55 protein-coding genes, 1 tRNA gene and 1 pseudogene (2 of these 57 cut by a window edge) are annotated in these 57,141 nt (G+C 55.6%); 28 read left to right on the top strand and 29 right to left on the bottom strand.

From position 1 onward, the window contains the following. On the bottom strand, positions 1 to 885 hold the 5' portion of the coding sequence (gene rlmF, locus FLS37_RS05955; RefSeq protein WP_157315035.1) for a 23S rRNA (adenine(1618)-N(6))-methyltransferase RlmF. Its footprint begins 66 nt before the window's first position; 885 of the gene's 951 nt are visible here — the first part of the coding sequence; its start codon is at positions 883 to 885; its stop codon lies beyond the left edge, outside the window. A 154-nt stretch (positions 886 to 1,039) separates the two neighbouring features. Here rlmF and FLS37_RS05950 point away from each other — a divergent pair, with 154 nt between their 5' ends. From FLS37_RS05950 to FLS37_RS05925, 6 genes are all read left to right on the top strand, one after another. Further along, a complete protein-coding gene (locus tag FLS37_RS05950) occupies positions 1,040 to 2,335 on the top strand; it encodes a tryptophan--tRNA ligase (RefSeq protein ID WP_157315034.1) in 1,296 nt (431 codons plus the stop codon). 8 nt (positions 2,336 to 2,343) lie between these two features. Then, complete coding sequence (locus FLS37_RS05945) at positions 2,344 to 3,156, top strand: ABC transporter substrate-binding protein (protein WP_157315033.1); 813 nt, start codon at positions 2,344 to 2,346, stop codon at positions 3,154 to 3,156. Positions 3,157 to 3,364: 208 nt separating this feature from the next. Next, positions 3,365 to 3,928 (top strand): alkyl hydroperoxide reductase subunit C, encoded by a 564-nt coding sequence (ahpC, locus tag FLS37_RS05940; protein ID WP_157315032.1) that lies wholly within the window; start codon positions 3,365 to 3,367, stop codon positions 3,926 to 3,928. A gap of 197 nt (positions 3,929 to 4,125) precedes the next feature. Then, entirely contained in the window at positions 4,126 to 5,682 is a 1,557-nt protein-coding gene (gene ahpF, locus FLS37_RS05935; protein WP_157315031.1) for an alkyl hydroperoxide reductase subunit F, read from the top strand. 313 nt (positions 5,683 to 5,995) lie between these two features. After that, entirely contained in the window at positions 5,996 to 7,516 is a 1,521-nt protein-coding gene (locus FLS37_RS05930) for a SulP family inorganic anion transporter (RefSeq protein ID WP_157315030.1), read from the top strand. Between the two features lie 53 nt (positions 7,517 to 7,569). Next, complete coding sequence (locus tag FLS37_RS05925) at positions 7,570 to 8,082, top strand: NUDIX hydrolase (protein WP_157315029.1); 513 nt, start codon at positions 7,570 to 7,572, stop codon at positions 8,080 to 8,082. Positions 8,083 to 8,105: 23 nt separating this feature from the next. On the opposite strand, the gene FLS37_RS05920 is transcribed toward FLS37_RS05925, so the two are convergent. The 5 genes from FLS37_RS05920 to FLS37_RS05900 all read right to left on the bottom strand — a co-directional run bounded on the left by FLS37_RS05920 (position 8,106) and on the right by FLS37_RS05900 (position 11,668). Then, positions 8,106 to 9,434 (bottom strand): chloride channel protein, encoded by a 1,329-nt coding sequence (locus tag FLS37_RS05920; protein WP_157315028.1) that lies wholly within the window; start codon positions 9,432 to 9,434, stop codon positions 8,106 to 8,108. Positions 9,435 to 9,487: 53 nt separating this feature from the next. Beyond that, the gene (locus FLS37_RS05915; protein ID WP_157315027.1) at positions 9,488 to 10,225 is read right to left on the bottom strand and encodes a 4-hydroxy-tetrahydrodipicolinate reductase; all 738 of its coding nucleotides are present in this window, start codon (positions 10,223 to 10,225) and stop codon (positions 9,488 to 9,490) included. 22 nt (positions 10,226 to 10,247) lie between these two features. Further along, the gene (locus FLS37_RS05910; RefSeq protein ID WP_157315026.1) at positions 10,248 to 10,769 is read right to left on the bottom strand and encodes an NUDIX hydrolase; all 522 of its coding nucleotides are present in this window, start codon (positions 10,767 to 10,769) and stop codon (positions 10,248 to 10,250) included. Positions 10,770 to 10,937: 168 nt separating this feature from the next. Further along, the gene (locus FLS37_RS05905) at positions 10,938 to 11,420 is read right to left on the bottom strand and encodes a MarR family winged helix-turn-helix transcriptional regulator (protein ID WP_157315025.1); all 483 of its coding nucleotides are present in this window, start codon (positions 11,418 to 11,420) and stop codon (positions 10,938 to 10,940) included. 172 nt (positions 11,421 to 11,592) lie between these two features. Next, positions 11,593 to 11,668, bottom strand: a tRNA-Thr gene (locus FLS37_RS05900). A 257-nt stretch (positions 11,669 to 11,925) separates the two neighbouring features. Here FLS37_RS05900 and FLS37_RS05895 point away from each other — a divergent pair. Then, on the top strand, positions 11,926 to 12,615 hold the full coding sequence (locus tag FLS37_RS05895; protein WP_198314505.1) for an SPOR domain-containing protein: 690 nt from the start codon (positions 11,926 to 11,928) through the stop codon (positions 12,613 to 12,615). 51 nt (positions 12,616 to 12,666) lie between these two features. Next, on the top strand, positions 12,667 to 13,305 hold the full coding sequence (locus tag FLS37_RS05890) for a thiol:disulfide interchange protein DsbA/DsbL (RefSeq protein ID WP_157315024.1): 639 nt from the start codon (positions 12,667 to 12,669) through the stop codon (positions 13,303 to 13,305). A gap of 67 nt (positions 13,306 to 13,372) precedes the next feature. Here the strand turns inward: FLS37_RS05890 and FLS37_RS05885 are convergent, their stop codons facing one another. From FLS37_RS05885 to FLS37_RS05820, 14 genes and pseudogenes are all read right to left on the bottom strand, one after another. Beyond that, positions 13,373 to 14,161, bottom strand: coding sequence for a hypothetical protein (locus FLS37_RS05885; protein WP_157315023.1), 789 nt, complete (start codon positions 14,159 to 14,161; stop codon positions 13,373 to 13,375). A 204-nt stretch (positions 14,162 to 14,365) separates the two neighbouring features. Continuing rightward, positions 14,366 to 14,593 (bottom strand): hypothetical protein, encoded by a 228-nt coding sequence (locus FLS37_RS05880; protein ID WP_157315022.1) that lies wholly within the window; start codon positions 14,591 to 14,593, stop codon positions 14,366 to 14,368. A 148-nt stretch (positions 14,594 to 14,741) separates the two neighbouring features. Next, a complete protein-coding gene (locus FLS37_RS05875) occupies positions 14,742 to 14,957 on the bottom strand; it encodes a VF530 family DNA-binding protein (protein WP_157315021.1) in 216 nt (71 codons plus the stop codon). Between the two features lie 96 nt (positions 14,958 to 15,053). After that, a complete protein-coding gene (locus FLS37_RS05870) occupies positions 15,054 to 15,836 on the bottom strand; it encodes a ChaN family lipoprotein (protein ID WP_157315020.1) in 783 nt (260 codons plus the stop codon). 47 nt (positions 15,837 to 15,883) lie between these two features. Beyond that, positions 15,884 to 16,258 carry a VOC family protein gene (locus FLS37_RS05865; protein WP_157315019.1) on the bottom strand — a complete coding sequence of 125 codons (375 nt, stop codon included), beginning with the start codon at positions 16,256 to 16,258 and terminating at the stop codon, positions 15,884 to 15,886. A gap of 3 nt (positions 16,259 to 16,261) precedes the next feature. Continuing rightward, the gene (locus FLS37_RS05860) at positions 16,262 to 17,071 is read right to left on the bottom strand and encodes a heme ABC transporter ATP-binding protein (RefSeq protein ID WP_157315018.1); all 810 of its coding nucleotides are present in this window, start codon (positions 17,069 to 17,071) and stop codon (positions 16,262 to 16,264) included. After that, positions 17,068 to 18,105, bottom strand: coding sequence for an iron ABC transporter permease (locus FLS37_RS05855; RefSeq protein ID WP_157315017.1), 1,038 nt, complete (start codon positions 18,103 to 18,105; stop codon positions 17,068 to 17,070). The genes FLS37_RS05860 and FLS37_RS05855 overlap by 4 nt, the downstream gene beginning before the upstream one ends. Beyond that, positions 18,102 to 18,953: a hemin ABC transporter substrate-binding protein gene (locus tag FLS37_RS05850; RefSeq protein WP_232522508.1), complete on the bottom strand. Its 852-nt coding sequence runs from the start codon at positions 18,951 to 18,953 to the stop codon at positions 18,102 to 18,104. Before FLS37_RS05850 ends, FLS37_RS05855 begins: the two co-directional genes overlap by 4 nt. Before the next feature lie 133 nt (positions 18,954 to 19,086). Further along, complete coding sequence (locus tag FLS37_RS05845) at positions 19,087 to 20,157, bottom strand: hemin-degrading factor (protein WP_157315016.1); 1,071 nt, start codon at positions 20,155 to 20,157, stop codon at positions 19,087 to 19,089. Positions 20,158 to 20,292: 135 nt separating this feature from the next. Next, the gene (locus tag FLS37_RS05840; protein WP_198314504.1) at positions 20,293 to 22,461 is read right to left on the bottom strand and encodes a TonB-dependent hemoglobin/transferrin/lactoferrin family receptor; all 2,169 of its coding nucleotides are present in this window, start codon (positions 22,459 to 22,461) and stop codon (positions 20,293 to 20,295) included. A gap of 147 nt (positions 22,462 to 22,608) precedes the next feature. Beyond that, positions 22,609 to 22,803 (bottom strand): hemin uptake protein HemP, encoded by a 195-nt coding sequence (gene hemP, locus FLS37_RS05835; RefSeq protein ID WP_232522506.1) that lies wholly within the window; start codon positions 22,801 to 22,803, stop codon positions 22,609 to 22,611. 622 nt (positions 22,804 to 23,425) lie between these two features. Continuing rightward, positions 23,426 to 25,303 (bottom strand): radical SAM protein, encoded by a 1,878-nt coding sequence (locus FLS37_RS05830; protein WP_232522504.1) that lies wholly within the window; start codon positions 25,301 to 25,303, stop codon positions 23,426 to 23,428. Between the two features lie 171 nt (positions 25,304 to 25,474). Continuing rightward, positions 25,475 to 25,561 (bottom strand): annotated as a pseudogene (locus FLS37_RS17115) (DUF2845 domain-containing protein); the annotation flags it as partial. A 183-nt stretch (positions 25,562 to 25,744) separates the two neighbouring features. After that, positions 25,745 to 26,896 (bottom strand): PleD family two-component system response regulator, encoded by a 1,152-nt coding sequence (locus tag FLS37_RS05820; protein WP_157315013.1) that lies wholly within the window; start codon positions 26,894 to 26,896, stop codon positions 25,745 to 25,747. Positions 26,897 to 27,093: 197 nt separating this feature from the next. On the opposite strand from FLS37_RS05820, the gene FLS37_RS05815 reads away from it, so the two are divergent. From FLS37_RS05815 to FLS37_RS05785, 7 genes are all read left to right on the top strand, one after another. Then, the gene (locus FLS37_RS05815) at positions 27,094 to 27,444 is read left to right on the top strand and encodes a hypothetical protein (protein ID WP_157315012.1); all 351 of its coding nucleotides are present in this window, start codon (positions 27,094 to 27,096) and stop codon (positions 27,442 to 27,444) included. A gap of 91 nt (positions 27,445 to 27,535) precedes the next feature. Beyond that, positions 27,536 to 28,090 (top strand): GbsR/MarR family transcriptional regulator, encoded by a 555-nt coding sequence (locus FLS37_RS05810; RefSeq protein WP_157315011.1) that lies wholly within the window; start codon positions 27,536 to 27,538, stop codon positions 28,088 to 28,090. A gap of 36 nt (positions 28,091 to 28,126) precedes the next feature. After that, entirely contained in the window at positions 28,127 to 28,570 is a 444-nt protein-coding gene (locus FLS37_RS05805; RefSeq protein ID WP_157315010.1) for a thiol-disulfide oxidoreductase DCC family protein, read from the top strand. 54 nt (positions 28,571 to 28,624) lie between these two features. Continuing rightward, positions 28,625 to 28,999 carry a hypothetical protein gene (locus FLS37_RS05800; protein ID WP_157315009.1) on the top strand — a complete coding sequence of 125 codons (375 nt, stop codon included), beginning with the start codon at positions 28,625 to 28,627 and terminating at the stop codon, positions 28,997 to 28,999. Beyond that, positions 28,996 to 30,255, top strand: coding sequence for an SDR family oxidoreductase (locus FLS37_RS05795; RefSeq protein ID WP_157315008.1), 1,260 nt, complete (start codon positions 28,996 to 28,998; stop codon positions 30,253 to 30,255). Before FLS37_RS05800 ends, FLS37_RS05795 begins: the two co-directional genes overlap by 4 nt. Positions 30,256 to 30,330: 75 nt before the next feature. Then, positions 30,331 to 30,798 carry a DUF2269 domain-containing protein gene (locus FLS37_RS05790; RefSeq protein ID WP_157315007.1) on the top strand — a complete coding sequence of 156 codons (468 nt, stop codon included), beginning with the start codon at positions 30,331 to 30,333 and terminating at the stop codon, positions 30,796 to 30,798. Between the two features lie 118 nt (positions 30,799 to 30,916). Further along, positions 30,917 to 31,852 carry a TIGR01777 family oxidoreductase gene (locus FLS37_RS05785; protein ID WP_157315006.1) on the top strand — a complete coding sequence of 312 codons (936 nt, stop codon included), beginning with the start codon at positions 30,917 to 30,919 and terminating at the stop codon, positions 31,850 to 31,852. Positions 31,853 to 31,858: 6 nt separating this feature from the next. On the opposite strand, the gene FLS37_RS05780 is transcribed toward FLS37_RS05785, so the two are convergent. The 3 genes from FLS37_RS05780 to FLS37_RS05770 all read right to left on the bottom strand — a co-directional run bounded on the left by FLS37_RS05780 (position 31,859) and on the right by FLS37_RS05770 (position 36,093). Next, positions 31,859 to 32,494, bottom strand: a complete 636-nt coding sequence (locus FLS37_RS05780) for an ABC transporter substrate-binding protein (protein WP_157315005.1) — start codon at positions 32,492 to 32,494, stop codon at positions 31,859 to 31,861. Positions 32,495 to 32,673: 179 nt separating this feature from the next. After that, positions 32,674 to 35,130, bottom strand: coding sequence for a response regulator (locus tag FLS37_RS05775; RefSeq protein WP_157315004.1), 2,457 nt, complete (start codon positions 35,128 to 35,130; stop codon positions 32,674 to 32,676). A gap of 69 nt (positions 35,131 to 35,199) precedes the next feature. Next, positions 35,200 to 36,093 (bottom strand): LysR family transcriptional regulator, encoded by an 894-nt coding sequence (locus FLS37_RS05770; RefSeq protein WP_157315003.1) that lies wholly within the window; start codon positions 36,091 to 36,093, stop codon positions 35,200 to 35,202. Positions 36,094 to 36,238: 145 nt separating this feature from the next. Here FLS37_RS05770 and FLS37_RS05765 point away from each other — a divergent pair, with 145 nt between their 5' ends. The 3 genes from FLS37_RS05765 (at position 36,239) to FLS37_RS17110 (ending at position 38,240) form a co-directional block, all read left to right on the top strand. After that, on the top strand, positions 36,239 to 37,105 hold the full coding sequence (locus FLS37_RS05765; RefSeq protein WP_157315002.1) for an MBL fold metallo-hydrolase: 867 nt from the start codon (positions 36,239 to 36,241) through the stop codon (positions 37,103 to 37,105). Next, positions 37,099 to 37,803, top strand: a complete 705-nt coding sequence (locus FLS37_RS05760; RefSeq protein ID WP_157315001.1) for a DsbA family protein — start codon at positions 37,099 to 37,101, stop codon at positions 37,801 to 37,803. The genes FLS37_RS05765 and FLS37_RS05760 overlap by 7 nt, the downstream gene beginning before the upstream one ends. Before the next feature lie 161 nt (positions 37,804 to 37,964). Next, positions 37,965 to 38,240 carry a CPCC family cysteine-rich protein gene (locus tag FLS37_RS17110; protein WP_198314503.1) on the top strand — a complete coding sequence of 92 codons (276 nt, stop codon included), beginning with the start codon at positions 37,965 to 37,967 and terminating at the stop codon, positions 38,238 to 38,240. A 151-nt stretch (positions 38,241 to 38,391) separates the two neighbouring features. Here FLS37_RS17110 and FLS37_RS05750 read toward each other — a convergent pair whose 3' ends face one another. Together FLS37_RS05750 and FLS37_RS05745 are read right to left on the bottom strand one after the other, a co-directional pair. Further along, positions 38,392 to 38,955 (bottom strand): hypothetical protein, encoded by a 564-nt coding sequence (locus FLS37_RS05750; protein ID WP_157314999.1) that lies wholly within the window; start codon positions 38,953 to 38,955, stop codon positions 38,392 to 38,394. After that, positions 38,939 to 41,641, bottom strand: coding sequence for a carbohydrate-binding protein (locus FLS37_RS05745; protein WP_198314502.1), 2,703 nt, complete (start codon positions 41,639 to 41,641; stop codon positions 38,939 to 38,941). The genes FLS37_RS05750 and FLS37_RS05745 overlap by 17 nt, the downstream gene beginning before the upstream one ends. 239 nt (positions 41,642 to 41,880) lie before the next feature. On the opposite strand from FLS37_RS05745, the gene FLS37_RS05740 reads away from it, so the two are divergent. Beyond that, positions 41,881 to 43,053, top strand: a complete 1,173-nt coding sequence (locus FLS37_RS05740; protein WP_157314997.1) for an AAA family ATPase — start codon at positions 41,881 to 41,883, stop codon at positions 43,051 to 43,053. A gap of 124 nt (positions 43,054 to 43,177) precedes the next feature. Then, positions 43,178 to 43,912, top strand: coding sequence for an EAL domain-containing protein (locus FLS37_RS05735; protein ID WP_157314996.1), 735 nt, complete (start codon positions 43,178 to 43,180; stop codon positions 43,910 to 43,912). 54 nt (positions 43,913 to 43,966) lie between these two features. Here FLS37_RS05735 and FLS37_RS05730 read toward each other — a convergent pair whose 3' ends face one another. Continuing rightward, positions 43,967 to 44,638: a hypothetical protein gene (locus FLS37_RS05730; RefSeq protein WP_157314995.1), complete on the bottom strand. Its 672-nt coding sequence runs from the start codon at positions 44,636 to 44,638 to the stop codon at positions 43,967 to 43,969. Positions 44,639 to 44,797: 159 nt separating this feature from the next. Between FLS37_RS05730 and FLS37_RS05725 the strand changes: the two genes are divergently transcribed. The 6 genes from FLS37_RS05725 to FLS37_RS05700 all read left to right on the top strand — a co-directional run bounded on the left by FLS37_RS05725 (position 44,798) and on the right by FLS37_RS05700 (position 49,315). Then, positions 44,798 to 45,349: a glycine zipper 2TM domain-containing protein gene (locus FLS37_RS05725; protein WP_157314994.1), complete on the top strand. Its 552-nt coding sequence runs from the start codon at positions 44,798 to 44,800 to the stop codon at positions 45,347 to 45,349. Positions 45,350 to 45,446: 97 nt separating this feature from the next. Then, positions 45,447 to 45,686 carry a PepSY domain-containing protein gene (locus FLS37_RS05720; RefSeq protein ID WP_157314993.1) on the top strand — a complete coding sequence of 80 codons (240 nt, stop codon included), beginning with the start codon at positions 45,447 to 45,449 and terminating at the stop codon, positions 45,684 to 45,686. 18 nt (positions 45,687 to 45,704) lie between these two features. Then, positions 45,705 to 46,397 (top strand): response regulator transcription factor, encoded by a 693-nt coding sequence (locus FLS37_RS05715; RefSeq protein ID WP_157314992.1) that lies wholly within the window; start codon positions 45,705 to 45,707, stop codon positions 46,395 to 46,397. After that, positions 46,394 to 47,734, top strand: a complete 1,341-nt coding sequence (locus FLS37_RS05710; protein WP_157314991.1) for an ATP-binding protein — start codon at positions 46,394 to 46,396, stop codon at positions 47,732 to 47,734. The genes FLS37_RS05715 and FLS37_RS05710 overlap by 4 nt, the downstream gene beginning before the upstream one ends. A 39-nt stretch (positions 47,735 to 47,773) precedes the next feature. Next, on the top strand, positions 47,774 to 48,115 hold the full coding sequence (locus FLS37_RS05705) for an FKBP-type peptidyl-prolyl cis-trans isomerase (protein WP_157314990.1): 342 nt from the start codon (positions 47,774 to 47,776) through the stop codon (positions 48,113 to 48,115). 222 nt (positions 48,116 to 48,337) lie between these two features. Further along, entirely contained in the window at positions 48,338 to 49,315 is a 978-nt protein-coding gene (locus FLS37_RS05700) for a sulfite exporter TauE/SafE family protein (protein ID WP_157314989.1), read from the top strand. Positions 49,316 to 49,633: 318 nt separating this feature from the next. On the opposite strand, the gene FLS37_RS05695 is transcribed toward FLS37_RS05700, so the two are convergent. After that, a complete protein-coding gene (locus FLS37_RS05695; protein WP_157314988.1) occupies positions 49,634 to 51,268 on the bottom strand; it encodes an NAD(P)/FAD-dependent oxidoreductase in 1,635 nt (544 codons plus the stop codon). Positions 51,269 to 51,365: 97 nt separating this feature from the next. Then, positions 51,366 to 52,658 carry a GGDEF domain-containing protein gene (locus FLS37_RS05690; protein WP_157314987.1) on the bottom strand — a complete coding sequence of 431 codons (1,293 nt, stop codon included), beginning with the start codon at positions 52,656 to 52,658 and terminating at the stop codon, positions 51,366 to 51,368. 145 nt (positions 52,659 to 52,803) lie between these two features. Between FLS37_RS05690 and aceK the strand changes: the two genes are divergently transcribed. Next, the gene (aceK, locus tag FLS37_RS05685; RefSeq protein WP_157314986.1) at positions 52,804 to 54,543 is read left to right on the top strand and encodes a bifunctional isocitrate dehydrogenase kinase/phosphatase; all 1,740 of its coding nucleotides are present in this window, start codon (positions 52,804 to 52,806) and stop codon (positions 54,541 to 54,543) included. Positions 54,544 to 54,709: 166 nt separating this feature from the next. Further along, on the top strand, positions 54,710 to 56,377 hold the full coding sequence (locus FLS37_RS05680; protein WP_157314985.1) for an LTA synthase family protein: 1,668 nt from the start codon (positions 54,710 to 54,712) through the stop codon (positions 56,375 to 56,377). Positions 56,378 to 56,433: 56 nt separating this feature from the next. Here the strand turns inward: FLS37_RS05680 and FLS37_RS05675 are convergent, their stop codons facing one another. Then, a protein-coding gene (locus FLS37_RS05675) for a Dyp-type peroxidase (RefSeq protein WP_157314984.1) crosses the window boundary here: on the bottom strand, positions 56,434 to 57,141 show its 3' portion. 216 nt of this gene lie beyond the right edge of the window; the window shows 708 of its 924 coding nt (coding positions 217-924); the start codon falls outside the window, past its right edge; its stop codon occupies positions 56,434 to 56,436.

The raw sequence follows: 57,141 nt of genomic DNA, 5'->3' as shown, positions 1-57,141 counted from the left end.
ACGGGCATTCAGGCGCTTCAAGGCGCGATAGATGCCCGGCAGATTTTCGCTTTTTGACACCAGCGTGCTAAACCAGCCCACTTGCGCGGCAAACTGCGCGCTTTCTTCTATCATGCGGGCGATAAAGCGCGCTTCTCCACCCTCGCACCACAATTCATTGTGCTGACCGGCAAAATTAAGCCGGGGTGATTTTTGCCCTGCTTCGCCAGCAGTGCTCAGACCCAAATTACGCAGCTTGCGGTTGGAGCCTGCTGCCGCCTCGGCCGCCGAGGCGTGAAACGGCGGATTGCACAGCGTGAAATCAAAATAATCATCAGGCCGAATAATGCCTGTAAAGATCTGCGTAGCACGGGTTTGCCGCCGTGTTTCCAGCGCACCCACCAGCGCGGGATTGGCCGCAAAAATCTGCTCGGCATTACTCAGAGAAACGGGGTCGACATCCGAGCCGACAAAGCGCCAGCCATAGCTTGCCCGCCCCAGCAGCGGATAAATGGCATTGGCCCCCACGCCAATATCGAGCCCACGCACTGCATCGCCACGCGGAATCTGGCCGCCACTCCCAGCCAATAAATCAGCTAGGGTATGTATGTAATCAGCACGCCCGGGAATGGGTGGACACAAATACCCCTCCGGCGTATCCCAATGCGTAATGCCGTAAAAATGCGCCAGCAAAGCCCGATTCAGCGCTTTGACCGCCTGCGGGTCAGCAAAATCGATACTGTCATCGCCATAGGCGTTGGTCGCCACATACGCCGCCAGCGCGCCACTGGCGGCAATCAGCGCCGCAAAGTCATAGCGCCCCTGATGCAGGTTACGCGGATGCAAGCGGCTTTTTTGCGCTGGGCGGGATGAAGACTGGGCTGGTTTGGTAGCAGAACGGGGCATAGGCGGGCACAAGGCAAACAATCTGAAACAGGCAGCCAGCCTAACAGAATTTAGCTTGAAAACCAGCGCAATCTTGTGCCAAAACACACACATCGGGCGCCGACGCTGCTAGACTTGTCCGCTATTTCGCTTTACTCGCTTCAGGGATATAAAAATGAGCAGCACGCGTGTTTTAACCGGGATTACGACTTCAGGCACACCACATCTGGGCAATTACGTTGGCGCAATTCGCCCCGCCATTGTGGCCAGCCAATCGCAAGAGACCGACTGCTTCTTTTTTATGGCCGACTACCATGCGCTGATCAAATGCGACGATCCGGCACGCATCGAGCGCTCTCGGCTGGAGATCGCCGCAACCTGGCTCGCAGCGGGTCTCGACCCCGAGCGCGTCACTTTCTATCGCCAGTCGGACGTTCCTGAAGTCACCGAGCTGAACTGGCTGCTGACCTGCGTGACGGCTAAAGGCCAGATGAATCGCGCGCACGCTTACAAAGCCAGCACAGACATCAACGAAGCCGCCGGTGAAGACCCCGATCATGGCGTCACGATGGGCCTGTTTTGCTACCCGATTCTGATGGCCGCCGACATTCTGCTGTTTAACCCGCACAAAGTACCGGTGGGACGTGATCAGATCCAGCATATCGAAATGGCGCGTGACGTTGCCGCCCGTTTCAACCATATGTTTGGCGCGGGCAAAGAGCTGTTTATTTTGCCCGAAGCACATATCGAAGAACACGTTGCCACCTTGCCGGGGCTCGATGGCCGCAAAATGAGCAAATCATATGACAATACAATTCCGCTATTTGAAGGCGGCAGCAAGGCGCTGAAAGATGCGATTGCCAAGATCGTCACCAACAGCCTGCTGCCGGGCGAACCGAAAGATCCGGAATGCCATCTGGTGACCATCTATGAGGCGTTTGCGACAGCCGAGCAGGCAGCAAAATTTAAAACCGATCTGATCGCCGGTCTGGGCTGGGGCGACGCGAAAAAACAATTGCTTGAACTGATCGAAAGCCAGATTGGCCCGATGCGCGAGCGCTACGCCGAGCTGATGGCACACCCGGAGCGCATTGAAGAGTTGCTACAGATTGGCGCAGCCAAAGCACGCGCAGTGGCGGCGCCGCTACTCAAGGAAGTGCGCGAAGCGGTTGGCCTGCGCCGCATGAACGCAATTTCGCAAGCAAAAGAAAAAGCGGTGAAAGTCGCACTGCCGATGTTCAAGCAATTCCGCCTCGCTGACGGCCAGTTCTATTTCAATTTCAGCGATGCCACGGGTCGTTTGCTGCTGGAAAGCCAGGGCTTTGCTTCGGGCAAAGATGCCGGGCAATGGGTGGGCAAGCTGAAAAAAGAAGGCATCGCGGCACTGGATGCCGATGCGCCGGTCAAACTGGCCGATGGCATTGTGACAGATGATGTTGCTGTGGCACTGGACGCGCTAAGCGCCGTCTAAGTTACAACATGCCCGTCCTGTCCGGCGTCACTACGACTGATGCCGCAGAACGGGCGATGGACATATCCAGCGAGGGATTGATGCGGGCACTGTTAGCAAGCCTTGGATTCTTACTCGCCAGCGGCGCGATGTCGGCGCCGCTGTTTCGCGTCGCGGTGGGTGAACACAAGCCACCGTATATTCTGCAGGATACGCATTCCGGCGTGGAGTATGAGCTGATTGTCACCGCACTCCAACGCGCCGGATTCCAGCTCGACGTCCAGCACATGCCCAACAAGCGCTCGCAAGGCCTGCTGGCTGTCGGCAAGCTGGACGCCACCATCGCAGCAACCGGCGCCATTGCATCCGAGCCCTATATTGTCTACCAGAATATGGCAGTGACTTTGTGCAAGGACAATGTCCGGCTGCAGCAAATCAGCGATCTGACGCGCTACAATATTGCCGCCTTTCACAATGCCAGCCAATTGCTGGGTGCGGACTTTGCCCGCATCAACACTGATAATCAGCGCTATCGCGAAGTCAGCCCGCAATACCTGCTCAACCGCATGCTCTGGGCCGGGCATATTCAGGTCGCCATCAGCGACATCAATATTTTCAAGCACTTCAACCGTGAAGTAGACCCGAAAAACAGCCGCGCCTTGTGTCCATTTGCCCTTTTTCCGCCCACCCAATACCGGCTGATTTTTCGCGAGGCCAGCGCGCGAGACCGCTTTAATCTGGCGCTGCGCGAGCTGCGCAACAATGGCTTTTACGAATTGCTGGCGCAGAAATACCAGCTATCGTCCGGCATGCAGCACCCCTATTTCAAACCAATTGACTGAAGTGGCGTAGCAAGCTTCAAGCCTGTAACAGGGTATAGCCTTAAAACCCAAACAGTCATTTCATTTCAGCCATATACCCATACTAAAAACTCAATCAATTGTTTTTAGCTAACGGATCAATTAAAACATACAATTTTATCTATCAGATCATCCTCTCTATGATCGCTCCTGTCTCTTTTAACAACTCTCCTCAACAAGGAACGACAACATGGCGATCATCAATACCGTAATCAAACCTTTCAAAGCCACTGCTTACCAGAACGGCCAATTTATCCCGGTGAGCGACGAATCGGTCAAAGGCAAATGGTCGGTGGTTTTCTTCTACCCTGCTGACTTTACGTTTGTTTGCCCAACTGAATTGGGTGACTTGGCAGATGTGTATGGCGAATTCCAAAAAATCGGTGTTGAAGTTTACTCAGTTTCAACTGACACGCACTTCACGCACAAAGCTTGGCACGATGCATCTGAAACGATTGCCAAAATCCAGTACCCAATGATTGGCGACCCAACTGGTACGATCACCCGCAATTTTGACGTGATGATCGAAGAAGAGGGTCTGGCATTGCGAGGTACTTTCGTGATCAACCCAGAAGGCGAGATCAAAGTGGCTGAAATTCACGACTTAGGTATTGGCCGTGATGCGAAAGAGTTGTTGCGCAAAGTACAAGCTGCGCAACACATCGCCAACAATCCAGGCGAAGTATGCCCAGCTAAATGGACACCAGGCGAAGCGACGCTGAAGCCATCACTGGATCTGGTCGGCAAAATCTAAGCTGATTGCATTTCACTCGGCTCGGGGGCCGCAAGGCCTCCCCTCTATGCCGCTACGGCGGCATGGATTTTAGTGATCAGCCCAAGCCTTCACCCAAATACATAGCCAGGTATCCCCCTGAAGAACAATCCACAAGATACCTTCAGACACATACCCCTCGCGTTGGCTAATCAGTAAAATTCTGTTGGAGTACACCTATGCTTGATGCACAAATCAAAGCCCAGCTATCGGCTTACCTTGAAAAACTGCAACACCCGATTGAATTAATCGCCTCGCTCGACGACAGCAGCGCGGCAGCAGAAATTCGCACTTTGCTTGGCGAAATTGCCGCGCTAAACAATAAAATTAGCGTGCGTTTTGATGGTAATAATGATCGTAAACCTTCATTTGCGATTGCCCGCGTCGGCGAGGCGCCGCGTGTAAGCTTTGCCGGTATTCCATTGGGGCACGAATTTACTTCTTTGGTGCTCGGCCTGCTACAAACCGGCGGCCATCCACCCCGCGTCGACGACGCGACGATTGCGACAATCAAGGCACTGAAAGGTACATTTGAATTCACAACATTCGTCTCGCTGTCCTGCCATAACTGCCCAGATGTAGTGCAGGCACTCAATTTGCTATCGGTGCTAAACCCGAATATTCGTCATGAAATGGTTGATGGCGCACTATTCCAAGCGGAAGTGACCGAGCGGCAAATCATGGCGGTGCCAACGATTTTGCTCAACGGCCAGCCGTTTGGTCAGGGCCGGATGACGTTGGAAGAAATCATCGCCAAAATCGACACTGGCAGCACCGAGCGTCAAAGCGAAGAAATCAACGCTAAAGCGCCATTTGATGTATTGATCGTTGGCGGCGGCCCCGCTGGCTCGGCCGCGGCAGTCTATGCCGCACGCAAAGGCATTCGCATCGGCGTGGTGGCTGAACGTTTTGGCGGCCAGGTGCTCGACACGATGGGCATTGAGAACTTTATTTCGGTTAAAGAAACCGAAGGCCCTAAACTCGCCGCAGCGCTTGAGAGCCATGTGCGTGAGTACGATGTTGATATTATGAATCTGCAACGCGCCAACAAGCTGGTGGCCGATGACGCCAGCCAGCTGATTGAAGTGCAACTAGCCAGCGGCGCGACGCTAAAAAGCCGCAGCGTGATAATTTCAACCGGTGCCCGCTGGCGCGAAATGAATGTGCCGGGCGAGCAGGAGTATCGCGGTCGTGGCGTGGCCTATTGCCCGCATTGCGATGGCCCGCTGTTTAAAGGCAAGCGCGTGGCGGTCATCGGCGGCGGCAATTCCGGCGTGGAAGCAGCGATTGATCTGGCCGGCATTGTGCAGCATGTGACCTTGCTGGAGTTTGGCGATGCCTTGCGTGCCGATGCGGTGCTGCAAAACAAATTACGCAGCTTGGCCAATGTCACCATCATCACCCATGCACAAACCACCGCCGTACTCGGCGACGGGCAAAAAGTGAATGGTTTGGCGTATACCGACCGCGTCAGTGGCGCCGCGCAGCAAGTTGAGCTGGAAGGCATTTTTGTCCAGATCGGTTTGTTGCCCAATACCGACTGGCTCAAAGGCACGCTGGATTTGAGCCCGCGCGGTGAAATTGAGGTCGACAGCCACGGCCGCACGTCTATGCCCGGCGTGTTTGCCGCAGGAGACGCGACGACGACACCGTTCAAGCAAATCATTATTGCGATGGGCGAAGGTGCAAAAGCGTCGCTCAGTGCGTTTGATTTCCTAATCCGCAGCGGACAATGAATTGTCCTTGGCAAAAAAGCCCGCTGTCCTATGCGGGCTTTTTTGCTGCCCCCATCCAAGAAAGAGGCTTCGCACAAACGATAATCAGCCACTGATTTTTGAACCACTCCCGTGCTAAAATTTTGCTTTGATGTCAATCAGCTTCGGCCAGCCCCTTGTCGTTTCCCTCTAGCAATCCTTCTGCTGTCGGTCACCCCCTCAGGTTTCGATCCTGAGTCGTTTTTATTGCCACTAAAATTTAACCAATGTCTACAATCACAGACCATCTCGGTCCTGTGGGCAGCGGTATCCCATTTTCCCAAAGGAGTTATTTGTGCTTACACTCAACCCCGCTAATCTCAAGACCAATATATTGAGCGGCCTGACTGTATCACTAGCTTTGGTACCTGAGGCTATTGCTTTTGCCCTTGTGGCACACGTGAGCCCACTAACAGGCTTGTATGCAGCATTTATTGTCTGCCTGATCACTGCAGCATTCGGCGGCCGCCCCGGCATGATTTCTGGTGCAACCGGCGCTTTGGCAGTGGTAATGGTGAGTCTGGTGACGCAACACGGTGTAGAGTATCTTTTTGCCACCGTTGTGTTGATGGGGGTTTTGCAACTTATTTTTGCGGCCTTCAAGCTTGGTAAATTCATCCGCATGGTGCCACATTCGGTGATGCTAGGTTTTGTAAATGGCTTGGCAATTGTGGTTTTTATGGCGCAATTCGGGCACTTTAAAATCCTAAACGCGGATGGTTTGCCGGGCTGGATAAGTGGCTCAGCGCTATATATGATGCTGGGGCTGATCGGGTTGACGATGGCGATCATTTATCTGCTACCCAAATTAACGACGGCCATTCCTTCAACATTGGCCGCAATTCTGATTGTTTCCGGCATGGTCGCAGGCTTTGGCATTGATAGCAAAACTGTCGGGGACATGGGCTCGATTGCAGGTGGCTTGCCGCAGTTTCATCTGCCACAAGTGCCACTGAACTTTGATACCTTTTATGTCATTTTCCCCTACGCACTGATTCTGGCGGCGATTGGTTTGATTGAAACTTTGCTGACCCTCAATCTGATCGACGAGATCACCGACACACGTGGTAAACCGAACCGCGAAAGCATGGCGCAGGGCTTGGCTAACGTTGTTGCCGGTTTTTTTGCAACGATGGGTGGCTGCGCGATGATTGGTCAGAGCATGATCAATATAAATAACGGCGCTCGCCATCGAATTTCAGGCATTGCTGCTGCCGTGTTCTTGCTGGCTTTTATCCTGTTTCTGTCGACATGGATCGAGATGATTCCGCTTGCTGCGCTGATTGGCGTAATGTTCGTGGTTTGCCAAAAAACCTTTGAATGGGGCAGTTTGCAGGCTCTGCACAGAATCCCGCGTCAGGACGCAATTATTGTGATTGGTGTAACGGTAATTACCGTGTTGACTGATTTGGCGATTGCGGTATTGACCGGCGTGGTGTTCGCAGCGCTGGTTTTTGCCTGGCAACATGCCAAGCAGATTGAAGTGAGCATCAGCGAAGATACGCAGGGCTGGAAAGTCTATACGCTCAAAGGTTCGCTTTTTTTTGCTTCGACAGCTAATTTTGCTGCGCTTTTTGATCCAAAAAATGACCCGCAACATGTGGTGATTGAGTTTCGCAATGCCAAGGTGGTCGACCATTCGGCGATAGAAGCAATTGATTCGCTGGCAGTGCGCTATAGCCAAGCGGGCAAAACGCTGCATCTACGCCACCTTAGCCCTGATTGTCTGGAGGTATTAGAAAAAGCCAAACACATGGTCGAAGTGAATGAATTTGAAGATCCGCACTATCATATTGCGGATAACAAATTGAATTAATCCGTTGTATCAGCCAGCTCAAATCGGCTGGCTTTCCACTGGAAAATCAAGCCTTGGAACTCCTGACTACGCTCATTCACCCCGGCGTCACCGCCATTGATGGCCGCATCGCCAATCGCCGCGCCGTACGGGCGATAATCCGCGATGGCGATGACATTTTGCTGCTCTACACTCGCCGCTATGACGATTACAGTTTGCCCGGTGGTGGCGTGGATGAAGGGGAAGATTTGGCCGCAGCCTTGCGACGCGAGCTGCAGGAGGAAACTGGTGCACAAGATATTCAAATCCTTAGCGAATATGGTTATCTCGATGAATATCGTCCCAGTCTAAAGCCGGATCACGATGTGTTGTTCATGCGCTCTTATATTTACGTGTGCCAGATTGCCCACGAGCTGGGCAAGACCAAAATGGAGCACTACGAAATTAAAAATGGTATGAATGCAAGATGGGTCAATCTGGAGCTAGCGATTGCGCACAATGAGCAAATCATCGCCACCCAATCTAGCAGTATGGGAATGTCGATTCTACGCGAAACCTGGCTATTAAAGCGGCAGAAAGATCAATAATTTAATCGGTGTTGCACACCGGTTTATTTCGCTTTCAACTCCAGCGCAACAAGTGCCCTGTTAGCCAGCTCGTGATATAGATTTGCACCAAACCGACGGGCGACCATGGATGCAATCATGGTGGCAACCAGTAAAGAAATCACCATTGAATGACCGTCAGTCATTTCCATAAGAATAATTGCGGCGGTAATTGGCGCACGCGTCACTGCGGCCAGCATAGCCGCCATGCCAATGGCCATCAGTTTTGCCGTAACTGGCGCAGCAAAAAAGCCCGAAAACCAGCTGCCAACACCTGCCCCCATGGCCAGCGATGGCGCAAAAATGCCACCGGGCAAACCCGTTAGAAAGGTGGTGAGCAAACCAATAAACTTAAGCGGCAGAAAATACCAAGGCAAGGCCTGCTGGCTTTCAATGGCAGCTCGGGTCACCTCGGCACCGCTGCCATGGATTGGTGCCAGCATCCCCAGCGCGGCAATCAGTAATCCGCAACAGGCAATAAAACGATAAGGCCTGGCTTTTTGCCAGAGCTGAAGTGGCAACGGTAGCCAACGCCGGGTATTGAGACATAGCCAGGCAAAGCTGCCACCGATCAAGCCGCACAACAGGCTGATTGCAGTCACGGGGAGCAGCTCGATCACCGCAAACGCTGGCGCATGGATTCGACCAAAGTAAACGTAATCTCCCTCAATCGCCAGCGACACAATGCCAGCCAGAATCACTGCGCCGAGTAATTTGCCCGAGGTTTTTTCTTCGACCGAGCGCGCCATTTCCTCGAAAGCAAAAACAATTCCGGCCAACGGGGTATTAAATGCGGCGGCAATCCCGGCTGCGCCGCCCACCAGAATGAGCTGTCGCCGCACTTCGGCAGTATTGTCCGACATTAGATCACGCAGTGAATACATAATACTGGCGCCAATTTGCACGGTCGGCCCTTCACGCCCCAAGACAAAGCCGCTGGCCAGCCCCAACACAATCCCTACAGCTTTGAATGCCGCAATTTTCAAAGACAACAGACGTCTGGTGACAAACAGCTGATCCGGTACCTGTAGTGCAGCTTTTGCCTGTGGAATTCCACTGCCCTGCGCTCCAGGTCCATGCAAATTCATCAGCCAGTAAATCAGTACGCCACCGCCCGGCCCCAACACCAGGGGCGACCACCACCAGCGTGCTTGCGCCCAGCTAAAAAAGCCCGATGCCCATTCGGCGATAGTGGCCAACGCCACGGCAGCAATACCGACCAGAATAGCACCAAACCAGAACAGCAATTGGGTCTTGGTTTTCAGCGGAACACCCAAAATCCTGACCCGGATTGCATTAACAATGGACAGCAATGATGTTGACTGAAGGCTCACGTCTTTCTGCCGGATATGTGTCGTGCGAAGTGTTAAAACCGGGATAGCAACGCTTAGCTTACATCAAGCAAATTTGACATCACTTCCTGGCGCATCAGGTTTGCGAATTCATACATGCCGGGTGGCTGCTTGGCCATCAGCGACAGAGCATAAATTGCCCCCGTGCCAAATGCTTCTCGGCTGATCGAGTCATGAATAAATCTGACCGTTTGATAGGGAAAACCAAACACCACCTGGTGATGACCAACAATTCCCCCTAAGCGTAAGGAGGTGACATCTCCCACATTTAGCTCATGCGCCAGTTTTTTGGCAGTACCCGATATGTCTTTTTTCTCTTTGAAGTGCTCTTCAAGCACCGCAATATCAACATGCGGCGCAATTTTCTGCAGGGCTTTAGCGGCAATCATTAGAAAATTAATCCCAACCGTAATATTGGGGCTGCACATCACCACGATTTGATCGGCCAGACTGCGGGCAAAAGCAAGCTGCGCTTCATGATGATTCGAGTTGGCGGATAGGATATGGATACCGGCAGCGGCTGCTGCGCGGCCATAGAGCATGATATTGTCAGGGGAAGAGAAATCGATCACATAATCAACAGGGTGATTATTGAATAAAATCTCAAAGTCGGAAGTACTCCTGATAGTCAGGACCGGATAGGACTCTGTATATACCAGGTTCTCATTATTGCGATGCGCCACCCATTTCAGGCTGATGGCATCATCTGCATTTAAAACGCGCGCAACTGCTTTACCTGCCCGCCCGTAACCAATCAAACCTACATTTTTCATATTATTACCCTTGCCAGTTGAATTAGCTCTGCATGGATGTGCGGATAAACTTCAGCAGCCAGGTTTCCCGCTGAATTGAAATCCCCATCTGTGACGGAGCTTGTGCCAGCATGGCCTCGTTATGCGCAATTGCCTCGTCCAGCTTGATCCAAACCGGTTTAACACCATTGTCTATTTCACTGTTTTGCAATGAAAGTGCCGCAAAATTCTCCTTCACCGCGCAGCGATAGCAATAGGAGCGCAGAAATACCACATCGAATTTTGCTCGCGGACTCGGTCGGTATTCGTCCAGATAGCCAATGTACTCCTCGATCACAATATCGCTAGCGCCCACTTCTTCACGCAGCTCTCTACGCAATGCGCTGATGACGTCCTCCCCTTTTTCCACGCCGCCACCCGGCAGACTGTAATCATGGTGTTTAGCGGTATACATCAGCAAAATCTCATCCTTGCGGACAATAATCGCCCGCGCAGCGCGGCGATTCATAATGCGGCGGTCAATGCTCTGGATCGCGGAATGAATAATCGTCGTGAGTTTTTTCATATGTATCGAGCGTGCTATCCAAAGGATTGAGTCGGCACATCGTGGCACGGCTAAATCTTGTTTTCTTCACTCGATCATGCTGGTAAATCACGCTCAGTGGCAAATTATTACATTTGTACAAATGTATTTGGTGGTTAAATTGTCACAATGAGTGGCAAAAACGAAGAATTAATGATCAGAAAGGGGGTTGCTCTCGCCTGCATCGAGTTCGAGCTGGCTCATGGTGTCCAGCAAAGAGGATAGCGACTCGTGAAGCCTAGCCAAAGCAGGCGCGGGTAGCCGCCCCAGCGCATCAGGCAGCAAGCCTTTGACCGGATGTGGAGCTAGACTTAGTTTGTCCGCCCCGTATTGGGTGGGATATAGGCGCACGGAACGTGCGTCCTGACTAGATCTTTTGCGCTCGACCAAACCCGAGCTGACCAACTTTTCAACCAGATTGCTGGTGGTCGATTGGTGCAATGACATGGCCTTGGCCAGTACAGACAGCGTTAAACCTGGCTGGGCATCAATCTCCGACAAAGCCCACAGCTGTGCGCCACTAATTCCCAGCTCGTGCTCGACCGACTGGAAATGTTTGCGCACAGATCTGAAAACAATCCGGAACTGCTTGAGCACTTCAACATCCAGGGAGTTGGGCTGTTCGATATTCATCGGGGGAAACCTGCATCTGCGCACCATTCAAAACGAAGTGCATTATGCGCTTGCGGGGATGAGTTTGTGCAGAAGATGGACTGAATATTTGCTTGGCAACAGACTGCGCATCACCGGATGCAGCGCCAACGAAAAAAGGGTTCCAGCTAAAAAGCTGGAACCCTTATATTCTTGGTGCCGACGGCAGGAATCGAACTCGCGACCCCCTGATTACAAGTCAGGTGCTCTACCAACTGAGCTACATCGGCTAAGAGCTGCGCATTCTACCAGAGAAATAATTATGCGCAAGCCCCTGCTGCAACTTTTCTGCAAAAAAGCAGTCTGATTTGTTTTTCAAATCCAGTGCCGTAATGTTCTGCTACCTAGCCCACTTCCTATCTGACGTTAAAAAACCTCGCAGTCATGCAAACCGTTGTCAACAGTACTGGTTCAACTGGACAAGGCTGACAAGCGGGGTAGAATCACGGCTCAAGCAGTTTTCCAAGGTTCGCGCACCGGAGAAAGTATGAGCCGCGACATGAAGTCAAGCCGCCCTAGCGGTCGTTCAAATCATTCAAGCAGTACAAAATCAGGGAGTGGTTCTTTGTGGACCGGCCTGCTCGTTGGCTTGTTTGTCGGCATTGCGATTGCTGTTGCCGTTGCCATTTTCCTTAATTACAGCGGCAATCCGTTTAATAAAGAGCGCGCCACCCCAGCCGAGATGCTGGCCAGCGGCCCGGAAACCGCCACCAGCGCGCCAGAAATACTGCAGCCGGGCAATGGCAAAGATGCCGTTCCGGTCATCACCGTGCCACCGGTAGCCAGCAAACCGGATGCGGCCAACGCCAGCGAAGATCGCTTTGATTTTTACAAAATGCTGCCTGAAGCAAGCGAAGGCACCAACACAACAGCCAAAGAACCCGTCGCCAGCCCGCGCCCCAAGCCAAGCGCATCGGCAGCCCCCGCTGCCAGCGCGGCGCCTGCCAAACCGGGCCTGTTGCAAGTGGGCGCATTCCAGAATGAAAATGATGCCGACAATCTGAAAGCCAAACTAGCATTGCTAGGGATTGAATCGCGTATTCAAACTACCGAGTTGCCGGAAAAAGGCATCTGGCATCGCGTCCGCGTTGGCCCTTTTCACGAACAAGCCGATCTGGATCGCACCCGCAATCTGTTAAAAAACAATGGTATTGATAGTACGGTGATCAAAAACTGAGTTTTTGCTCACTCCCTGCACGTTTGTGTTCAAGCCTAACCGGAGCCGATAATGTTGAAACACTGGATTAAAACTATTGTTGTAAGTGCCACCCTGCTCGCGGCTGCGGGCGCCCAAGCCTTTACCGAAGGCAAGGAATACAAGGCGCTGGCCAAGCCACAGCCTGTGGCTGTCGCAGGCAAGCAGGAAGTGATCGAATTTTTCTGGTATGGCTGCCCGCATTGCTTCGCGGTTGAACCTGTAGTTGAAGCCTGGGAAGCCAAGCTGCCAAAGAACGTCAACTTCCGCCGTGTGCATGTGATGTGGGATGGCCGCAATGATCTGGAAGGCCATGCCCGCATTTTCCTGGCGCTGGAAGGCATGGGTCTGACCAGAAAACACCAGATGGCGGTCTTCAAAGCCATCCAGCAAGATCGCATCGAGCTGCGTAAAGAAGACGTACTGTTTGACTGGGTGAAAAAACAGGGGCTGGATCTGGCCAAATTCAAAGCCAACTACAGCGGTTTTTCGACAAAAATGCAGTTGAACAAACTATCGGAAATGACGCGCAATTACGCAGTTGATGGTGTACCGATGTTTATCGTCAACGGCAAATGGGTAACCAGCCCGTCGATGGTGGGTCGTGAAGATGGCACCATTACCAAGGTCATCGACAGCCTGCTGAGCAAAAATGCTGGCGCGAAAAAATAAGCAGTGCAAACTTGCTGCACTCAAAGCCACCGCTAGCGGTGGCTTTTTTACGCCTTTAATCCTCGGTTCAAACTTCGCGGTAAAGCTTCTTATCGGCCGATTTCATTTTTTCATATTCGCTGCGCAAGATGCAGACCAGCTCGTTTTCGCCAATGCCGCGCACCGAGATTTCGCGGGTGATGATGTGGTCGGTGAAAAAACTGGTGGTTCTGTCGTCTTCCAGATCAAAACCCCGCCGGTTAAAAGCAAAACCGATTCCGGGCAGCTTTTGCAGGCGCGCCGCCATATTGACGCAAGAGCCCACGTAATCGTTGCCCTCGCCCACCGAATAGACTGTGCCACGCGCCACGCCGCAGCGTAGGCGGCTTGGCGGCTCGGCAACGCGGGATTTCAAGGTAGGCAGAAACTCCTGCTGATACTTTTTGCAGATACTCCAGGTGCTGGCAATCACATTGCGCATCGCCGCCTGCGATAGCCCCTTGCTGGACCAGATCACCAGCAAGCCATCACCCATGAATTTAGTGAAGAACGGCAAGGGACACCAGAGCGCCACGCCTTCGTCTTCGTCTTTCTGCTTCATTTCATTGCGTAGCTCGGCCATCAGCCAGCTAAGAAACGGATGCAAAAAGCTGGGCACCGACAAATGCGGGTCAATCTGATTGCAAAACTGGGTAAAACCTTCCAGATCAAACACCGCAGCAATCGCATCGACGGCTTTGGATTCGCGCGTCAGATCACCCAGCCCCAGCATCGACGCATTAAAGCGGTCAAAGGTTTGGTGACGGAGCAATTTGCGACGCTGCCCGTCAATTTCGACCCGGACATAATCGGTACTACGCGGCTTGAAAGTGGGCATGATTGCGCTGCAAGTGGTCTTGGAGTGATGAAGGAATTAATGCCAGCCAAGAATGATAATGCCAACAGGGGCAAACGCGAAAGCTTTACCTTACAACTGCACACACCAAGCCACGCCGATGGCTGCGGGAAAAATACAGCCGGTGGTATATCCATCAAGAGCAATTACAACAATCACTCTGTGGATATACCCCAGCTAAATACATTAATGCCAGATCAGGTCTTCGTCGATCGGCACCAGATCGCTCAGGTATTCGTCGGTTTTCTCGCCTTTGGGCCAGCAGACGCGGGCGCGATTGCCTTCCACTTTCAAAACCCGGCCATCGAAACGCTCGCCGCCAAAATGGTCAATCCGGTTTACACGGGCATTCACCGGAACATGAAGCGCATTGCCCGACCAGCGTTCAATCAGTGATGAAATCAGCGTTAACATGATTCACTCCTTGGTAATTGTGTAGTTATTATCGCTATATTATGCGCAATTACTACGTAGTTCAATTACATTCTGTGTGAATAATGTACATGTCGTATGCCGCCAGCATGAGCCCAAAGCGATGCTAAGCCATCATGTTCAGCAGAATTTAGCGACGCATCTTGGCGTCCAGCTCCTCCACCTTGGCGCGCGCCCATGGCGTGCGGCGCAGAAATTTCAGGCTGGATTTGATTGAAGGTTCATTGAAAAAACATTGCAGCGGAATCTGCTTGTGCAGGCCTTTCCAGCCAAAGTGCTCGACCAGATCAGTCAGCATTTGTTCCAGCGTTACGCCATGCTGGGGGTTGTTTTTCTGTTGCGTCATCCTGCGGTCTCCTTGCTGGGGCTGGCTTTGCAGCAAGCCAGCCCAATTGATTCCGGCAGTATAAGACCTAAGTGGCGTGAAGGGTTATGCTGATGCCTAGCGCATTGCGCACACATCACCGCGTTGCATGGCCTTGACCAGCACGCTGCTGTCATACATGCCCGGCGCCGGGGCGGCTTCAAGGTAGGCGGTACTATGAAGCGGGGCGCTCTTTAGCCATTGCGGCACGCCCAGATCGCGGCGGACATGGCCGTTACCGGCGATCAGCACGACATCGCGGCCAGTGCTTTTCATCGACTCGAGCATCACGTCGGCCATCAGCACATCGCGGGCAATCTGCGCGCGCGCCATGCCGGGCAGCAGGCTTTCCGGCAACTGATTGCAATGCCCGCTGCGCACCGCTTCAATCTGCCCAGCCAGCAGCGCAGCGGGGATGTGCGCCAGCTGATAGCGCTCGATCAACTCGGGCTTGAGCGCGGCGGTAAAGCCGGTTTTTACAATTTTGCTCGCATCGGCGCGCGAGAGATTAGCCGCCAGCAGCGGCAACTGGTATTGCTGCGCCAGGGTCAGCAGTGGTACGTAATACGCCCAATCCCAGCGCTTGCTGCCTTGGGCAGCGTCGATGATGCAGCGGGTATCGCTGCCACAGCGGCTTTGCGCTGCGCTCAGCTGCGGCTGAAATTCGTAGTCAAATTGCTCCAGCGCAATGGCTGGCCGCCAGCCAGCCGCCACTTTCGCGCGCAAATCGGCCACGCGCTGCTGATGGCCTTCGGCGTTGTCGTGCACTTCGCCCAGCAATACATAACGTGACGGCGGTGTCACGCTGGCGCAGCCCGACAAAAGCACAAGGCCAGCCAGGCTGCTGATCAGTAATTTCATGGTATTTCCTGCAATAAAAATAAACTCTGCGCCAGTGGATTCAGGCCTCAATGCGCAGGCCAGCTGTCACCGCGCAGATTTTCGGCTATCCGCCATAGCACGCCGCTGGGGTCGATCAGCACAAAATCGCGCTGCCCCCACGGCTGATCTTGCGGTGGCACCAGCCGCACGCCGTACTGCGCGGCCAGCGCTTGCGCCCTCTCCCACCACGGCGCGATGTGCTCGACCAGCAAATGCTGCATGCTATTGCTAGCCCAGTCGGCGACGTAATAGTTTTGCAGAAAGAAGGCGCAGTCGCCGTGCTGCAAACGCGCCAGCTCGTCGCTGCGAAAGACCAGCTCAAAACCCAGCGCCTGATAAAAATCCAGCGACAGCGCGTAATCTTGCGCGGGGGTAAATGTACACAATTGCAGACTTTTCATAGTTCAAGCAAACAGCACCAAGGGCCGCTCCGGATGTTGGGGGTGGGCAATCACCTGACTGTCCAGCTGATAAGTTTGCCGCAAATAGCCACTTTGCAATACCTCGGCAGGTATGCCCTGCGCAACCAGCTGCCCTGCGGCCAGCAGCACGATACGGTTGCAATAGGTCGCGGCCAGATTCACATCGTGCAAGACCACGGCCACGCCCAGCTGCTCCTGTTTCGCCAGCATGGCCGCTGCGCCCAGCAAGCCGTGCTGATGGCGCGGATCAAGGCTGGCGGTGGGCTCGTCGAGTAATAAATACCGCGCCTCACCGGGATTTCGTGCAATCAGCGCCTGCACCAGCACTCGAGCAAATTGCACCCGCTGCTGCTCGCCGCCAGATAATTCGGGATAGCGGCGCTCGGCCAGATGCGCCACCTCGGCGCATTGCAGCGCAGCCTTGATGGCACTGGCCACGTCGCGCGCCGATAACTCGGGGAAAGGATAAGCCCCCATCGCCACGACTTCGCGCACTGCCAGATTAAACGCCAAACCAGCTTGCTGCGGCAGCACGGTGCGGCGGCGAGCCAGCTCACCAACACTCATATCGTGGATCACTACGCCATCGAGCAGCACCCGGCCAGCGTCCGCTGGCAGCTCGCCCGAGAGCACATTGAGCAGCGTTGATTTACCCGCGCCATTCGCGCCCAGAATACCCAGCACTTCGCCCGGATACAGCTGGCAGCTGATGCGATCCAGAATCAGCTTATTGCGTCGGCTCAGGCTGACCGTGTCGAGCGCTAAACAGTTCCCGTCCAGCTTCGTAGTCATACCGGTCGCCCTTTCAGCAGCAAGTACAGAAAAAACGGCCCGCCAATCAGGCTCGTCACAATGCCGATGGGCAGCTCGGCGGGCATCACCGCAATGCGCGCCAGCCAATCGGCCGCCAACAGTGCACAAGCGCCGCCGAGCATGGCTGCGGGCAGCAGGCTGCGATGATCAGCGCCCAGCACCATACGCACCAGATGCGGCACCACCAGACCGATAAAGCCTATCCCGCCCGTCGCCGCCACCAGTGGCCCCACCAGCAGCGCCATCAGCACAATCAGCTGTCGGCGCAGCGCCTTGATCGGAAAACCCAGATGGAGCGCTTCGCGCTCACCCAGCAGCAAGGCATTCAGCCCGCGCCAGTAGCGCAAGGCCAGCAGCGATAAACCCAGCAGCCACGGCGTCAGCCACGCCAGCAGCGGCCAGCGCGCCCCGGCGAGCGAGCCCATATTCCAGAAGGTCAGCGTACGCAATTGCGTATCGTCGGCCAGATAAGTAAACAACCCGATCAGGCTAAAACAGATCGCATTGATCGCCACACCGGCCAGCAGCAAACCGGCCACGCCGGGATAACGGCGGCCCAGATGATATGCGCACACCGTCGTGATCAGGCTGCCAATAAACGCCGCCGGGGCGAGCAGTAAAAAGCTGCCGCCACCCAGCACAATCACCCCCACCGCGCCCAGCGCGCCACCGGACACCATGCCCACCAGCGCGGGCTCGGCGAGCGGATTGCGAAACAGCGCCTGCGCCAGCACGCCAGTCAGCGCCAGCACACCGCCAGCCAAGATGGCAAACAGCGCACGGGGCAAACGCACCTCCAGCAACACCGATTGCCACAATTGCATTTCCAGATGATCAGCGGGTATATCACCAAAGAGCAATTGTGGCATTGCCTGCAGAGGAATACCCACCGCACCATGACTCAGCGACAAGAGCAGCAAAACCAGCAGCACCAGCGCAAGCGCCAGCACGGCGCGCAGCGGCGTAAACAGGCTCAAGCCGGGCGAGGCCAGCGTCAGCGTTGCGCCACTCATTGCCCACGCCCCGACTGGCTGAGCCGCGCCGGACGCGGCGCGCGCTGCAGCTGGGCAATGGCCTCAGGCAGGCGCGGGCCAAAGCCAAGCAGCAGCAAATCATCCAGCACCAGCACATTGCCCTGACGCACTGCGGGCGTGCTGGCCACCCCCGGCAAGGCCAGCACTTTCTCCATCCCGCCCAGCGCCGCCACCGACATGGTCGTCGTGATCAGATACTGCGGCTTGAGCTGCGCGATGCCTTCCAGCGACAAGGGTTTGTAGCCTTTTTGCCCGGCGAGCACATTATGAAAGCCCGCCAGCCGCACCGTGGCATCGGCCGCCGTCTCGCGCCCCGCGCCTTCGGGCGCGCCGCCACGGCTAAACAGCACCAGCGCGTTCGGCCGTGCTGCAGCGGGCTTGTTGGCCAGCAGTTTCAACTGCGCGCGCAAATTCGCCACCTTGGCGCGACCATCATCACGCAGCTGCAAAGCCCCAGCCACGCCGTATATTCTTTGCTCCAGTGCATCCAGCGTTGCCGCACTCGACAGTACCACCACACGCTTGCCCAGGCTGCGCAGCTGCGCAATCGCCTCAGGCGGCCCGGCCTGATCGCTGGCCAGAATCAGATCAGGCCTGAGCGAGAGCACGCCCTCGACCGAAAAGCTGCGGTAGTAACCCACTTTCGGAATACTGGCCGTCGCCGCCGGATAAACGCTGGACTGATCAACGCCGACTAGACGGTTTTGCGCATCAAAGGCATACACAATCTCGGTCAAAGCGCCGCCAAGCACGACAACGCGCTGCGGGGCAGCAGCGTGTGCCCAGAGCGATAGCAACATAAAGACTGCAGTTAGAAATATTTTCACGGTCGTTCCACGGTGAAATCAAAAAAGTAGGTCGGGTGAGCGTAGCGTTATCCGACACATCAAACAGCAATGTCGGGTAACGCGCCTTACAGGCGCTCACCCGACCTACGGATACGACTTCAAAGGAATCGCCTTATTCCGCCGACACAGCCGGGCATACGCTGGCCAGCGGCGTGGTGCATAGTCTTTCCATCAATGCGCGCCAGGCTTTGTCTTCCGGAATGCCCGGTTTGCGCACGCCGAAAAATTGCACAATCAGCTCGTTATTGGCGGCGTACAGCTCCAGCGATGTGACCCAGCCGTCGCTGGTCGGTTTATTCACAACCCAGCTGCTGGCCACGGCGGTGGTGTCCAGATGCAGGTTGAAATCCGGGTCGAGCACATTGAACCAGGGGCCGGTGCGCAGCAGCTTGCTGACCGTGCCTGAATGAATCTGCACCACGCCACGGCTGCTGACAAAGCACATGATGGGCAGCTGCTGTTCGGCGGCGACGTTCAGCATGGTTTCAACCGCATCGGCAGCAACCACTTGCGCCAGATCGCTACCGGCGGCTTCGAGTGCGCCCAAGCGTTGTACATTCGCACGGCGCAACAGCGGGAAAAAGCCATGCGTGTCAGTCAAGGCCAGCCACGCTTCACGCAGTGCTTGCGGATCGGCAGCGTGGCGCGCTGCGGTGTCGGCCGGATAAGACTCGAGCGCCAGCGGCGCAATCTCATCCGCCTGATACTGCGCCAGGTATTGCTCCCAATAGCCCGTATTACTTGACTCAGTGAGATATACCTTGTGAACCGCAACGCCATCGGCGGCGAAAAACTGAATACTACGGCGCTCGCCCTCGATCACGGCAAAGGCGCTGCGCCAGTAATTAAAAAACAGCCGCAAATCAATGTCTTTGCCCAGCACCAGCCCGATGGCTTTTTCGGCTTCGACTTCTTCGTACTCGCCGTGGCGCTCGTGCACGCAAAAATCATTCCGCGTCAGCACCATCACGCGGCCAAAGCCGGGCAGCGCGCGGAATAATTCCTGTGGCGTACCCGTCAGCTGTACGCTGCTCACGCCACATTGCGCGGCAACCAGCTCGGCCTCGCTTACCTGCAGGCGGCGAGCCACTTCGCGGGCGCGCAGTTTGGGAGAGTCAGCGCATAAAGCCTGATAAGCCGCATGCAGATGCTGGCGCTGCTCGGCATGATTGATAGCGTTCATGATTGGTCCTTGCTTGGTGTTGCAATAAGCCTGCGCCATCGCACAGGCTGTTGTTGATGGAAAGAATGCCGCCCCTCTCCTCTGTCGGCAGAGCGAATAGCAGCGATTGATTAAGCAAGCTCAACACCTGTTGAGCTAGTATTTCCAGTTCACGCTCAGGCGCGCATTGATGCCCGGCTGGCTATAGCGATCGATGATTTTGCTGCTGGCGGGCACGCCAACCACATCGCTGGAGAGCCAGTATTTCTTGTCGCCCAGATTGAAAATGCCGGCGTTCAGACGCAGATCTTTTACCGGCTCCCACCAGCTGGTCAGATCCAGCACGCCATAGCCCGGCGTTTTGAAATACGTCGCCTGCGACACCTTGTCGTGGCTACCTGCTGCGGTGAGCATCAACGAGCTACCCCAATTGCTGCGGGTAAACGTCAGCCCCAGCTGGGCTTTGAGCGGCGCAACGCTATCGAGCGCGGCACCACTATCGCTATTGCTGCCACGCGCCCAGGCCAGATTGGCCCAGCTGCGCCAGCCGGGGGCAAACGCCCACTGCGCGCGGGCTTCCAGCCCGTAAATCTCGACGCGGGACTGGTTTTGCGATTGATACACCAGCGACATGCCCGGCAGGCATTGCGCGCTGCCCGGGCAAGCAATCGTGACTTGCTCGATAAAATTGCGGTAATGGTTGTCATACACCGTGAGGCTGGCACCGAGCTGCTCATCGCCCAGACGGGTGCCCACTTCAAAGCCACGGCTGGTTTCTGGCTTCAACGCCGGATTGGCCACGGCGGCATAGCCCATTGGCGAGACATAGCTGCCGTTCAGCTCCATCGGATTCGGTGCCCGAAAGCCCTGGCTGTACTGGGCAAAGAAACTGAGCTTGTCGGCCACTTGCCAGCGGGCGGCGAGTTTGGGCGACAATTTGCCATCGCTCAGGCTGACCGACTTGCCGCCCTGCTTGATAAAAGCGGCGTCATTCTCAGGCTGCAGATCATAGCTGTCGTAACGCAAACCGGGGGTGAGCGTGAAGCCGCTCTGACCAAGAGCGAGCTCGTCCTGCACAAAAACGCCCCACTGCGTGGTGGTGGTCAGCGGTAAATCGCGCACATTCAGCGTGGCATTGAGCGGCGTGCCGCTACGGAATTGCGTCAGCTCGGAGCGGCTGATCTCAAAGCCCGCCAACAGATGATGCCCCACCGAGCCGCTTTGCCATTGCTTGCCCAGCTGCGTGCTCAGGCCCAGCTGATCTTGCGAATACTCGGAAATACGGCTCCAGTTGGGCGCATTGGTGCGCGTCTGGTAAGTCGCTTGCTGGCTGTCCTGCTGCTGCGTGTAAACGCGCACGCTGGCGCTGTCGAGCACGCCACCGGGCTGCTCGGCCGCATAATCGTATTCGCCGGAAATACGCCAGCGGCGGGTCTGGTCTTCGGAACGGCTGGCGCGCACGGTGGGCAACATCGGATCGCCCAGATCGGTATAAAGCTCGGCATCCAGATCGCGGCGGAAATAATCAGCGGTCAAACCCAGCGTATGCCCGCCATCGAGCAAGGTGCGCACTTTGGCCAGCGCGCTGCGGCTGCTGCTGTCTTGCGGATTGGCGCGGGTGCGCAAATTGCTGCGGCTATCGTTCTCGCCCTTATTATCCAGCTCGCGGCCTTCACGCCCGCCGGCCTGCAGTAGCCAGAATGTGCTCTGCCCTGCTGCGCCCGCCACGGTGGCGCGTGCGCCGGTGCTTTGATCGCTGCTGTCGTAATCAAGCGCGATCTGGCTGGCAAAACGGCCGCGGCCTTGCAGAAAGTCCAACGGCTCGAGCGTGCGCAAGCCCACCACACCACCCAACGCATCCGAGCCATACAGGGACGACGCTGGCCCACGGACAATCTCAATCGCCTGCAAAGCGCCAAAATCAACGGTATCGCGCCCATTATTCTGGTAGGGGCCAAAGCTGAAGGTATCGGCCAGACGGATGCCATCGACCATCATCAGCACCCGGTTGCTCTCCAGACCACGGATATTCACGCTCGACAAACCATAGCGCGGGTGACGGCTGATGCTGATATCCGGCTCGCCCTTGCCCAGATCGGTGTAATCGCTGACAAACTGCTCATCCATCTGCTCGCGGCGGATAGCGCTTACCGATGGCGGCAAGCTGCCCAGCTCGGCCTCGCTGCGGGTGGCCGTCACCACAATGGTGGGCAATAGCGCATCGGCTATGCTGGCCTCGGCGGCATACAGGTTTTGCATCGCGCTAGCGAGCAGGGTCAGGGCGAGATAATGCGGTACGGCTTTCATTCCAGTCCTTGTAGTCATGGCGGTGCTGCCTGCGCGAAAGCGCATCGGCAACTTGCGGCTGGCTACCACACCAAAAAGGCGGGACTGGCTGGCTTGCAGGGGTTTGAAATGGCTCGGGGAGCCGGTTTAAATGGCAAACAGTTCAGCGGCGCAAAGGCCGGAAACTTATTTGGTCAGGATCAGCTTGCCCTGACTGGTTTCGCGCAATACATACCGTTCACCATGGTGCTCAATCACAATCTGGCGCTGACCGCCCAGCAATTGCTGACTTTGCACCACAGGCCGGGCGGCGATTGCGGCGGCTGAAGCAGGTGGTTTATGCGTGTTCATAAAGCGGATAATAACAACAATGATTCTCATTTACAACCAGCGCCGCCGCAGCACCAGCAGCACCTCGACGAACGGCGACAAAGCCGGCAACATGCATGCAACTAGATTCAATTTCACGCAAGAAAATGGAAATATGAAACTAATAATTTAGTAATTATTTAGAGTTTGGCGCGGTTTACAGCGCGAAGAAAAGCAGGTGGGTATATTGCTACAGATCAATAAATAATTAGCCTTCAGTAACATACACCAAAATGAAGGGTGATATTCTAAATGCGTCTTGATTCGAGTCTCGCTGGTGAATCTAGGGCTTAAAATCCCCTGTCGCCCATCGCCGAGGGAGTGGAGCGAGACAAACAGCTTTACCGTTTGGCTCGCGACCGACTGAGGGAAGCCCGGAGGGCCGCAGGCGGGGGGCGCCTTCTCTTGCTTACTTCTCTTGGGGATTGCTTGTATTAAATAGTCCAAGAGAAGTAAGTCCCCGTCGCGGATTGCGACTGTAAAACATCGTGCCGAAGGCGCTAAAAACGATCAACACAAATTGAGAACCTTGCCATTTAGCCAAGGGTATATTGCCATAGATCAATCAATAATTAGCCTGCAGTAATATACCCTTAGATAAATGGTAATTCTATTGTGTTGATACAGGGCCGCATCAGCCCCTGGCTTGCAAGGCCTTGCCAACAAAATGCCGGTTCACCGTTGGGCGGGGCACTTTGCAATCGAACCAGGCGCGCACGTCTTCATCGAGCCCGATGCCGTGCATAAAGTTGTACAGCGCCTTGTTCAGCCCCTGCCCCATCAGATCGTGGTCAATCGGCGTGGTATCGATAAAGCCGACATCATTTTTGGCAAAACTCACCGGTGGCAGAGGAACCAGCTCGACGCCGTATTCTTCCGGATTTTTACCCACCGGCGAGTGCACGGTGCAGGCAAAGCGGTGGAAAAAGCCCGACTGAATACAGCCGTGTTCAAATAGCTGGCGGACGTATTCGAGTGCGTCGACGGTGTCCTGCACCGTTTGCGTTGGAAAACCGTACATCAGATAGGCGTGCACCAGAATCCCGGCCTCGGCAAAGCCGTAAGTCACGCGCGCGACCTGATCGACCGAGACGCCTTTTTTCATCAATTTCAGCAAGCGATCCGAAGCCACTTCCAGCCCGCCCGAAATCGCGATACAGCCACTGTCGGCGAGCAATTGGCACAGCTCGGGCGTGAACGATTTTTCAAAGCGGATATTGCCCCACCATGAAATCGACACCTTGCGGCGCAGCAGCTCTTCGGCCAGCGCGCGCAGCATTTTCGGCGGCGCGGCTTCGTCGACAAAATGGAAACCCGTCTGGCCGGTTTCTTCGATAATTGCTTCGATACGATCAACCAGCATTTCAGCCGTCGTCGTTTCATAGCGCGAAATATAGTCGAGCGTCACATCGCAAAAACTGCATTTTTTCCAATAGCAGCCATGCGCAATCGTCAGCTTGTTCCAGCGCCCATCCGACCACAGCCGATGCATTGGGTTGAGCATATCGAGCAGCGACAGGTAGCGATCCAGCGGCAAGCCGTCCCACGTCGGCGTGCCCACGTCGGAGAACGGCACGTCGGGCTCGGGCCAGTTGATGTATTGCACTTTGCCTTGTTCATTACGAATGAAAGTGCGCACCAAGCGCTGCGCCGAGCGCTTGCCCTGCAAATGCTCGATCAGCGCCAATAGCGGGCGCTCGCCATCGTCGAGCGTGACAAAATCAAAGTAATCAAATACGCGAGTTTCAGTCAGCTCGCGTAATTCGGTATTCACAAAGCCACCGCCGAGCGCCAGCTTAATATCGGGGTATTGCCCCCGAATGCTTTGCGCAATTCGGAAAGCGGCATATACCGCCCCGGGGAATGGCACCGACACCAGTACCAGCGTGGGCTTCTCTTTTTCCACCGCCGCCAGCGTTAAATCATGCAAGGTCGCGTCGACCAGATTGTGCGGCGCGGCCAGCGCGGTAGCCAGCGGCTGGAATGTCGGCTGCGACATCGCCAGCGATTCGGCGTAGCGCACAAACTCAAAGCGCGGATCAATCGCATCGCGGATCACATCGGCCAAATCATTTAAATACATCGTCGCTAAATGGCGCGCGCGGTCTTGCGTCCCCAGCGCGCCAAAGGCCCAGCCCAGCGTGTCTTCGCTATCATCAATCGTGTACGCATCTATCGGCGTAAAACGCGCGCCTTCGGGCAGGAACGCACGCGAAACAATCCGGTGGCTCACCGTGCTATCGCGCCCCTGCAAAAAGGCCATCGTCGGCGTGATCGTCGCGTCGTAATGATCGAAGTTCAGCAGAAAATGCTGCACCTGATGGCTTTGCTTGCGCGGCGCAATTTTGGCCGCCGCATCGCGAATCTCGGCCAAGCCTTGACGCGAAAACAGTCGCAACACCAGCGCAAGCGCCAAATCGGCCTGCACCGCATCCACCTCGCCCCCGGCTTTGGAGCGCAAAAAGCCGGTGATATACGCCGTCGACGGATACGGCGTATTCAGTTGCGTCATTGGGGGGATCAGGGATAAAACACGAAAGGCAGTCATTGGCACTCACAAAACCCGCGTGCAAAAAGGCAGCGCGGGCATATTTTACACGCTTAGCGCTGCGAGCTAGCGCCGGAATGATAGTCGTGAGCCCAACTCTTAATACCCGTAGCTCAGCGTTTTCACGCCTTGCAGTTAATCAGCCAGAAAACGCAACTGCAACATCAGCCGATCGGGGCCAAAATTGTAAAGCCATTCGCTCACTTCGCTGCCCGTTTGGCGCGGATCAGTTTTCCACTCGCCAGCGCGATTGCGTTAGCGCAGCTGCGTTGAACGCGCTCCGTATATCCCTCCCATACAAGTACGTCTACAACGCATAGTCCACTTAATTCAGAACAGCCAAAACATCAACAAGCCTTAACTTCAAAGTGTCAACTATCACAAACCAACCAAAGTATTGAACACTCAACGTGAGCTTGACTCATCCAGAGAAGCCTTCAAGGTTTGTACTACTGCGGTCAATTTATCCTGCAAAGCAGCTTCATCAGTATAAGTGGCGGCGATTTGCTCCCACCCCACTCGTACAATATTAAGGAGGTTTTCCTCTTGAGAATCACTTAAACCAAAAGCAGATAGTGTGCTTTCAAGTTTCATCATCACATCAGCAAACAAAACGGCACGCTCGTTTCGCCCCAGTCGTTGCTGTTGATCGATTTCGATCAGCGTTGAAGTTAATGATTGAATCGAATTCATGACAACGAGTTTATTTTGTGTCGTTGTCAGTGTGGCCTTTACCCTGATTGCCTCCAACCTTGCTTCGGCAGCCTCAATCATGATTGCCAAATTATCGCGCAAACGGCCACAACGCTCTTCATCAGCCACCGGCATATTACTCACAATCAATTTTGCATTCGGATAATTCACCGATAGCCGATTTCGATACTGCACAATACGGTCCATCGACGCCATCTGATGCAATATCGCGCACTCAACACCGGAGGCTTCACCCTGCAAATTAAGAGTAATTGCACGTTCATCCATATTGAGTTGCACCACACCTTCAAGTTGAAATTGTTGTACCGCCATCAATATTTGCTGCGCCAGATTCTGCGCGGTCTGGCATAGATTAAAATTTTTCAGCGTTTCCATCAGCAAACCGGTTTCACTCATGCTGCTCATTGCAGTAAACGCGGTAGTGGTAGCGAAATGGATTTGGGATTTAAGCTGGGCGCGGTCAGCACAGACTTGCAACATCCGCGCAATTCGCGCGCTGAGTACCTTGGGATTGAGTGGCTTAGTGATAAATCCTTGCCCGCCCACGTCGTAGACTTTCAAAAGTTCGTCAGTATTTTCAACTGCCGACATCAACATCACCGGAATATCCGCCAGCTCAAAATCATCACAGATGGCCTTACACAGCGCAAAACCATCCATTTTTGGCATTTGCACATCTGCAATCACCGCAGCAGGCATCATTTCTCTTACTTTTTGCAATCCCTCCTCACCATCACAAGCTTCAACTACGCGATAACCCTCAACCAAGACACGCTCGATTACTTTACGGATCATTGCATCGTCGTCAACGACGAGAACAACTGGCTTTTGCGCTTCAATCATTTTTCTTCTCTCATTCAAAATGACTACTTGGCAAGTCTAGGATATTTCACGAGATAATGATGCTGATTTGCATTGTAACTTGCACGGCAAAACTAAGGCGAAGGTGCACAGAGTCAGAACAAATAATATGCAGCGGACGAGCGAGAAAATGTGCCTCTAAATAAGTAATAATGCTGCTTTCTTTGCAGGATACCGCCGTGCCACTTGCCACCCAGCTGCGTGAGCAGATTGCCGAAACCGAAGCGCTGATTCGCCGTCTGGACCCGCGCAGCGCACAATACATTGTGATGCAGGGCGACAAAGCCTTTCAATTTGTCATGCAGCAGCGCAAACCGGTCAGCGCCACCGTGGTCGAGCTGGCGCTGGCCACCCGCTTTACCGAAGCCGATGCGCAAATGATTGCGCAAGCGCTGAAAAATTCGCAAGGCGAGCCTGGCCGCGCCATTCCGCTACTAGCGGCACTCAATATGCAGCTGGCCAAACAGCAAGCCGCCCTGCTCAAGCTGGAGCAAGCCATCAGCGTAATCCAGTGGCTGCCACGGCGCTAAAGCCAGCATCAACCCCCGAATAAATAATCCTTGCCTTGTGGCGTGATTAGGTATTTAATTTCTGTAAAGACAGAAACAAAGGAAATCAATCATGAAGCTCAGCCCAACTATGCAGAAATACATCGTCCACTGGGGCGAAATGGGCACGCGCTGGGGCGTGAACCGCACGGTGGCGCAAATTCATGCCTTGCTGTTCCTAGCCAATCAGCCGATGAACGCCGAAGACATTGTAGAAACGCTGAATGTAGCGCGCTCGAATGTCAGCAATAGCCTCAAAGAACTGCAAAGCTGGGGTTTGGTCAAAGTGCAGCATGTGCTCGGTGATCGGCGCGATCATTTTGTTGCCCTGCAGGACGTGTGGGAAATTTTCCGCGTAATTACCGAAGAGCGCAAAAAACGCGAGCTTGATCCAACGTTAACCGTGCTGCGCGAATGCGCCATCGAAGCCGAAAACGACACCGAGATTGAAGCGGCAACACGGCAGAAAATGGACGAAGTACTGGTTTTTCTGGAAATGCTGCTCTCGGGCTACGACGACTTCAAGCATTTGCCGCCATCGGTGGTGATGAAATTACTGAAAATGGGCGGCAAGCTCGGCCAACTGGTGGCGATCTTCGGCAAAGACGACGATATGGCTGCCAAATAGTTTCACCCGCTGGATTCACGACTCAGGAGATTGATCATGAATAACGCTACTGATCTGCACTATCAGGTTTTCTACGACGACGCCTGCCCGCTATGCCGCTTTGAGATGCTGCGCCTGCAGCGGCTCAGCACGCCGGGGCAGTTTGCGATGGTGGACATCAGCGCGGCAGATTTTGAGGCCCGCGCTTATGGCTTTGCCAGCGATTTTGACCCGGCCGCGCTGGGCGTACTACTGCATATCCGCCGCAACGATGGAATGCTGCTGATCGGCATCGACGCGATTGCCGCCTTGTACCGGGCGATTGGCCGTGGCTGGTGGACTAAGCCCGTGCAATGGCAGTTTGCCCGCCCAACACTGGCAGCGCTGTACGCCTGGTTTGCGGCCAACCGCTACCGGATCAGCGCGGGGCTTGGCTTTGCGGCCAAACCGGCTGCGGCGTGCAGCATCAATGGCTGTAGCGGCAAAAAATTGGCGCAATAATTTCTGTTTATACAGAAAAAACAGAATAACCCATTGGCAAATAGGAGCACCATCATGTTGAACTTTGGCGACTTTATCTCGATTCTGGTGATCAATCTGGCGCTAAGCGTGCTGCTGATAGCCTGGCAACAGCGCGCTTTGGGGCCGCTACTGAACGAAAGCTGCCCCGGCAGCGGCGCGCATTACTGGCGGCACACGCTGGCCGCACTACAGCTCCTTTTACCCATGCTGCTAGTCCTGCTGTTTATTGATGGCGATGAGAAAAACGCGATTGGGGTCTTTCGCACCATGCTGATTTGCGTGGTATTTGGCCACCTGCTAGCGATTGGCGCCATCGCGAAAATGATCTGGCGTCGTCTGGTGCCCAGTGCGCCAGCACCACAATCACCCGCAGCGGCCAATCCGCTGCCAGCAAGGGGTATAAGATGAACATCTTGCTACTTGGCGCCAGCGGGCTGATCGGCTCAGCCCTGTTGCCCACGTTACTTGCTCAGGGGTATTGCGTTACAACGCTTTCCAGAAAAGCAACTGAAGACAATACCCGGCAAGGTATTTGCCAGCTGCAAGCCGATATTTCGCGCTGGATTGAGCCGCAAGACTGGCAGGCCGCGCTGGCGGGCATTGATGTGGTGATCAATGCGGTGGGGATTTTTGCCGAAAATGCCCAGCAATCATTCGCTACACTCCACATCGCCATGCCCACCGCCTTGTTTGCCGCATGCGAGCAATATGGGGTTCAGCATGTGATTCAAATCTCGGCATTAGGTGCTGATACACAAGCGGCTACCGAGTATTGGCGCAGCAAAGGCGAGGCCGACGCGGCGCTGATGGCCAGCCAGCTCGACTGGGCCATTGTGCGCCCTTCGCTGATTTACTCGCCCAATGGCCGCAGTTGCCAGCAGTTTCTCAGCATGGCCAGCTGGCCGCTGCTACCCGATTTACGCAACAGCGCGGCGGTGCAGCCGGTGCATCTGGACGACGTGATTGCGGCAATTCTGGCGCTGCTCGCCGCGCCAAACCAGCAAGTGGTCAATCTGGTAGGCCCATCGGCAATGAGTTTGTCGCAATGGCTGGCGGTTTTGCGCGCGGGAATGGGTTTGCCCGCTACCAAATCCTTGCCAGTATATGGCTGGATGCAAGATATAGCAGCCGCTGCAGCCCAATACATGCCGGACAGCTTATTCAGCCCGGCCAGTTTGGCCATGCTGCGCATTGGCAATCACGCCGATCAAGCGCCGCTGGCACAGCTGCTCGGCCGACCGCTCAAAGCCGCAGCGCCCGACGTAAGTGATACCGGCTTGGCAGCCAGAGCACAGCTAGCGTGGCTGATGCCGATCCTGCGCTACAGCATGGCGGCGGTCTGGCTGATCACCGCGATGGTGAGCGCCATCAACTGGCCGCAATCGCTGGCGCTGCTGGCGCAACTGGGAATCGCCGAGTCGCTGCAATGGCCGCTGCTGATCGGCGCCATTGGCTGCGATCTGGCGCTGGGCGTGTCTTGCTTAATGTCGCGCTGGCGCAGCTGGAAACTACAAATAGCGCTGGTATTGCTCTACAGCACGCTGATTAGCTGGGGTCTGAGCGAATACCTGCTGCACCCATTCGGCCCGATCTTGAAAAATCTGCCGATTCTGGCGGTCTTGTTACTACTTGATCAATGCGAGCAAGCGAATGGCAAACGCTAGCAAACATGTTCAGGCAGGGCAGCAGTACGATGTAAGGACACATGAACACATTGGTCAAAAATCGAGGAGAACGTGATGGAATACTATCTATGGGTGAAATGGGCGCATATTCTGTCGGCTACCATCATGTTTGGCACCGGCTTAGGGACGGCATTTTATCTGTTTACCGCCAATCGCAGCGGCAATGTGCAGGCCATCGCCGTCGTCAGTCACTGGGTGGTCAAGGCCGATACCTGGTTTACCACGCCAGCGGTGATTATCCAGCCGATTTCGGGCGCGCTGATGCTGTATTGGGCGGGGTTTCCCCTGCAATCACTCTGGGTATGGCTATCGCTGCTGTTGTACGCAGTGGCCGGTGTGTGCTGGCTACCCGTGCTATGGTTGCAACTGAAAATGCGCGATATGGCGCAAGTCGCCGCGCAAACCAGCACCGCGCTACCCGAGCGCTACTGGCGCTATGAAAAAGGGTGGACTGCGCTGGGTTTTCCGGCTTTTGGCGGGCTGATCGTGGTGTACTGGCTGATGGTACACAAGCCGTTTTAAGGGCATTGATGATTGATCCGGCCGCTTGATGTTTTAAATCATAGGAACGATCTTCAATCCGCCCGATCGATAGTTACAAGCAATTACATATTTTTGAACCGGTTTTCAGGAATAGATCATGTCAAACTACTTTAGCCATTTAGCGTCGCAGCACGTCCTAGTTACTGGTGGCACGGGTTTTATTGGCCGCGAGCTGGTCAATCAATTGCTGGCAGCCGGGCATCACGTCACATTATTTAGCCGCCAGCCCGAGCGTGCCGCCCGCACCTTCTCCCCCGCGCCAGGGCAGATCTCTGCCTTTTCGAGCTGGCAAACTTTGGCCAGCGACACGCAATTTGATGCCATCATCAATCTGGCGGGCGCGCCCGTTGTTGGCCCGCGCTGGAGTGCAGCACGCAAACAGGCACTGCGCGATAGCCGCGTCGGCGTGACGAATCAATTGCTAGGCTGGCTGCAAGGCGCGGCACACAAGCCTGCCGTGCTGATCAATGGCTCGGCGATTGGCTATTACGGCTGCCGAGGCGACGAGCCACTCGATGAAACGGCTAGCACGAAAAATGAATTCATGTCCGATCTATGCCGCGAATGGGAAGAAGCCGCAGTCAAAGCCGAAGCGTTTGGCGTGCGTGTGGTGCGACTGCGGCTGGGACTGGTATTCGGCCCCGGTGGCGCTTTCCCCAAATTATTGCTGCCGTTCAAGCTGGGCGTTGGCGGGCGGATGGGCGATGGCCGACAAGTGATGAGCTGGGTGCACCGTAACGACGTCATCGCCGTGATCGCGCGCGCCATCGCCAAGCCGGACATGCGCGGCGCCTACAATATGACTGCGCCACAAGCGCCGACGCAGGCTGAATTTGCCGCACTCGCCGCCAAACTGCTGCACCGACCCAATCTATTCGTCACGCCCGCGTGCGTGCTGGAGCTACTGCTCGGCGAAATGGCCGCGCTGTTTACCAAAGGCCAACGCGTCGTGCCTAAACGCTTGCTCGATGAAGGGTATCAATTTGAATTTGCCACGCTGGAGGCCGCGATTCAGGATAATTTATCGCACTAATCTGGCCTAGGGAGTAGGTGGCTTGGTGTGGCGGTGAGCTATTACAGCTTGCCATTGCTTATCGTGCGCCAGCTGAACAATCGCTTGATTGAGAAACCGGTGCAGGCGTACTTGTGATCGTGCGACAAACAAATGCCGATAGACTTCGCTTCTGGGTTGTTTTGCAATATACAGCCATTGGTCTAATTGCGGCAGTTGTTGGCGGTAGTAGGGCAGCGCAATGGCAGGGATGAACGCTGCGTCTATACGTTGCAATTGTAGTTTTTTTAAATTGCTCAGTGCGGATCCAGCGTCTTCACGATGGATCCGGCCAGCCGCAATATCGCGTTGAAAATCATCCAACTGGTGCCCAATCACCGAGCCGACCGTTAAGCCATACAATGATGCTGGCCCGTTAAAATTGATGGGCTTATTGCGATGGCTGACGACCAAATTAATGTCGTGCATATAAGTATCGGTCCATAAATATTTGCTGCGCTCCTGATCTAGAAAGAACTGAGGACTTGCCCATACCACCACACCTTGCCAATCGGCTTGTGAAAGAACAGTCAAATCTAAGCGCCGCCGTGGCAAATACGTGGGGACGAATTGATATTGCCCTTTCGATTTTTTGCTAAGCCAATCGGCAAGTTTTTGCGTCAAATTATCGGCTTGTTCAAGCGCAAAAGGCGGCTCGTCGTAATAGGTGTAGAACGGGATCGTCTGGCTGGCGTGGACAAATTGGCTCCATAGGCAAAATAGAACGAAATACATCAATAATTGTGTTTTGCTTATTACGCGCGCCGTGAGTCCGCAGCGTTTTGTTGCTATTAGCATTAGCACTACAGACTCCCCCCTGAGGCGTGATTATCTGTATGAGCTAGGTATTGGTTTAAACACGACTGTAGTTTTTCAAATTGCACCGGTTTACTAATAAAGTGATTCATCCCCGCAGCTAAACAGGCTTCTTCATCTTCGTGCATGGCGTTGGCCGTCATCGCAATAATTGGAACTTGATGATTACGCACCATACTTTGCACATCACGTATTTGACGCGTTGCTTGTATGCCATCCATTTCGGGCATTTGCATATCCATTAGCACTAAATCATAGTCACTTTGAGTTAGCATTTGCAGCGCCTCTAGTCCATTTTCGGCGCTATCGGCATTGATACCCATCCGGATTAACATGGCATGTGCAACTTTACGATTGATTGGGTTATCTTCAACCAGCAACACCCGCGCTGGCAGCGGCGTAACGGTGGTAAAAGTGCTGGCAGTTGGTGTTGTGATGGTTTTTCCCGATAGAACTTGAGTCAGTGTGGCGAGAAGACGGCTTAACTTGATCGGTTTATTAATGACTGCAGCCAAGCCGCACGAGATGGTCTGCGTCTTGCTAAACTCTAAATGCGGACTCATTAAGACAATGGCGGGATGATTTGCTATGCGACTGATTTGCTGGGCCAGTTCAAGACCCGATTGCGGCGCTAAGGTTTGATCGAGCAAAATTAAATCGATTTTGTCCGTGTGCTTTGCTTCCAAGAGCGCGAGCGCCTCTTGTGCTGATGAAGCTAGATGCGGCTGGCAAGCCAGTGTACCGAGCATAACTGCTAATTGCGCCCGGCAATAGGGGCTGTCATCGACAATAAGAATGGACGAGCCCTGCAGTGGTTCTGGTAATTTAAGGGCTGTTGTTTCTCGATCAGCTATATCCAGCTGCAATTCGACATTAAACCACGTGCCAGTACCAGGCTCGCTGGCGAGCGTGAGACGACCGCCCATCAGCTCAACCATTTGGCGTGAAATCGCCAAGCCCAAACCTGTGCCACCATATCGCCGGCTAATACTGTCATCCGCTTGGTGAAAGGCTTGAAATAGCTGTGCTTGTTGCGCAGTATCGATCCCAATACCACTGTCGCGTACACTGATCTCAAGATGTAGCCGTTGCTGATCTTGCCTCTGCACGTGCAAAATCAGCGCCACTTCGCCGTTGGCCGTAAATTTGATGGCATTACCCAGCAGATTGATCAAAATTTGCCGCAGACGGGTTGGATCTCCCACTACAAAATCTGGCAGCGCAGGATCAACATCACATAAAAACTCCAAGCCTTTTTCTTGTGCACGAATAGCAAGCAGATCAGTGACTTCTTCGATTAATTGTCTGAAATTAAACTCAACTTTTTCAAAGTTCAGCTTACCGCTTTCGATTTTTGAGTAATCCAAAATATCATTTAAAACCGTAAGTAAGGCCTCGGCGCTGTGGCGAATGGTGATGGCGTATTCGTTTTGAGATTCAGAGAGCTCAGTATCGAGTAGTAGCTGGCTCATGCCGATAACGCCATTCATCGGGGTGCGAATTTCATGGCTCATATTGGCGAGGAAAGTGCTTTTCGAACGGGATGCAGCTTCGGCTGCGTCGCGCGCTTGTCTAAGCTGCTCACCCATGCGATAGCTGCGTTGATAAGCGTTTTGCAATAACCAGGCGGCCAACGCTAAAAAAATTGAGCCAAACCAGCCCATCAGGCGAAAAAAGACCAACCTGATTTCCATCGGTGCCGTAGCTGGTCGTTTTTGCACTAAATACCAGCTTCCTCCTGGCACGGAAATCGACACCCCGACGGTTGATTTATCTTGCTGCAACCCCGCATTGCCCCAGATGACCTTCCCTGTTTGGCCGCCCGCGTCTTTACCTAGTAATAAGTGTGTCTGGCTCGATGCTGCATTCAGGCCGACCGCGTCAAACAAGTGGTGCATATCGAGCACGGTACTAATCATGCCCCAGTATTGCTCAGGGCCGCTAAAGACGGGAACACGATAAATCAAACCTTCACCGCCTTGTGCCAGTTTGACGGGCCCCGCGAGAAAGGGTTTGCCCGTTTTAATCACGCGCTCGACAGCAGGCCATTGCAATTTATTGGCCGGATAATAAAGGCCAAGGGCTTTTTCATTGCCTTTGAGCGGATACACATAACGTATGCGATTATCAGGTGCGACGCCGATATTGCGAATGTGATGTCCTTGCACAAACAGCGTCGCCAGCATGCGATTGAGTTGTGCTTCGTTGAGCTGCTGCGGCGCAGAGCGGATATACGCTTCCAAACCGGAGGCAAGATAGAGCGTGGACGAGAGCTCCGCCTCGATACGAGCGCGCAAAGCTGTGACTTCGTTTAAAGATTGTTCGTAGACGAGCTGATTGGAGCGCTCGTTTTCATGCTGGATACCCCATTCAGTCGCAAGCAGACCGGCAAATAAAATCGCTAGAGGTAATCCTTGTGCTAAGCGGAAATAAAACGTGCGCATATCAAACCAAAGTCTTTATACAGGCTTAAATATAGTGCTTGAACACCGACCTGCTCGCGTAAATTCGAGCTATTGCCAGGCCGTCGCCGTAAAACGTTGAACTAGAAAATCCAGCACTGCCCTTACCGCAGGCGATAAATGCCGCCGCGATGGATACAGCGCGTAAATCGTCATCGCGGGTACTTCCCAATCAGGCAGCAGGGCGATGAGTTGGCCGTTGTCGAGATACGGTTTGGTCAGATACGTGGGCTGCAGCGCGATGCCGCCGCCTGCGAGTGCAGCGTGCAGCAGCACAGTGGCTTCGTTGGCGCTGAAACGGCTGCTGACGGCAACTTGTTCGTGCTCGTCGCCGCGCTGGAAAATCCAGATACTGCGGCCAAAATTGGCGTAGCTTAGACACCCATGCAGGGTAAGTGCCGCAGGCGATTGCGGTGTGCCGTGTTCAGCCAGATACCCCGGTGAGGCGACCAGTACCGAATCGCAGCGCGCCAGCGGTCGAGCGATTAACATCGGGTCGGGTTCGCTGCTGATGCGAATCGCCAGATCAATGCGCTCTTCGACTAAATTGACCGCACGATCGCTGACGTTCAAATCAATTTTGAGCTGCGGGTGTAGCGCCAAAAAATCGCTAATCGCCGCTGCCAGATGCGCAAAGCCAAACGACATGCTGCAGGTCAGTCGCAATTGCCCGCGCAGCTCGCCATCGCGCTGCGCCGTTTCTTCTTCGATATTGTCCATCAGCGCGAGCATTTGCTGGCTGCGGCGCAGGCAGCCTTCGCCGGCGTCGGTGAGCGTGACTTTGCGCGTCGTGCGTTGCAGTAGCCGCGCATCGAGCCACGTTTCCAGCTCGGCAATATAGCGCGTAACCATCGCGCGTGACATCTCGAGCTTGTCGGCCGTGGCGCTAAAGCTGCCGCTGGTAGCGACTTCGCAAAACACTTTCATCGCGGTGAGCCTATCCATCGCACGCTCCTGATTGGTTCGAATATTGCAACAATAATGCGCAGTTTAGCGTATTTATCTGCGCGATTGTTGCAACTACACTGGCGTCAGTTTCAATTCACCACGGTAGCCCAGATGAGGCACCAACCAATTTAGGAGCAAAACCATGATCCGCACTACTCTACTCGCCGCTTCTTTCGCCTTGGCTTTTGGCGCTGCCCACGCCGAAACCGCCCCGTTGCAAATCAAGGTACTTAACGCCGATGGCGCGAGCTTTCACGTTAATTCAACGCTGGTTTATGGCGACAAAGAGGCAATGGTGATCGACGCCGGTTTTACCCGCGCCGACGCGCTGCGCATTGCGGCCAATGTGCTCGATAGCGGCAAAGAGCTCAAAACGATTTTCGTGAGCCAGGCCGACCCGGATTACTATTTCGGCGTGGAAACCTTGAAAGAGTTCTTCCCCAACGCCCAAGTGCTGGCAACTCCAGCCGTATTGGAAAAAATTAAAGCCACAGTGGCGGCTAAAGTCGAATACTGGGGGCCACAAATGGGCGTCAATGGGCCGATAACGCCAGTTTTGCCGCAGGCATTGGCAGGCAATCGTTTGAGCGTCGATGGGCAAAAAGTAGAAATCCGTGGCACCAGCGGCGTGTTGGCGCATCGCCCGTATGTGTGGATACCCGCAATCAAAACGATTGCCGGTAATGTCGGCGTACTCAATGGCTTGCACGTCTGGACTGCCGATACGCAAACCGCAGCCGAGCGTAAAGCCTGGGTGGCGCAGCTCGATGAAATGGCCGCGCTGAAACCTGCCGTCGTTGTACCGGGCCATATGCAAGCGGGTGCACAAATGGATGTCAGCGCAATTGATTACACCAAGGCTTACTTGCAGACATTTGAGCAAAATCTGGTCAAGGCTAAAACCGGCGCAGAGCTGATCGAGAGTATGAAAGCGGCCTATCCGCAAGCAGGCTTGGGCATTGCGCTCGATATCGGCGCCAAAGTGAATAAAGGTGAAATGAAATGGTAAGCGCGAACAATCAGACCAAGCTGCATTATGTGTTCGACCCATTGTGTGGCTGGTGCTACGCCGCCGCACCGTTGATCCACGCGGCAGCGCAGCTGCAAGGCTTGGCGGTGGTGCTGCATCCGGGCGGCATGATGAGCGGGGCCAACCGCCAAACGGTGAGCCCGGCGCTGCGCAACTATGTGATGCCGCACGATCAGCGCATCGCCGAGCTAACGGGCCAACCATTTGGTGACGCCTACTTTAATGGCCTGCTGCTCGATACCAATGCGGTGTTCGATTCAACGCCGCCTACGCTGGCGATCCTGGCCGCGCAGGCTTTGGGCTTTGATGGCTTGGCGATGCTGGGCAAAATTCAGCACGCGCACTATGCGCAAGGTCTGCGCATTAGCGATGGCACGGTATTGCAGCAATTGGCCAGCGAGCTGGGGATGGATAGCGCAAGTTTTCTGGCGCAGCTCGATGTGCAGGCGCAACAAATCGAACAGCGCTTTGCTATAACGCGCAAGCTGATGCAACAGCACGGCCTGCGCGGCTTCCCATCGCTACTGCTGGAGCATGATGGGCAGCTACAGCACATCGACATCTCGCCATTTCTGGGCCAAGCCGATGCCTTTGTACAATCCCTGCAAGCGCACGGCATTACAGCGCAAACAGGCGGGACAGATGCACTATGCACGCTGCAGGGGTGTGGGATTTAATAAAACGCCGGTTTGAACCGGCGTTTCAACAACATAATCAGTTGCCCTGTTGATTGAATTGTTCGGAAATGTAGCTTGGTTTAGGGGGAATCATGAATCTTTGCCGCTACGCTATATGCTGGCCAAAGTTGGGGGTATGACTCAGGCGATGGAACATTCATGTGAGGGCTTCAATCTTGGAAAGACAGTGCGATTGCTGCGATTATTTTTCGGTTGAAGCCAATGCCGATTATGAAATTTGCCCCATATGTGGCTGGGAGCAGGAAAGCTGGGGTGCAGATGATCTAGATATAGAGTCTGGCGCAAATCATGAACTGACCTTACGAGAAGCCCGCCTATTTTTTCAACTGCACGGCTATCCCTGTGCTGAGCTGGCACATTGTGTAGATCCATCCTTGGATCGCAAGCAATTTCGCTTTTTAGCGCGAGATTTGTAAATGATCTTCACCCTGCCATCACCTCAATGACCGCGCTGCGCATGAATTGATGATCGCTAGGCCGCAAAAGAAATCATCTTCATTTGATTCATAAGTAAAAAAGCCAATGACTTCCGTCATTGGCTTTTTTGTTGCGTTGACTGAAACCGATTCAGCGGCAGTTTTTGGCGCGGGTGTTCCAGTAGGCGATGTCGAATTGGGTTTCGCTATCGCTGGTTTCTGCGGCGGGCACACGGACGTCGAGCAGGCGCAGGCATTCGCGCCAGCCGTTTTTTACGCCCAGATCGCCATCAGCGGGCAGCGTTTGCAGTTGGCCTTGCCCGTTGGATAGCTGCACGTGCTCGGCTTGCCAGACCAGCTGGCGGCCGGCTGCCAGCGTTGCGCCGCCAGTCAGATTGCTGGCCAGCAGCCAGCTTTGCGCGCCCTGCGTGAGTGTCAGCCAGCTTTGCGGGCCAGCTGGGTGGGCGCGGCGCTCGAAGTGCAGCTGCGCCGGCTGGCGTGGCAGGCGCGGTGTGGCGCCCAGACCGCGAATCTGCACACGCTGGCCTTGCAGCGTGAAGCTGACGGTGTCGTCGGCCTGCGCTTTGAGGCGCACCTTGCCGCTCAGGCTTTGCCCAACCGGCAGGCTGCTTTCCAGCTGCAGCGGTGCGGCCTGCAGCGACGTTGCAGCCAGGGCGACGAAGGCCAATAGCGCGGGTTTAATCAAATTTGGCATAGGGAGAAGCCTTTCTTAATTCGTGGAAAAACTCGGGACGCGGTGGTTTTTCTTCCGAGTGCTCGAATTGATCGTGCATAAAGGCACGCGATTTTTTCGCCTGCTTGCGCTCCGGATTGATGCTGCGCAGCATGGCAGCGCCAGCGCTGCCCTGGCTGGTGCGCGCAAAGCGCAGGCTGATATTGCCCCAGTCATCATAGTCCTGCAGATAGCCCAGCACACCGTCACCATTCACATCCAGCGCGTAGGCGCTGCTGTTCAGGGCTTTGCTGTTATTCCAGTCGGCGTACACGCCGCTATCGGCACCACGGCCAATGCTGGCCGCTTCCAGCAGGCTGTTCTCATTCAGGCGCTCGCTACTGCCGTCGGAGTAGTCGATGCGGAAAGTGCTGCTACACGCGCTGCCTTCCAGAGTGCAAGTTGACAGACTGTTGTAGCCTTTGTCCAGATAGTAGCGCTGCACCGGGCCAATGCTGGTGGCACGATCACCCAGACCTTGCAGCTGGTACAGGTAGTTCATGATGCTGTAGTAGTTGGGCTTGTCATTGGTGTTTTCAAAGCCGCCATGACGCAGGCCAAGATTGTGCCCCAGCTCGTGCATGATGGTGCCCGCCTGATAATTGATCAGGCGATAGCGGTTGCTGGCGGTATTGCTATTCAAGCCCCATTTGCCCAGCGACACAATAAAGTCATTGCCGCCGATTTCCGCCACGCCGGACGAGCCTGAGCTACCGTCGGCATTGCGGCTGCTGGCCATCAGCAGGTAATGGAACACCTGCCGGCGACGTAAATCCATGCTGGCCGCTTTGTAATCGGCCAATCGGCTGCAGCCGCTTGGCGGGTTCAGATCGGTACATGCGGCAAAAGCCACCATTTTGCCGCCGCCCAGATTGAAGTTGGCAGGGCTAAAGCTGGCTGCGTACATACTGCCGACGTCAAACAGAATGTCGATATTACGGCGGGCAAAAGCGTCGACCACGGCTTGCAGCGCTTCGCGTTGCGGCTTGACGCCTTCATCGGTGGTTTGCATGGTATCGACATGGATTAGCAAAGTCGGACGCCCCGCACGTGCGCCCATGCTGTATAAATCCAAGCCCGCATAGGTGCCGCCCGGCACTTTGGCGCTGCTCGGGATGCCGTCGCCATCTTCATCGGTGACGCCGCTCGGTACATCATTACGCCCGCCGGGGGTTGAGAAAGCCACATTCTGCCAATCTGCAGCAGTATTGCTCTCTGCGCTTTGTAAATAAGGGCGTACCAGCGCATACCCATAGCTGGTACTCAGGGCTGGGGCATTGCTGCCACTCCACTGCCCGGCGCTCAATGGCTGATCGCTACTGCTGCCAAAGCGGACAAAATCAACGGTCTGGCCGTTGCGCACCAGCTCGATTGCGCCGCTGGCGCTGGTCCAGCGCGGATAATTGCTGGTTTGCCCCAGATAGACAATCTGGCTGGTATTGGTCAGCCCGGTGGCGTTATTGCGCGCAGCAACCGCCAGCAGCCCTTCGGCGGGCAATGTGATCGCGCCCAGCGGGTATTCGCTGACTACACCGGCGTTATTGCGGATACGCAGTTTGACGTCAGACAGATTGACGCTGCTGGCGCTGCCATTGCGGATCTCGAACCAGCTGCCGCTGCCATTCGGGTCGCTGGCGATTTCATTAATCACCAGGCCGAGTGATGGCGCTGCGCTGGCTTGCGGTGTGGCGCTTGGCGTCGGCGTTACTGCTGGTGTTGCGGTTGGAGTCGCTGTCGGAGTCAGAGTCGGCGCAGCGGTCATTGTCGGCGTAGCCGTTGGTTTGCTCGTTGGCGTGGCGCTCGGGATGGCCGTTGGGATAGCAGTTGGTGCAGGGGTATTGCTCACCGGTGTTGCTGTTGCCGGGCTTGCGCCACATACCCCCAGATCAAGCCAGGGTTTGCCCGAGCCGGTGTTGGTATCGGGCGGATTGCCTTGCGTCCACCACTGCGCCTGATAATTGCGGCCGTTATAAGTCACTTTGTCGCCGCCCACATACGCCTTGCTGCTGATCCACACGGCAAAGCAGCTGCTGGCGGGTGCGGCGGTCGGGGCTGCTGTTGCTGCCATGGTTGGGACTGCAGTCGGAATTGCAGTCGGTGCCGGACTCATCGTCGGTGCGCTGGTCGGTGTCGCGCTAGGTTTTACCGTTGGTACCAGAGTAGGTGTAGGAGTTGATACCGAGGTCGGCACGGGGGTATTGCTCGCTGGTGTTGCTGTAGCTGCGCTGCCGTCACATACCCCCAGGTCTTTCCAGACACCCCATTCGCCAGTCGCGCCGGGCGTGTCGCCCTTGGTCCACCATTTGGCTTCATAGGTACGCCCGTTGTAGCTCACCTGATTGCCCGTGGTATACGTGGCGCTGCTTGCCCAGCTGGCCGGGCAGGCAGTAGTGCCCGCCGAGCTACCTGTACCGGACGTGCTGCTCACGCTGCCAGCGCCGGATTTCACCTGCGCCCACAATGAAGGCGCCTGCTGCGGGTTCCAGCCTGCGCCCATCAGTGCTTCGTGCTTGACCCGCGCCTGATAGCGCAACCCCTGATAGCTGACTTCTTCGCCAGCCTGGTATTGGCGGCCTTCCTGCCATGGCTGAGCCGCCCAGAGCGTGCTGCTGAACAAGGCCATGCACAGCAGGCCGCCGGTGTGCAAACGTAGTGTATTTTTGCGCATATCGTCTCCATTATTTTTTTTATGCGCGGCCATGCTACTACAGAAATGACGCTTGAATTTCGCAGCACCGATAATTGGTGACTATCTGTATGAATCACGTCATAGCTTTCTTGTAAATTACTATTTGCTAATAATCTGGCAATTTCCTGCTCAGCAAATCGTGGTTTTTCTGCCAAGCAAAAGTACGGCAGATCGCTTATGCTGGGCAGCTGTTTGACTGCACCTGAAGCGGATTTTGCATGCTCAATACCGTTGCCATCGCCAACTATCGCTCCTTGCGCGAGCTGATTATTCCGCTGGGCCAGATCAATGTGATTACCGGGGCCAATGGCTCGGGCAAATCCAGTCTGTACCGCGCCTTGCGCCTGCTGGCCGAGAGCGCGCAAGGGCGGCTGGTGGCCAGCCTCGCGCAGGAAGGCGGCTTTTCGTCCACCCTGTGGGCCGGGCCGGAAACGATTAGCCGCGCCATGCAGCGGGGCGATGTCCCAATTCAGGGCACCACCCGGCAAGACGTGATTGCGCTCAAGCTGGGCTTTGCCGCCGATGATTTTGGCTACGCGATTGATCTGGGCCTGCCAACACCCGATTCGACGTCCATGTTTGGCGGCGACCCGCACATCAAGCGCGAATCCATCTGGGCTGGGCCCATTTTGCGCGAGTCGGCCTTGCTGGCCGAGCGTGATCGCAGCCTGTGCAAGGTGCGCGCTGGCAACAATGGCCGCGATTGGCAAATCCTCAGCCGCCATGTGCCGGCCTACGACAGCCTGTTTAGCCATTGCGCTGACCCGTTGCGCGCGCCCGAAGTATTGGCGCTGCGCGAGCGCATGCGCGCCTGGCGCTTTTACGATCATTTGCGCAGCGACGCACAGGCTCCGGCGCGGCAGGCACAAATCGGTACTTACACGCCCATTCTGGCGCACGATGGCGCTGATCTGGCCGCCGCATTGCAAACCATCCGCGAGCTGGGTCGGGGCGACGAGCTGGATGCGGCCATTGCCGATGCCTTCCCTGGCGCACGCGTCGAGATCATCGTTGAACATTCACGATTTAGCGTACAAATGTGGCAATCCGGCCTGCTACGCCCGCTGGCTGCGCCCGAGTTGTCCGATGGCACGCTGCGCTATTTATTGCTCGTCGCCGCACTGCTCAGCCCGCGCCCACCCGAATTACTGGTCCTGAACGAGCCGGAAACCAGCCTGCACCCCGATCTGCTGCCCGCACTGGCCAGGCTGATTGGCGCAGCCGCGCAGCACAGCCAGATCATTGTGGTGAGCCACGCGGCGCGGCTGGTCACCGCGCTGGGCCGCTTGCGCGAAGCGCAGGTGTTGCCACTGGAAAAAACGCTGGGCGCAACGCAGCTGCTCGACCAGACACCGCTGGAGCGCCCGGCCTGGCACTGGCCAAGCCGCTAGCGACGACGGCCAGCTGCGCTAGGTTTGATATTGATCACAGGCATGCCGCCCGAGCAGGAAAAACAGTAGGGAGACTGGCGCTTCATTGTTACAATAACGAGAACTATTCTCAATATAAAAGCCAATGAGTCATTTATCTGCCAGCCTCTTGCTGGATGTGCTGGGGCGGCAACGCTTCGGGGTGGAATACCAGCCCCTGATCAAGCCCGCCACCGGCGAAGTGGTCGCCTACGAGGCGCTGGCCCGCTTTTACGATCAGTCCGGCCAGACTTTGCGCACCGATCATGTGTTTCACGCCTTGCACGACAGCCCGCTCACACTGTTTCAGGTGGAATACCAGATGAAACAGCTACAGATAGAGCAGGCCCCGGCCGGGACGCTGTTTCTGAATCTGGATCCCGATGCCTACACCGTCGCCGAAACGCCAGCGCAAGCCAATCCCCTGCTCGATCTGATCGGTCAGCGTGCCGATGTGGTGCTGGAAATCATTGAAAACAGCGATTTGTCCGATGCGCGGCAAAGCGCGCGGATGGCCGATGCATTCTCGCAACGGCAAATCCGGCTGGCGCTGGACGATATTGGCGCGCCGCATTCCATGCTATCGCTACCGCTGCTGATTCAAGTCGATTGCCTGAAATTTGACCGCAGCTGGTTTGCGCAGCTCGATTGCCCGCTCTACCACGCCGCGCTGGTCAGCCTGATTGCCTACGCCCGCGAGACCGGCAAACAGACCGTGATGGAAGGGGTTGAAAATGAGGCCCAGCTGGCAAAGGCGCGCGCGCTGGGCGTTGATCTGGTGCAGGGTTTTCTGTATCGGCCGCTCTTTCAATCAGCAGGCTGCACAAGCCTGGACAGATAGTCGACAAATCAATCTGGCCTGCAAGGGTATAGCCTTGCAGGCCAGTACCAGCAATTATTTGCTGGCAATACCCTTGCTAGTTTTCTCGATTAGCTGATTAACTTCGGCCGGACGATAAAGCGCTTCGCCGGGGCTGGCCAAGGTTTTGAGCTGGCCATCACGAATCAGGCCCACTTCCAGCTTGCGGTTTTCGGCGTCGATCAATAACCACGCGCTATTGCCTGCTTGCGGCTTATTGCCCAGCACATACAGTACGCGATCAAATTGCAGCGAGCCGGGAGCACTCATCTGGCTCAGGAACCAGGTCAGATCACTGCCGAGCAGGCGTTTAAGCTCGGGCATAATCGGGCTCACTTCGGTCAGCAGGCCAATATCATTAGGGAAACGGCCTTTGTACTGCACCAGCTGCAGCCAGTCGCCATCGGCCTTGAGCACCTGCTGCACCAGCTGGACAGTCTGGGATTTGGCCGCGCTGGCCAGCTGGCTGGCGTCCAGCCCCAGCGGCTGCAAGACTTCATTGGCTTCGTTGGCCACCTGATCAATCACGCCATCAGTTTGGCGTTTGACTTCCTCACCCACAATGCCCGCTACCGACGAGGCCACATTCTGCCCCAGTTGTGAGGCCTGATCGCACGCGCTCAGCGTGCCAGCCAGCAAAATGGCGGGCAAAAGCAGCCCGAATTGACGGCGTTTTGGCGGGTTTATGGCCTGGCTTTCATGCTTCATGATTGATCGCTCCAGAAAAAGGTTTTGTCTATAGATCATGCCCTGCGCCCGAAGTTCCGGCGCAGAATTGTCATTGCTGTACGTCGGTTCAGCTTTGATTCAGCCAGCAAGGCGCATGCTGCAGGCATCAACTCAAGCAAGGCCACAGGAGTACACATCATGCGTCAATTGACTCTTACCGTATTGGGACTCACCTTGTTGACCGGCAGCGCCTGGGCTGGACATCAGGACTGGGATTACGGCGGCAAAAATGCCCGCGCCCAGCGCGATACCGCCATTATCCGCAGCGTGACACCGCAGTACGAGCAGGTATCGCGCCCGCGGCAGGAATGCTATTCGGAATGGGTGAACGATAACGCGCCAAACAATGGCGCGTATCCAGTGACTGGCACGGTGATTGGCGGCGTTGCCGGTGGCATTCTGGGGCATCAGGTGGGCAAAGGCAGTGGCCGTGATGTCGCCACCGTAGCGGGCACATTGATTGGCGCCATGGTCGGCAACCATCTGGCCAATGCCAATCAACCGCCAGCCGAGCGCGTTCAGCGCGAAGTACAGCGCTGCCGGCAGGTCAATGATTACACGCAACAAGTGCGCGATTATCGGGTAGATTACGAATATCGTTCGCGGATTTATTCAACCACCACGCAGCGCTACCCCGGCAAACCGGGCGAGCGGATTCCGGTGCGGGTTAGCGTCGAGCTGGATGACTAAGCCCTGTTGATGCAGCAATCCGCCCCTTGTGAGCGGGTTCGTACTCCTGCCGCAGTGCTTGCAGGTACAATAAAGGCAGCTGAAAAGGAAAATTGAAATGAAATCACTGATCAAAGTCATGATTGTCGCGCTGTGCATCGCTTCAGGCTCAGCCTACGCCGCCGTTAGCCGTGACGATGCTGCAGCATTGGCACAGAAAAAAACCAATGGCGGCAAAGTGCTGAATGTTGAAAAATTTGTCGATGGTGACAAATCGGTCTGGCGCGTCAAAGTGCTCACCAGCGGCGGCGATGTGCGCGCGGTGTTTGTTGACGAAGCCAGCGGCGCAGTGCGCTAAACCGGCCAGCGCCAGCCGATGCGTTTACTGCTGATCGAAGACGAAGCAGCGCTGCGCGAGCCATTGGCGCGGCAACTGGTGGCCGAGGGCTATCGCGTCGATACCGCTTGCGACGGTGCCGATGGCTTGTATCAGGCCTGCGAATATCCGTTTGATTTGCTGATCGTCGATCTGGGGCTGCCCAAGCTCAACGGCGTCGAGCTGATCAAGCGCGTTCGCGCTGCCGGGCATGATCTGCCCATTCTGATTCTGACCGCACGCGCCAACTGGCAGGACAAAGTGGCCGGTCTGGAAGCCGGTGCCGACGATTACCTGACCAAACCGTTTGAATATCCCGAGCTGGCTGCGCGCGTGATGGCGCTCTTGCGCCGTGCGATCAAGGCCCAACCCGACGGGCTTGATCTGGGCCCGTTACGGATTGATCTGACCCGACAGGAAGTGCGGCGACAGGATGTAAACGGTGCCAGCGGCGTGATCGAGCTAACCGCCTACGAATACCGCCTGCTTGAATACCTGCTGCAACAGCGCCCGAATGTGGTCAGCAAGCAGGCGCTGAGCGATTATCTTTATCCGCATGACGACGACCGCGACAGCAATGTGATCGAAGTGCTGATCGGCCGCATCCGGCGCAAACTCGACCCCGATGGCCAGCTGGGGCTAATCGAAACCCTGCGTGGCCGTGGTTATCGGCTGAATGTGAATCCCGAATGAACTGGTCTATCCGCACCCGCCTGCATCTCGGCGCCAGCCTGGTGATGCTGACTTTTTTCTGTCTGGCCGGAGTGGCAGTGCAAAACGTCTACTCCGAGCATCTGCGCCAAAGCCATTACGCCCGACTGCAAAGCACGGTGTATATGCTGATTGCGATTACCGAGCTGGGCACACAAGGGCAGCTGCAATTGCCCGCTGGCATTGGCGAGCCGCAGCTGGCAGTGCCCTCTTCCGGCCTGTATGCCCAGATTGATAATCCAGAGCGGCAAGAACGCTGGCAGTCTCCATCGTCCATCCAGATTGGCGCGTTTCCTGCGCCAGCGCTGAGCACCGGGCAATGGCAGCAGCAAGAGATCACGCACCAGGGGCAGCAATATCTATCGACCGCATATCAAGTGCGCTGGGTGATTGGTAGGGAGGGCGCGGAGCAAAAAGCGCAAACGCTGCGTTTTATCGTCCTTGAAGACACGCAGCGCTTTTCCGCCCAGCTGGGGCGTTTTCAGACCGCGCTTTGGGGCTGGCTGGGCGCAGCGGCGCTGTGTCTGTTACTCGCACAAGCCTTGCTGCTGCGCTGGGGTTTGCTGCCACTGCAAAAGCTCGAACGCGAGCTGGCCGCCATTGAGCAGGGCGAACAAACTCAGGTAGCAGGCAGCTACCCGCGCGAAATTGCCCCGCTGGCCGCGCGCCTGAACCGACTGGTCGAGCAGGAACACGCCCGCCAGCAGCGCTACCGTGAAGCGCTGGGCGATTTGGCGCACAGCCTGAAAACCCCGCTGGCCATCCTGCGCGCCGACGTCAACGACGAGGAATTGCGCAGCCATGTTAAAGAGCAAGTCAGCCGCATGGATCATATTGTCCAGCACCAGCTTAGCCGCGCTGCGCTGCGTGGCGAAGCCACGCTGGCCGCGCCGCTCTCGCTCAAACCCGTGGCCGAACGGCTGATTGCCACCATGCAGAAAGTTCACGCCGCACGCCAGCTGCAATTTACGCTGGTCTGCGCCGACGAGCTGCAATGGCCGCTGGATGAGGGCGACGCCTTTGAAATTATCGGCAATGTGCTTGATAACGCAGGCAAATGGGCCAGAACCGAAGTGCAGCTACAGCTGAGCGCCAGCCGCAGCGAGCTGAAAATCAGCGTGGCCGACGATGGCGCCGGTTTTGTCGACACCACGGCACCGCTGCAACGCGGCATTCGTCTGGACGAGCGTGTAGCAGGCCACGGCATTGGCTTGTCGGTGGTGGCCGACATTGTGCAAGCCTATCAGGGGCGCATCGAGCTGGGGCGTAGCGCGCTGGGCGGCGCCAGCGTGACGCTGCTGCTGCCCGATCCGCGTTAAAATCGGCGCTGCACTTCAATCCTGAATAGAACACCGGCCATGAACACAGAACTGATTATTGAAGACCTCATTATTGGCGACGGAAAAGCCGCCGTCCGCGGCGCGCTGATTACCACGCATTACACCGGCACGCTGGAAGACGGCACCGTATTTGATTCATCCATCGCCAAGGGCAAGCCTTTCCAGTGCGTCATCGGCACCGGCCGCGTGATCAAGGGCTGGGATCAGGGGATTATGGGCATGAAAGTTGGCGGCAAACGCAAGCTCTTCGTTCCCGCTCATCTGGCCTATGGCGAGCGCCAGATCGGTGCCCACATCAAGCCCAACTCCAATTTGCTATTTGAAATCGAATTACTCGAAGTATTAACGCGGGACGATTGATTGCTGGGCTTATTAAGTAGTTACGCATAACGAATCGGAAAGCGTAGGAGTTGGGCTTGCCCGCGAATAGCAAGGCTGCGCGGGCAAGCCCGCCCCTACGACATTCGAATCTGTTCTAATTGATTACTTAGCTCAATTTGGAATATGGAATTAAGCAAATAGACTATATAAAACTAAATATCTCGCCCTATACTCGCGCTCAAATCAATCCGAGAGCGCAGTATGAAAATCCGTCACCCTGATCTAAGCGATAGCCCCGAAAATCTGGAACATCAGGCTATTGGCCTGCCGCCGCTGGATACCGCCATTGGTAGCGAGCGCAAGCTGTGGCAGCGCAAGCGCTATCTGGGCTTGGCCTTGCTGGTGTTGATCACTGCGATTGGCTTTTATCTGCAAAATATCGAGCTGCCCGCCGAGCAGCGCATTTTAAGCGGCATTGAAAAAGTGCTGTATTCACCGGCTTTCTGGTCGGCGGTGGCGGTGGGCTTTGCCGCGCAGGCGATTGATGGCGCACTGGGCATGGCGTATGGCATCAGCTCGAATACTTTTCTGATCGGCGTGGGCGCGAGCCCTGCGTCGGCTTCGGCGGCGGTGCATGTGGCCGAGGTGTTTACCACCGGCTTTTCCGGCCTGTCGCATCTGAAATTTGGCAATATTGATAAAGCACTGTTCAAGCGGCTGGTGATCCCCGGCGTGATTGGTGGCGTGACCGGCGCATTTATCCTGACCAGTATTGATGGCAAGCTGATCAAACCGTATATCGCCGCGTATTTACTGCTGATGGGCTTATATATCCTGCGCAAAGCTTGGCTGGCGACGCACCCGAAACCCCATTCCAACGAGATCAAACACGTGCGGCCACTGGCTTTGCTCGGCGGTTTTGTCGATGCCGTGGGTGGCGGCGGCTGGGGCCCGGTGGTAACTTCAACGCTGGTGGGCCGTGGCAATGATCCGCGCAAGACCATAGGCTCGGTGAATGCGGCCGAATTCTTTATTGCGTTTTCAACGGCGGGCGCGTTTTTGCTGTGGGCGCAAATGGAGCACTGGGTACTGGTGGCCGGGCTGATTGTCGGCGGCCTGTTTGCCGCGCCTTTCGCCGCCTGGCTGTGCCACAAGCTCAATGCCCGCACCCTGCTCTGGCTGGTAGGCAGCCTGATCAGCGCCTTGAGTGTTTACAATCTGGTTCAGTCTCTGGCATAAATTGCTCATGTATGAAAATTGACCATCCTCCGGCAAGAGAACAGGAGTATTGCTCTGCAGGGCTTTCTAGAAAAGATCTGTAGAGCAATACCCATGATGGTCAGTCATCTCAATATTGCGAATTTCTGTAAGGCGCATTGAGCGCAGCCAATTGCACCAATGCTCGGCGTAGCGGCGCAATTCGCTACTGCTCAGAGCACGCTACATACTGCGGGGGCCACGGGGATGATTTTCAGCAGGAAAAAAGACAATGGCGGGATATACCCGCCATTGTATTAAACCGTAGAGCAATCTGAATCTAGCTTGTAGCCATATACCCTAGCCCATAATATCCAGTGCCAGCGCTTCAGCCACTTTAATCCCATCCACACCCGCCGACAAAATTCCGCCCGCATAGCCTGCACCTTCACCGGCTGGATACAGGCCGCGCACATTCAGCGATTGGCAATCATCGCCGCGCGTAATGCGCAGCGGCGATGAGGTGCGCGTTTCCACACCAGTCAGCACGGCATCGTGCATATCGTAGCCACGGATTTTCTTGCCGAACTCAGGCAACGCTTCGCGCATCGCGTTGATCGCGTAATCGGGCAAGGCGCAGGCCAGATCGGTCCAGTTCACGCCTGGTTTGTACGATGGCTCAACGGTGCCGACGTCTTTCGATGCGCGACCAGCGAGGAAATCGCCGACCAGCTGCGCTGGCGCATTGTAATCGCCGCCGCCGAGCACATAGGCGTGGCTTTCGAGCTGGCGCTGGAACTCAATCCCCGCCATCGCGCCGCCTGGGTAATCGCTGGGGTTAATGCTCACCACCATACCTGAATTGGCGTTACGCTCGTTACGCGAGTATTGGCTCATGCCGTTGGTGACCACGCGGCCTTCTTCGCTGGTGGCGGCGACGACGGTGCCGCCCGGGCACATACAGAAGCTGTACACCGCGCGGCCATTGGCGGCGTGGTGCACCAGTTTGTAATCCGCCGCCCCCAAAATCGGGTGGCCAGCGTATTTGCCCCAACGCGCTTTATCGATCAAGGATTGTGGGTGCTCGATCCGGAATCCGACCGAGAACGGTTTGGCTTCCATAAACACACCGCGTTCGTGCATCATCGCAAAACTATCGCGTGCGCTGTGGCCCAGTGCGATGACGACGTGATCGCTCAAAATTTCGCTGCTTGGATGGCCTTCTACGCCCAATTCGGTCACGCGCACACCACGCACCTGTTTTTTGCCGTCCGCAGTGTCTTCCAACAGCAAATCGTCAACACGTTGCTGAAAACGGATTTCGCCACCGAGCGATTCAATCTCGGCGCGCATTTTTTCGACCATGCCGACGAGCTTGAAGGTCCCGATATGTGGTTTGGCGATGTACAGAATTTCATCCGGCGCACCGGCTTTGACAAACTCGGTGAGTACTTTGCGGCCCAAATGACGCGGGTCTTTAATCTGGCTATACAGCTTGCCATCCGAAAACGTGCCTGCGCCGCCTTCACCAAATTGGACGTTCGATTCTGGATTGAGCGTGTTTTTGCGCCATAAACCCCAAGTATCTTGCGTGCGCTCGCGCACTTTTTTCCCGCGCTCAAGCACGATGGGCTTGAAACCCATCTGCGCCAGAATCAGCGCGGCGAAAATCCCGCAAGGGCCAAAGCCGACGACGATAGGGCGATGCTTCAATTGCGCAGGGGCTTGCGTGACAAAGTGATACTGGGTATCAGGCGTGGGCATAACATGGCTGTCGGCTTTGAACTTGGCCAGCAGCTTGCCCTCGAGCGCGCCAACGTCCAGATCAATGATATAGGCCAGCTGCATCTGGCTTTTGCGCGCGTCAAAGCTGCGCTTGTAAACCAGATAACTGGCAATGTCGGCTTCACTAATGCCCAGATATTTGGCAATGGCGGATTTGAGCTCGGCGTCAGCATGATCGAGCGGCAGTTTGAGTTCGGTAATACGCAGCATGGTTATCCTTCACAGGGTTGAGGTTTATTCAACAAGCTGCGCATTGTAAGAGTTTGTGCCTGGCTTGGGGAGTACAAACTGCCAGACGCAGTGGCGATCAGGGCTGGGCGTACTCTACCCGGTTGCGGCCATTGGCTTTGGCGGCGTACAGGGCTTTGTCGGCGCGCTCAAGCGCTTTGCCAAAGCCGTCAGGGCCAACCACGCTGACGCCAAAGCTGGCGGTGAGCGCGATTCCGGCTGGCCAGATGGCGTTTTGCACCGCTTCGCGCAGTTTCTCGGCGACCAGATGCGCCTGCGCACCTTCGGTTTGCGGCAGGAACAGCACAAATTCTTCACCGCCCCAGCGCACCACATAATCACCATGCCGGACGTGCGCGGTCAGAATCTGGGCAAATTTGACCAGCACTTCATCGCCGCGCGCGTGGCCGTGTTGATCATTCACTTTTTTAAAGTGATCAATATCGCAAATCACCATGGCCAGCGGGGCGGTGGCGTCGGCTTTTTCCATTTCCCGCGCAATATCATTGCGGATGCCCGAGCGATTGCGTACCTGGGTTAGCGGATCGAGTTTGGCCTGATCGGCGATCCGGCGTTTTTCTTCCTGCAGCGAGGCATTGGCAATAATCAGCTCGGATGCGTGCAGACGGGCTTTTTGCAGGCGAAGGTGCAAACCGAGCAGCATTTTGACCATCACGGCAATACCCAGCAGCCCCCATAGCAGCACGATCAGCAGAAGCATCTGTTCGCGACTGATGTATTTGCCTTCAAAAATCACATACTCGATGTCAATCGTGTGCATACCGGGCTCTTGCAGACCGGCGGTGGAAATAATCAGCAGGGGCACATTGCTCAGATCGACGCCGTAATGATCGAGCGGGATATTCTTGTCGGCCAGCCACCATGAGGCGACGTTGAACTTGTCCAGCGGCAAACTCACCTCTGCGCCGTCCTGCACAATAAATTGCACTTCATTGAGCTTCCAGGTGGTGCTCTCGTGCAGATCGCTATATACCGGATGGTAGTTGCGCATAAAAAACCGCACCCGGTGCTTGCCCGGGCCGGTGTAGCTCATTTTCATGCGCACGCTTTGATAGCTGCGAAAATCAATGCCATTGGGTGGCGTGGCGAGCTCGACGCCCATTTCGCAATACGGCCAGGTAAACGATTTATCGAGCGCGCATTCCAGCCGCAGCGCTGACCCGATCCGGCTAATGGTCGCCACCGATTGCCCGCCATCGAGCCTATCGTCAGCCACCACGATGTCAAATGGAGCCTTGCCATTAATCACCAGACTTTTGTTCAGACCATAATGCTGCCACACCAGCAAAACCAAACTGATTCCAAACAGAATGCTGATCATGCCCGGCAGGCTAAGGCGCTGAAACATCATGAATCCTTCAACTCGATGCTCTTATACTGGCAGCTGGCGCGGCGCTTCACAAATCAAATTACGCCGATCCGTACACATTGCAATGCAGCAAATTTTGCCGTGCCGCCTACACTGAAAGCATTGTGACTTGATAACGGGTTTTCTGATGAATGCACCCAGCGTACGGAATGATCTGGCTTTGGGCCATGCGATTGCGCAAGCTTTACTCGATGGCTTTAACCATCACTACCAGCTGTTTCGCGAGGCCAGCCGCGCCGCGCAAGCCAATTTTGAAACCGGCGACATCCACGCCCAGCAAACGCTGGTGCGCGACCGGATTGCTTTTTATGATTTGCGCGTCCAGGAATGCGTGCAGCGACTCAAAGAGGAATTCAACGCCGATAGCCTGCCCGATCCGGTGTGGCAAAAAGTAAAGCAGCAGTACATCGGCCTGCTGATCAATCACAAGCAAATGGAGCTGGCGGAGACTTTTTTTAACTCGGTCTGCTGCCGCATTTTGCACCGCACGTATTTCCACAATGACTTCATTTTCTATCGCCCGGCGGTGTCGACCGAATACATCGAAGCCGATGGCCCGGCGTTTCGCACCTATTACCCCAATGAAGCCGGGCTGGCGGCGACCATTAGCCAGATCATCAGTGACTTTGGCTTTACCCAGCCGTTTGCCGATCTGCCCGGCGATGTACGCCGGATTATTCTGGCGCTACGCCGACATGTGGGCAAACCGTTCAAAGCCAAATTCAGCAGCTATATCCAGGTACTGGCTTCGCCGTTTTATCGCAATAAATCGGCGTATCTGATCGGGCAGGCCACGTATGGCCGCCGCAAAATTCCGTTTGCGCTGCCGGTCTGCCGTGACAATGGACAACTGCAAATTGACGCCGCCCTGTTCAAGCCCGCGCAAATCCGCCATCTGTTTTCGCTGTCGCGCGCCTATTTTCTGGTCGATATGGCCGCGCCCTCGGCCTATGTGCAGTTTTTGCACGATATGCTGCCCAACAAGCCGCGTGCCGAGCTGTACACCATGCTGGGGCTGGGCAAGCAGGGCAAAACCATGTTTTACCGCGAGCTGTTTCATCATTTACGCCATTCAAATGATCAGTTTGTTTTTGCGCCGGGTACCAAGGGCATGGTGATGAGCGTGTTTACGCTGCCCTCGTTTCCGTATGTCTTCAAAATCATTAAGGATGTGTTTGCGCCGCCCAAGGAAGTCGATCATGCCACGGTGCGCGCCAAATATTTATTGGTAAAGCAACATGATCGGGTCGGGCGCATGGCCGATTCGCTGGAGTTTTCCGATGTGGCGCTGCCCAAAGCGCGTTTTGCCGAAGAAGTCTTGGCCGAATTGCGCGAGCTGGCGCCGTCGGCGATTGAGGAAGACGGCGACAGCATCGTGATTCGCCACCTGTTTATCGAATGCCGGATGAAACCGCTCAATCTGTATATCCAGCATCGCAAAGGCGAGCAGGTGGAAGCGGTGATTCGCGATTATGGCAATGCGCTGCGCGAGCTGGCGATTGCCAACATCTTCCCCGGCGATATGCTGTTCAAAAATTTCGGCGTTACGCACGCTGGCCGCGTGGTGTTTTACGATTACGACGAAATCGAATACATGACCGATTGCGATTTCCGCCGCATTCCGCCGCCGCCCTCGCCCGAATTTGAAATGAGCGGCGAGACCTGGTTTAGCGGCAATAAGAACGAAGTTTATCCGGAAGAATTCGGCAACTTTCTGCTCACCCGGCCCGACGTGCGAGCGGCCTTTATCAAATATCACGCCGACCTGCTCACGCCCAAATTCTGGCAAGACTGCAAAGCACGCATCCAGCAAGGCATCGTGGAAGATTTTTATCCTTACCCGCAATCATTGCGCTTTCATCCATAAGCAAATAGGTATTACCTTGCAGGCCATATGCTAATTGACCTGCAAGGCAATACCCATCATTAAGATCTAACGAACCACGTCCGCATATCGGATCGGCATTTGTGCCGCTGCAGCAGGGTCACAATTGCGTCATAATTCGCCCTCTTTATCCGGGTTGTGCATCAAAGTGAAGTGGTCTTTCAAATTCCCGCCGTTTATGCAGCAAAAATGGTTTGCCGTGCTGGCCATCATCCTGATGCTGCTGCTGGGCCGTTTTGCCGTGGATGGACAGTGGAATATCCCGCGCATCGGTTTTTCGGCCTTGCTGTATCTGTTTTTTGCCATGTTTCTCAACCGCTGGGCTGCGGTCTGGGCAACGCTGAGCCTGGAAGCGCTGCTGTACAACATCAGCTATGTCAAAAACAAGGCCACTGGCGAGCCCTTGCTGGGGCGTGATCTGCTGGAAGTCGGCCAGGGCATGGCACTCACCTCATATATCGACTGGGACATTATTGGCTACGGCGTCGGTACGGTGGCGGCGATTGCGCTGGGCTTGTGGTTCCGCCCCAAGTTCAAGGCCCGCCGCATTGCGCCCGGCCTGATGCTGTGCGCCATTGTCGGCGTGCAATTTGACAGCACCGGCCTTTACGCGGCGCAATCGCAAGCGGTACTGAGCAAAACGCTCAGCACCAATTATGTGTTTTACAATTTCCGCGAAAACGTCAAACAGAACGGCATTCTGGGGCATCTGATCCTGAGCGCGGAAAGCATGCATCTGCCCAAAAGCGGGCAGCACGATTTCTACACACGGCAATTGCCCGCGCCGGCTGGCAATACCGATCCGGATATCGTCGTGGTGATGTGCGAGTCGTGCTACACCAGTAGCGACGAAAAAATGCCTACGCCGATGAACCGGCTCTCGCAAGCCGGTTTTGTTGCCTCGCGCATTATCAGCCCGGTTTACGGTGGCGGCACGGCCGATGCCGAATTTGAAGCGCTGACCGGCTTGTCTTCGCTGGCCTTGCCCGGGATTGATTTCCAGAATTTTTCCGATCGCTACGATCAGCGCAGCGCCACGCTGGTGAGCGAGCTGAAAAACCACGGCTATCTAACCACCGGCATGCACAACTACTACGGCAGCTTTTACAAGCGCGCCGAGGTTTACCCCAAATTCGGCTTTGACCACACCCGCTTTGTCGACAAAATGAAATGGAATCGCAAGGCGGGCTGGCCCAAAGATTCGGCGATGTACGATGTGGCGCTGGAGCAATACCGCAGCGCGCCGCCGCAGCAGAAACAGCTGATGTTTCTGGTGACCGTCTCGACGCACGGCCCATTTATTGCCAATCAGGACGCCGGTTTAAGCCAGTACCGCGCCCGGTTGGATCTGGCAGTCAGCGATCTGCTGGCGTTTAACAGCGCCTTGCAGCAGCAAGCCAAAGCGCGTGGTCGCGAGCTGATTGTGGTGGTGTTTGGCGACCACAAACCGGCGCTGAACAAGGAATTTGTTAAAAGCGGCATTCTGCCGCCGACCATGTTTGAAGTCGATCACAAGGGCGCACTGGCCTTTAAAAACCAGCTCAGCCCGCAAGATCATCGGATTCGGGGGGATGTGCCGCTGTATATCGCTTCCAGCCGGGGCAATCAGGCCGACACACTGGCCAGCGAGCTGGCCGACAAGCCGCTGTTCTGTCTGCCCGCCAGCCTGTCGCGTCAAACCAGCAGTGTTAGCCCGTTTTTCAATGCGGTGGCCGAGCGCTGCCAGCGCAATGAAGGGTTTTATACGCAGGGGCTGTGGTGGCGCAATATCTTCCCCGAAGGCCTGTACGCCGAGCGCCTGTTCGGCAATTCCTGAGCCTTCTTCGCGGCCATCGGCGATGAGCGCAAACGTCATCGCCGATGCCTTGGCGCTTAGGCCAGCCGCTTGAGCGCCTCGATACTGGGCACAAAAAACGCCGCGCCGGTGACCGCCCGGCTGAAGTTAAGCAAATGGTCTACGCGGCCATCCGAGGTCGGGGCAACCATACGGGCGAGCATTTTCTCGAAAATATCCGGCGTTTTGCAGTAGGACGTAAAATACAGCCCCTTGTCGCCGCTGGGCGAGCCATACGGTAGCGATTGACGCAGAATTTGCAGCTCTTCCCCGTCCTGCTCGATCACCACCCGGCTGATGTGCGCGGTAAACGGTTTATCCTCGTCGGGCAATTCTTCATCGCTTTCCTTGGTGCGACCAATCACGGCCTCCTGCTGCTTGACCGGCAACTTGTTCCAGCTTTCCATGCGGTGCACATAGCGCTGCACGTGCAGATAGCTGCCGCCTGCCCATTCAGGGTCTTCATTGCCAACCAGTGCCACCGCCGCACGCTCGTCACCACCGGGGTTTTCGGTGCCATCGACAAAGCCGGTCAGGTCGCGTTTGTCGCGGTAGCGAAAGCCGTGCACGGTTTCAATCGCGTCAAACCAATCGGTCATATCCTGCGTGAACTGCTCGGCAAACTCGTACAGTACGTCAAAACGCTCGGCGCGCAAATGCAGCATCATGTCGCATTGCGTGGCCGGCGCAGGATGAATCGCCCCGGCAATGCGCGGAAAAGCCCTTAATTTGGCAGGCTTTTGCAG

The organism is Chitinibacter sp. GC72, from assembly GCF_009760905.1.
In the GTDB taxonomy this organism is placed as follows: Bacteria; Pseudomonadota; Gammaproteobacteria; order Burkholderiales; family Chitinibacteraceae; genus Chitinibacter.
Note: the sequence above shows the minus strand (reverse complement) of the source record. Positions and strands in the feature narration are given on the sequence as shown.

Coding starts and splice junctions, on each gene's coding strand:
- ahpF (WP_157315031.1), top strand. CDS start 4,126: ATGCTTGATGCACAAATCAAAGCCCAGCTATCGGCTTACCTTGAAAAA.
- FLS37_RS05860 (WP_157315018.1), bottom strand. CDS start 17,071: ATGACTACGAAGCTGGACGGGAACTGTTTAGCGCTCGACACGGTCAGC.
- FLS37_RS05950 (WP_157315034.1), top strand. CDS start 1,040: ATGAGCAGCACGCGTGTTTTAACCGGGATTACGACTTCAGGCACACCA.
- FLS37_RS05845 (WP_157315016.1), bottom strand. CDS start 20,157: ATGAACGCTATCAATCATGCCGAGCAGCGCCAGCATCTGCATGCGGCT.
- FLS37_RS05760 (WP_157315001.1), top strand. CDS start 37,099: ATGGTAAGCGCGAACAATCAGACCAAGCTGCATTATGTGTTCGACCCA.
- FLS37_RS05895 (WP_198314505.1), top strand. CDS start 11,926: ATGAGCCGCGACATGAAGTCAAGCCGCCCTAGCGGTCGTTCAAATCAT.
- FLS37_RS05800 (WP_157315009.1), top strand. CDS start 28,625: ATGTTGAACTTTGGCGACTTTATCTCGATTCTGGTGATCAATCTGGCG.
- FLS37_RS05770 (WP_157315003.1), bottom strand. CDS start 36,093: ATGGATAGGCTCACCGCGATGAAAGTGTTTTGCGAAGTCGCTACCAGC.
- FLS37_RS05740 (WP_157314997.1), top strand. CDS start 41,881: ATGCTCAATACCGTTGCCATCGCCAACTATCGCTCCTTGCGCGAGCTG.
- FLS37_RS05765 (WP_157315002.1), top strand. CDS start 36,239: ATGATCCGCACTACTCTACTCGCCGCTTCTTTCGCCTTGGCTTTTGGC.
- FLS37_RS05885 (WP_157315023.1), bottom strand. CDS start 14,161: ATGCCCACTTTCAAGCCGCGTAGTACCGATTATGTCCGGGTCGAAATT.
- ahpC (WP_157315032.1), top strand. CDS start 3,365: ATGGCGATCATCAATACCGTAATCAAACCTTTCAAAGCCACTGCTTAC.
- FLS37_RS05870 (WP_157315020.1), bottom strand. CDS start 15,836: ATGAAATTACTGATCAGCAGCCTGGCTGGCCTTGTGCTTTTGTCGGGC.
- FLS37_RS05695 (WP_157314988.1), bottom strand. CDS start 51,268: ATGCTGCGTATTACCGAACTCAAACTGCCGCTCGATCATGCTGACGCC.
- FLS37_RS05750 (WP_157314999.1), bottom strand. CDS start 38,955: ATGCCAAATTTGATTAAACCCGCGCTATTGGCCTTCGTCGCCCTGGCT.
- FLS37_RS05725 (WP_157314994.1), top strand. CDS start 44,798: ATGCGTCAATTGACTCTTACCGTATTGGGACTCACCTTGTTGACCGGC.
- FLS37_RS05715 (WP_157314992.1), top strand. CDS start 45,705: ATGCGTTTACTGCTGATCGAAGACGAAGCAGCGCTGCGCGAGCCATTG.
- FLS37_RS05865 (WP_157315019.1), bottom strand. CDS start 16,258: ATGAAAAGTCTGCAATTGTGTACATTTACCCCCGCGCAAGATTACGCG.
- FLS37_RS05810 (WP_157315011.1), top strand. CDS start 27,536: ATGAAGCTCAGCCCAACTATGCAGAAATACATCGTCCACTGGGGCGAA.
- FLS37_RS05945 (WP_157315033.1), top strand. CDS start 2,344: ATGCCCGTCCTGTCCGGCGTCACTACGACTGATGCCGCAGAACGGGCG.
- FLS37_RS05840 (WP_198314504.1), bottom strand. CDS start 22,461: ATGACTACAAGGACTGGAATGAAAGCCGTACCGCATTATCTCGCCCTG.
- FLS37_RS05705 (WP_157314990.1), top strand. CDS start 47,774: ATGAACACAGAACTGATTATTGAAGACCTCATTATTGGCGACGGAAAA.
- FLS37_RS05905 (WP_157315025.1), bottom strand. CDS start 11,420: ATGAATATCGAACAGCCCAACTCCCTGGATGTTGAAGTGCTCAAGCAG.
- FLS37_RS05875 (WP_157315021.1), bottom strand. CDS start 14,957: ATGACGCAACAGAAAAACAACCCCCAGCATGGCGTAACGCTGGAACAA.
- FLS37_RS05915 (WP_157315027.1), bottom strand. CDS start 10,225: ATGAAAAATGTAGGTTTGATTGGTTACGGGCGGGCAGGTAAAGCAGTT.
- FLS37_RS05785 (WP_157315006.1), top strand. CDS start 30,917: ATGTCAAACTACTTTAGCCATTTAGCGTCGCAGCACGTCCTAGTTACT.
- hemP (WP_232522506.1), bottom strand. CDS start 22,803: ATGAGAATCATTGTTGTTATTATCCGCTTTATGAACACGCATAAACCA.
- FLS37_RS05720 (WP_157314993.1), top strand. CDS start 45,447: ATGAAATCACTGATCAAAGTCATGATTGTCGCGCTGTGCATCGCTTCA.
- aceK (WP_157314986.1), top strand. CDS start 52,804: ATGAATGCACCCAGCGTACGGAATGATCTGGCTTTGGGCCATGCGATT.
- FLS37_RS05805 (WP_157315010.1), top strand. CDS start 28,127: ATGAATAACGCTACTGATCTGCACTATCAGGTTTTCTACGACGACGCC.
- FLS37_RS05710 (WP_157314991.1), top strand. CDS start 46,394: ATGAACTGGTCTATCCGCACCCGCCTGCATCTCGGCGCCAGCCTGGTG.
- FLS37_RS05690 (WP_157314987.1), bottom strand. CDS start 52,658: ATGATGTTTCAGCGCCTTAGCCTGCCGGGCATGATCAGCATTCTGTTT.
- FLS37_RS05735 (WP_157314996.1), top strand. CDS start 43,178: ATGAGTCATTTATCTGCCAGCCTCTTGCTGGATGTGCTGGGGCGGCAA.
- FLS37_RS05880 (WP_157315022.1), bottom strand. CDS start 14,593: ATGTTAACGCTGATTTCATCACTGATTGAACGCTGGTCGGGCAATGCG.
- FLS37_RS05775 (WP_157315004.1), bottom strand. CDS start 35,130: ATGCGCACGTTTTATTTCCGCTTAGCACAAGGATTACCTCTAGCGATT.
- FLS37_RS05795 (WP_157315008.1), top strand. CDS start 28,996: ATGAACATCTTGCTACTTGGCGCCAGCGGGCTGATCGGCTCAGCCCTG.
- FLS37_RS05820 (WP_157315013.1), bottom strand. CDS start 26,896: ATGATTGAAGCGCAAAAGCCAGTTGTTCTCGTCGTTGACGACGATGCA.
- FLS37_RS05790 (WP_157315007.1), top strand. CDS start 30,331: ATGGAATACTATCTATGGGTGAAATGGGCGCATATTCTGTCGGCTACC.
- FLS37_RS05910 (WP_157315026.1), bottom strand. CDS start 10,769: ATGAAAAAACTCACGACGATTATTCATTCCGCGATCCAGAGCATTGAC.
- FLS37_RS05855 (WP_157315017.1), bottom strand. CDS start 18,105: ATGAGTGGCGCAACGCTGACGCTGGCCTCGCCCGGCTTGAGCCTGTTT.
- FLS37_RS05745 (WP_198314502.1), bottom strand. CDS start 41,641: ATGCGCAAAAATACACTACGTTTGCACACCGGCGGCCTGCTGTGCATG.
- FLS37_RS05700 (WP_157314989.1), top strand. CDS start 48,338: ATGAAAATCCGTCACCCTGATCTAAGCGATAGCCCCGAAAATCTGGAA.
- FLS37_RS05890 (WP_157315024.1), top strand. CDS start 12,667: ATGTTGAAACACTGGATTAAAACTATTGTTGTAAGTGCCACCCTGCTC.
- FLS37_RS05730 (WP_157314995.1), bottom strand. CDS start 44,638: ATGAAGCATGAAAGCCAGGCCATAAACCCGCCAAAACGCCGTCAATTC.
- FLS37_RS05830 (WP_232522504.1), bottom strand. CDS start 25,303: ATGACGCAACTGAATACGCCGTATCCGTCGACGGCGTATATCACCGGC.